Origin of the sequence: Lonsdalea quercina, from assembly GCF_900107885.1 — a bacterium.
In the GTDB taxonomy this organism is placed as follows: domain Bacteria; phylum Pseudomonadota; class Gammaproteobacteria; order Enterobacterales; family Enterobacteriaceae; genus Lonsdalea; species Lonsdalea quercina.
Genome location: NZ_FNQS01000012.1, coordinates 1 through 57671, shown reverse-complemented (window position 1 = coordinate 57671; position 57671 = coordinate 1). Strand labels below are relative to the sequence as shown.

The following is a 57671-nucleotide window of genomic DNA, read 5'->3' as shown; positions in this document are numbered from 1 at the left end:
CTACCTGTGGAAAGAGCGCCGACCTGAAATCACAGAAAAAGTCGCCTGGGCCGCCAGTCTGGGCGACCGCAGCGAAAATGCCGACTACCAGTACAACAAACGCCTGCTGCGTGAGATCGACCGGCGCGTCCGCTACCTGCGCAAACGCCTGCAGGTAGTGCGAGTGGTGGATTACTCGCCGCAGCAGGACGGCAAAGTCTTTTTCGGCGCGTGGGTAGAGGTTGAAAACGAAGACGGGGACGTGAAGCTGTTTCGCATTGTCGGCCCGGACGAAATATACGGCCGCAAGGACTATATCTCGATCGACGCGCCGATGGCTCGGGCACTGCTGAAAAAAAGCGTCGATGAAGAGGCGGAGGTGCCGACGCCGACCGGGAGAAAAACCTGGTACATCAATAAAATCGCCTACGGTACAACAGCTCCATAGCGTCGCTATCATTCATCCGCCGCCCACATTCACAGGCCAGGCGGATGCGTAAAAATACCGCGACATCACAACAACAAAGCGCCTAAAGCCTTTATTTCCGGCGGCGCTTTTCACGTCAGGAAATAACCTCGTTCGCACGTAAAATCGTTATTTTCCAGAGTTATCAACGCGCTATTTTTACGCTTACGATGAAATGAAACGCGCAATATCGCGTCGCTTAACAGCCATTATTGTTGCGGCGATGAAAGTACGCCAAATGCGCCGCAGAAAAAGCGAAATTACCGACTTAATCTAATCTGAAATATATGTGTCATTTTTATCACTTACCGTGATTCTTGGTGATCATGGAGATCCGAATATGTTCAGCTTAGACACCTTATTGCAGGATCTGGCTCCGCATAGACACACGCCAACCTGGCAACGCACGGTATTACGAACGCTGTTATTCGAGCAGGAAATGCAGCAGTTCGCCCAACGAAATCCCCACCTACGGGGGCTCGATCTGGTGGAGGAAATACTGGACTATTTCGACCTCAACTGCGAAATGGTGGAAGGCGATTTGGAAAACATTCCCAGCCACGGTCCGGTGGTTCTGGTGGCGAATCATCCCATCGGATCACTGGATGGACTCGCCCTGCTGCGGCACGTCGCCAGCGTCAGGCCGGATGTCCGTATCGTTGCCAGCCAGCTGCTTTCCTACATCGAACCGCTGAAATCGCTGTTCTTCTCCGTCGACAACTTCAGCAACCGCACCAACCGACAGCAAATCGCCAACATTCAAAATCATCTCCATCAGGATGGCGCCGTCATTTTGTTCCCCGCGGGAGAAGTCTCGCGCATTAGCCTGCATGGGATCCGCGACGGCCACTGGCACAGCGGGTTTATCCGCATGGCGGCCAAAGCGCGGGCGCCGATTGTTCCGATCCACATCAAGGGCCGCAACAGCGGACTGTTTTACCTTTCCTCCCTGATTTATCGCCCATTATCCACGCTACTGCTGGTGAGAGAGATGTTTCATCAGCGCGGCAATAAATTAAACCTGCGCATTGGCCCGCAAATCCCTTACGCGACCTGGAGTCAGGGAGAGTGGCAGGCCAACGATATGGCGGCCCGCTTCCGCCGCCATGTTTACCGGTTAGGTCAGGGCAAGCCGGGCTGCTTCGCCGGGGAGAAACCTATTGCGCTGTCGGAGGATCGGTCGCGACTGAAACAGGCGCTGACCGACTGCGACGTGCTGGGCACCACTCCGGACGGTAAAACGATTTATCTCTATCAGCGTAAAGACGAAGACTACTCGCCGATTCTGCGGGAACTGGGCCGCCTGCGGGAAATCGCCTTTCGCGCCGTCGGCGAAGGCTGCGGGCTGCGACGCGATCTAGATCACTTCGACGACCACTATCTGCATCTGGTGCTGTGGGACGAAGAGAAGCTGGATATCGTAGGGGCCTACCGTTTCACCCCCACCGCCCATCAGGACCCGCATCAGCTGTATAGCCACAGCCTGTTTCAGTATGGCGGCGAGATGGGGACAATACTCGCCAACGGTATCGAGCTGGGTCGCAGCTTCATTCAACCCAAGTACTGGGGCAAGCGAGGACTGGAATATTTGTGGCTGGGCATCGGCGCCTATGTGGCGCGCTTTCCGCAGTACCGTTATCTGTTCGGCCCGGTGTCACTGTCCGGTACGCTGCCCATCACCGCCCGGGACCTGCTGGTGGCGTTCTATCGGCTGTATTTCCCGCCACGTCAGCCGCTGGCGCGGTCGCGGCGTCCTTACCCCGCATCGTTGCCGGATGTGCTGAAGCAGTTCCAGGGCAACGATTATCAGCAAGACCTCACGCGCCTAAAGAGTATGCTTAACAACCTCGGTTGCGCGATCCCCACGCTTTACAAACAGTATTCCGAGCTGTGTGAAACCGGTGGCGTGCAGTTCATTGACTTCGGCATCGACCCGGACTTCAACAACTGCATCGACGGACTGGTGCTGGTGGACTTACAGCAGCTCAAACCCTCGCGTTATCAGCGCTACATCGCGCCGTTCGCTGCGGAATCCGCGCCTGCATATGCGCCACAAGGCGATAAAGCCGACACCCCCGACTAACCGCGACAAACAGAGGATGCGGAGAGGCTATTCTCCTTCCCGTTCCTCAGGCGCATCCCGCTGCATCCCCAGATGTCCGGCTGACAATCCCAACATCAGTTCACACTTTTCACCGTCTCGGCAAGCCCGTGCGGCAGGTTATTCAACTACGCTTGTCTGAATATACTTCGCCATCGAAGAGATGCCACATCGTCGTAAGGAGCGAAAGCGTATGAAGCAAACCGTTGCCGATTTCGTTGCCAAAACGCTGGAAAGCGCCGGAGTGAAACGCATTTGGGGAGTCACGGGCGATTCTCTGAACGGGCTGAGCGACAGCCTGAACCGCATGGGCACCCTTGCTTGGATGCCGACCCGTCACGAAGAGGTCGCCGCCTTCGCGGCAGGCGCCGAAGCACAGTTGACCGGAGAACTGGCCGTCTGCGCCGGATCCTGCGGGCCAGGCAACCTTCATCTGATTAACGGATTATTCGACTGCCATCGAAACCATGTTCCGGTTCTCGCCATCGCGGCGCACATTCCGTCCAGCGAGATCGGCAGCAACTATTTTCAGGAAACCCACCCGCAGGAACTGTTCCGCGAATGCAGCCACTACTGCGAACTGATTTCCAACCCTGAACAGCTTCCGCAGGTGCTGGCGATCGCCATGCGTAAAGCGATCCACAATCGTGGCGTTTCGGTCATCGTACTGCCCGGCGACGTCGCGCTGAAGCCTGCCCCGGAAGGCGCGTCGACGGACTGGTATCCGATCCCGGCGCCGCGCGTACTGCCGGTGGACAGCGAGTTGCACAAACTGGCGGAGCTGCTGAACGCCGCTAAAAACATCACTCTGATGTGCGGCAACGGCTGCGCGGACGCGCATGATGACGTCGTGCAACTGGCGGCCACGCTACAGGCGCCGGTCGTTCACGCGCTACGGGGCAAAGAGAACATCGAATACGACAACCCCTTCAGCGTCGGGATGACCGGACTCATCGGCTTTTCTTCCGGCTACCACGCGATGATGAATGCCGAGATGGTATTGCTGCTGGGCACGCAGTTTCCCTACCGCGCGTTCTATCCGACGAACGCCAAGATTATCCAGATCGACATCAACCCCGGTAGTATCGGCTCCCACTGCCACGTGGACATGGCGCTGCTGGGCGACGTCAAATCTACCCTGACGGCGCTGCTCCCATTACTGGATCAGCAGGACGACCGCCACTTCCTTGATGAGGCGTTGAAGCATTATGCGGACGCGCGCAAGGGGCTGGACGAGCTGGCGGAACCGAACGACAAACAGGAGATTCATCCCCAGTATCTCGCCCGACAGATCAGCCACTATGCCAGCGAGGACGCCATCTTTACCTGCGACGTCGGCACGCCGACCGTCTGGGCCGCACGTTACCTGAAAATGAACGGCAAACGCCGTCTCATCGGCTCCTTCAGCCACGGCTCCATGGCCAGCGCGATGCCTCAGGCGCTGGGCGCGCAGTCGGTCGATCCTAACCGGCAGGTCGTGTCGTTCAGCGGCGATGGGGGCTTTACCATGCTGATGGGCGATTTTCTGTCCGTCGCCCAGCTCAAACTGCCGGTAAAAATCGTGGTGTTTAATAACAGCGCGCTGGGATTTGTGGCGATGGAGATGAAAGCGGGCGGCTTCCTGACGGACGGCACCGAACTGCACAATCCCAACTTCGCGGAGATCGCCAATGCCTGCGGCGTTAAGGGACTCCGCGTGGAGAAAGCCTCCGAGCTGGACGCCGCGCTGGAAGAGGCTTTCTCCCACGACGGCCCGGTGCTGCTGGATGTCGTCACCGCCACGGACGAACTGGTGATGCCGCCGGAAATCAAACTGGGACAGGCCAAGGGCTTCAGTCTGTACATGCTGCGGGCCATCATCAGCGGGCGCGGCGACGAAGTGATTGAGCTGGCGAAAACCAACTGGCTGCGCTAGCCGCCCGCCATCGCAACACGGTCAGTCGTTTAATGCGGACCGAAAGTCCCGCAGCGGCTGGCCGTTGTACACCTGACGGGGACGATACAGAGTCAGTCCCCGCTCGTGCATCTCTTTCCAATGGGCAATCCAACCGCTGGTGCGCCCCACGGCGGCAATGACCGGGAACATCGCGGGCGGCAGGCCCATCGCCTTAAGAATCACCGCCGTGTAGAAGTCGGCGCTGGGGTACAGCCGATGCTCAAGGAAATAAGCGTCGGTCAGCGCCACATGCTCCAGCTCCATCGCCACCTGTAGCAGGTCGTCGGCCATGCCCAGTTCGTTGAGCACCTCGTAACAGGTTTTACGCAGGATCGCCGCGCGGGGGTCAACGTGGTGGTACACCGAATTGCCGAATCCCATCAGATGCATCGCACTGCCGCCCTCTTTCGCCCGACGCACGAACTCCGGAACGCGATCCACCGTTTTGATTTCGCCCAGCATGCGCATACAGGCTTCGTTCGCGCCGCCGTGTCGCGGTCCCCACATCGACGCCAGGCCCGCCGCAATACAGGCGAACGGGTTGGCGCCGGATGACCCGGCGGCCCGAACCGCCATCGTCGACGGACACTGCCCATGGTCGGCGTGCAGGATCAAGATTCGGTTCATCGCCCGCTCCAGCACCGGATTCACCTCATACTTTTCCGCCGGAATAGAGAACAGCATGTGCATGAAATTCGCGGTGTAAGAGAGCGTATTGCGCGGGTAAACCGCCGGTTGCTCAATGGAGAATTTGTAGCTCATGGCGGCCAGCGTCGGCATCTTCGACAGCAGCCGCACCGCCGCCAGCTCTCTGTCCTCCGGCTGCTCCACATTCAGCACATCGTGATAAAACGCGGCCAGCGCCCCAACGACGGCGCACATCAGCGCCATAGGATGAGAATCCCGACGAAAACCGCTGCACATCCGGCTGATCTGCTCGTGGATCAACGTATGGCGGGTAATCGTCTCTGAAAATGTGTCGTACTCCTTCCGTGTGGGCGCTTCGCCGTGCAGCAGGATGAAGCAGACCTCAAGGAAATCGCACTGTTCCGCCAGCTGTTCGACGGGAAAGCCGCGATGCAGCAGCACGCTGTCGACAGGGTCGATATAGGTAATGGCGGACTCGCAGCCCGCCGTGTTGGCGAAGCCGGGATCGAAACTGCACAGATTGCGCTCGCCTAAGGGACGGACATCCACCGCCTCTCCCCCCATCACGCCGCGGCGAATCTCCAGCTCAATGTGTTCCTGCCCGCCCACCGTCAGCGTGGATGTTTTTACTGTCATGCCTCAATCTCCCGACCGAATGAACGCACTTACCCCGTCGTACTGGCGTAGGCGGTCTAAAATCACCATGGCATCGCTGCCCCGTGTTCATTTAATACGCTAATTCCGCGTTACGTCACAACAATCTGGCGTAATTTTGATGCAGATAAACTTTCGCCGCAGCCCGCTTGCGCACCGCGTCTGCGCCGGCTGGCATTTTTCGCCGTCAATCCGTATAACTATCGCAAGCTTTTACACCCCCTTAATTGAAGACGAGTGATATTAACCTCATGAATGCCTCATTAAGCCATATCATCGCCCAGGAGCTGAACGCCCGCACCGAGCAGGTCAGCGCCGCGGTTCAACTTCTGGACGAGGGAAACACCGTCCCTTTCATCGCCCGTTACCGTAAAGAAGTGACCGGCGGGCTGGATGATACGCAGCTGCGTCAGCTGGAAACCCGGCTGGGTTACCTGCGCGAGCTGGAAGATCGTCGCCGGACTATTCTGAAATCCATCGACGAGCAGGGAAAACTGACCGACGATTTGGCGCAGTCCATTCGCACCACGCTCAGCAAAACCGAGCTGGAAGATCTCTACCTGCCGTATAAACCCAAACGCCGCACGCGCGGCCAGATTGCTATCGAAGCGGGCCTGGAGCCGCTGGCGGACAGCCTGTGGAACGACCCGTCCCAGACGCCGGAAAACACCGCCGAAGCCTATGTTGACGCCGATAAAGGCGTCGCCGATGTCAAAGCGGCTCTGGACGGCGCGCGCTACATTCTGATGGAGCGGTTCTCCGAGGATGCGGCCCTGCTGGCGAAGGTGCGCGACTATCTGTGGAAAAACGCGCATCTGGTCTCCCGCGTGGCGGAGGGCAAAGAGGTGGAAGGGGCGAAGTTCCGCGACTACTTCGACCACCACGAGCCTATCGCGCAGGTGCCCTCCCATCGTGCGCTGGCGATGTTTCGCGGCCGCAACGAAGGCATTCTGCAACTGGCGCTGAACGCCGATCCGCAGTTCGACGAGCCGCCGCGTGAAAGCTACTGCGAGCAGATCATCGTCGACCACCTGGGCCTGCGCCTGAACAACGCCCCCGCCGACGGCTGGCGTCGCGCGGTCGTCAACTGGACCTGGCGCATCAAGGTGCTGATGCATCTGGAAACCGAGCTGATGAGCAGCGTACGTGAAAAGGCCGAGGACGAAGCCATCAACGTCTTCGCCCGCAACCTGCACGACCTGCTGATGGCCGCGCCTGCCGGGATGCGCGCCACGATGGGGCTGGACCCCGGCCTGCGCACCGGCGTTAAAGTCGCGGTCGTAGACGCCACCGGCAAGCTGGTGGCGACCGACACGATCTACCCGCACACGGGTCAGGCCGCCAAAGCGGCCGCCAGCGTTGCCGCGCTGTGCATGAAGCACCAGGTGGAACTGGTCGCCATCGGCAACGGCACCGCCTCGCGCGAAACCGAACGCTTCTTCCTCGACACTCAGAAACAGTTCCCCGCAATCAACGCCCAGAAGGTGATCGTCAGCGAAGCGGGGGCCTCGGTGTACTCCGCGTCCGAGCTGGCCGCGCTGGAGTTCCCTAATCTGGATGTTTCGCTGCGCGGCGCGGTATCTATCGCCCGCCGACTGCAAGACCCGCTATCCGAGCTGGTGAAGATTGAGCCGAAATCCATCGGCGTCGGCCAGTACCAGCACGACGTCAGCCAGACGCTGCTGGCTAAAAAGCTGGATGCGGTGGTGGAAGACTGCGTGAACGCCGTCGGGGTGGATCTGAACACCGCGTCCGTGCCGCTATTGACCCGCGTCGCGGGCCTGACCCGCATGATGGCGCAGAATATCGTCAACTGGCGCGATGAGAACGGGCGCTTCCTTAACCGCGCGCAGCTATTGAAAGTCAGCCGTCTCGGCCCCAAAGCGTTCGAACAGTGCGCCGGCTTCCTGCGCATCAACCACGGCGACAACCCGCTGGATGCCTCGACGGTTCACCCGGAAGCCTACCCGGTGGTAGAACGCATTCTGGCCGTCACCGAGCAGAAGCTGCAGGACCTGATGGGCGACGCCAATGCGCTGCGTTCACTGAAAGTCAGCGAATTTACCGACGAACGGTTCGGGATCCCGACGGTGACCGACATCATCAAAGAGCTGGAAAAACCGGGACGCGACCCGCGCCCTGAGTTCAAAACCGCCAGCTTCGCCGAAGGCGTGGAAACGATGAACGACCTGCTGCCGGGCATGATTCTGGAAGGGGCCGTCACCAACGTCACCAACTTCGGCGCCTTCGTGGATATCGGCGTCCATCAGGACGGGCTGGTGCATATCTCCTCGCTGGCGAACCGCTATGTGGAAGATCCGCACACGGTGGTCAAGGCGGGCGATATCGTTAAGGTGAAGGTGCTGGAAGTGGATTTGCAGCGTAAACGTATCGCGCTGACGATGCGCCTGGATGAGCAACCGGGTGAAACCGGCGCTCGCCGAGGCAGTCAGGATACAGCCCAGCCGCGCAGACAGGCCGCCAACAAACCGCGTCCGCGTGCGGGCGGGACAGCGGCCGGCAACAGCGCGATGAGCGACGCGCTGGCGGCGGCGTTCAAAAAACGCTAACGCCTTACCTACAAGAGGGAGCGCGCGACAGGCGCTCCCTCTGCGTTCAGAGCACCGGCAGCACGTTGCGCTTACGACGCAAACGCGGGTTCAGCGCGGTGTGCAGCGCATCACTCAGTAGATTCAGCGCCATCACGGTCAGCATAATCATCACGCCGGGGATCGCCGTCATATACCATCCGGTCCTCAGCGCATCCCGTCCCGTCCCGATCATCGCCCCCCAGCTCACGACATTGGGATCGCCCAACCCGAGAAAGGACAGCCCCGCCTCAGAGAGAATGGCATTGGCGATCAGCAGCGCTGTGGAAACCACCACCGGCGTCCAGGCGTTCGGCAGGATTTCACGGAAGATCAGGTGCAGATCGCTCGCGCCGAGCGAAATGCTGGCGCTCACGAACTCCCGCTCGCGCAGCGCCAAAAACTCCGCACGCACCAGTCGGGCAACGCTGGTCCAGGAGGTGATGCCCAGCGCAAAAATGAGGGTGGGGAGGGAGGGTTGCAGCACCGCCACCAGAATAATGGCGAGCAGAAACGCCGGGATGGTCTGAAACAGCGTGGTCACGCTGGTCAGTACGCTATCGATGCGCCCCCGATAGAAGCCGGACAAGACGCCGACGGCAATACCGATCAGCAGCTCCATTGCGGTTGATGCGACGCCAACCAACAGCGACACGCGCGCGCCGTGAAACACGCCCGCCAGAATATCCCGCCCCATCAGATCGGTTCCCAATGGAAACTGCGCATCCTGACCCGGCCACAGATAGGGCATGCCGACCATATTCAGCGGATCGTCGGGAAAGAGCCGGGATGCCAGACACGCCATCGCCGCTACGCCCAGCAGGATCGTCAGCCCTATCAGCGCGGAAGGTTGTAATAACCAGCGCATCATATTTCTCCTTTCTCTCTTCGGGCCACCGCGCGCCGCCGGCGCGGGTCCAACCCGGCATGCACGATATCCACCAGAAGATTGGACAACACGACCAGTACGCTGCTGAACAGCAATACGCCCAGCAGCACCGGGATATCCCGGCTACGGATGGCATCAAACGACAGCTGTCCCAGTCCCGGCCACGCGAAGACCGTTTCCACCACGATGGAACCGCCCAACAGGGCGCTGCTTTGAAGGCCCAGCATCGTGATCACCGGGAGCACGGCATGACGCAGCGCATGACCGAAAATCACACGGCCTTCGCGTGCGCCCTTCGCCCGCGCGGTGCGGATAAAATCCTCCGAAAGCGTTTCAATCATGGAAGCCCGCGACAGCCGCGCATACACGGCCATGTAGTAAATCGCCAGCGTTAGCACCGGCAGCACCAGATGCGTCGCCACGTCCCACAGCTGTCGCCAGCCGTGGTAACCCGCACCGATAGCCTGCCAACCGCTGGCCGGCAGCCACCCCAATTTGACGGCAAACAGGACGATCAGCATCAGCGCTACCCAGAACATCGGCGCCGAATAGCCCAACGTGGAGAGAACCGAAATCGCCGAGTCCGCGATGCCGTGGGGACGACGCGCCGACGCCACCCCCAGCAGCACGCCGCCCACGGCCGACAGCAATAAAGCCGTGCCTACCAGCAACAGGGTGGCGGGTAATCGGTCCACAATCAGGCCCATGACCGGCTCGCCGAAACGGAACGAAAAACCCAAATCGCCCTGCAACAGCTGTCCGAGATAAGCCAATAGCTGAGCCAGTACCGAACGGTCCAATCCGTACAGTGCGCGCAGGTGCTGAATCAGCTCCGGCGAGGCGTTCCCGCTCTCGCTGGCGATGACATCCACCAGATCGCCGGGCAGCAGCTTGAGGAGAAAAAAGTTCAGCGTGGCGATGCAAACCACGATGCCCGCCAGCTGCAACAGCCGGAAAAAAAGATGTTTCGTCATAAGTGCGTCCGCCCGCCGTACGGCGTTATTTTTTGTCGAGCCATACCTGAGCGAAATTGTTCTGGCTGTGATTGAAGGTGTCCGTCACGTTGCGCAAATTTCTGGCCCAAATGCCGAACCACTTGAATTCGAACAGGTTAATCTGTGGAAGATCGCGCTGCACCACGCGCTGTAACTCATCATAAAGCGCCCGACGCTTCACTGGATCCACCTCAATCTGCGCGGCTTCGATCAGCCTGTCCGCCTCGGGGCTGGCGTAACCGGAGGCATTTGTCCAGGGCGTGCCCTTGCTCTCCGCCTTCGACCAGTAAAGCTGCTCCACGCCCAGCTGCGGGTCGGTCCAGTTGACGCCCCAGGAGCTGGCCAACTGATAGTCGTAATCCTTGAAGACGTTTTTGCTCCAGGTCGCCAGATCGAGCGCCCGCAAGGTCACATCGATGCCGATGGCCCGCAGGGCCTGACGGACGAACTCCCCGGTACGGCGGTAGTCGTCGCCGAAAGGGATGAAGTCGTGATTCAGCGTGAAGCGCCAGCCGTCCGCCTTCTTCGGGAAACCGGCTTCGTCCAGCAGCGCCTGCGCCTTTCTGGGATCGAACGGATACTGCGGCGTGTCGGCGGTATAGAACGTGCTCAGCTGTGAGGAAACGGGACCGGTCGCCGGTTTAGCGTAGCCGCCCCATACCACTTTAACCAGCAGATCTTTATTCACCGCATGTGCGATCGCCTGACGGACTTTCAGGTTGCCCAGAATCGGGTCGCGCAGGTTGGGCAGCAGCCAGAACGAGGTCGCAAACCCGTTATAACCCGCCGTATCCAGCGTCAGATTCGGCTGTTTCGACAGGCGGTCGGCGTCCGCAAAGGTGACGGGATTACGTTCGCCGTACTGGATCGCGCCGGTTTCAAACGCGGTCGCGCGGCCCGAGACGTCAGGGATGATTTTGAATATCAGCTTGTCGAGGAAAGGTCTGTCGGGCTGCCAGTATTTATCGAAACGTTCGAGCGCGATATGACTGCCGCGCTGCCACTCCTTGAACACAAACGGCCCGGTGCCCACGGGCTTGTTGTTGTAGGGGTTGTTGGGGATGTCCGTGCCTTCATACAGGTGTTTCGGCAACACCGGCGTCGCCACGACGTCCAGCGCGTTGAGCACCACCGGCGTCGGCTTGGACAACGTCAGCACGACGGTATGCGCGTCGGGCGCTTCGGTTCGCGCCAGGTACTGGAAAACGCGGCGGGCATAGGGTGAATACTGCAACCAGACGTTGTCGGCGGAAAACTTCACGTCCGCCGAACTGAACGGCTGACCATCGTGCCAAAACACGTTTTTACGCAGGTAAAGCGTCACCGTCAGCCCGTCGTCCGAGACGGCCACTTTCTCCGCCAACTGCGGACGCGGCGTCAGGTCCGGCGCATAGTCGAACAGGCCGTCGAAGATTTTGCTGACGACGGTGCGGCCCGGCGTGGAGGTATTGATAAAGAAAGCCAGCGTCGGCGGTTCCGGATGCACCACCGCTTCCAGCGTTCCCCCGCGAACGGCGCCGGTCACGGTATTCGGCAAGCTACCGACCTCGGCCTGACCTGCGAGCGGCCACGCCCCCCCAAATACCCCGGAAGCCATGATCGCGCCGGAGATACCGAGAAATCGGCGGCGATTAATTTCATAGTCGACCATCGCCTCCAGGGCGCGGTCGGTGGAACGCGGCGCGTCCGAACTCTGTTTTGGCATCGTCTGTTTCCCCTCGATGAATAAGTCAGACTTTCCTAAAGCCGCCTGGGCCAAGGTAAGGCTGTTCTCTGTATTGTTGTTATCAAGCGCGGACGGCGGACTGTCGCCGGCTCAGGCTTGTATTACTGTCGCTTCAGCCCGACTGGCCTGCCGCCCCGGCACCGCGTCCAACAGCGCGCGGGTGTACGGATGACGCGGATGCCGCCAGAGGCTTTGCGGGTCGCCCTCTTCCACGATCCGACCGCCATTCATGACCATAATGCGGTCGGCGATGTAACGGACGACGGAAAGGTCGTGAGAGATAAATAAATAGGTCAGTCCTAGCTCGGCTTTCAGATCCACCAGCAGATTAATAATCTGCGCCTGCACGGACACATCCAGTGCCGAAACCGGCTCATCGCAAATCAGCAGTCGCGGGCGCAGCACCAATGCTCGTGCAATGCCGATGCGCTGGCGCTGACCGCCTGAAAATTCGTGCGGGTAGCGATCGCGCGCCGAGCGCGCCAGCCCGACATCATCGAGGATGCGCACGATTCGCCGCTCGCGCTCTTGTTTGTCCTTAACGCCGTGGATCGCCAGCGCATAACCGAGAATGTCATCGATACGCTGACGCGGATTGAGGGAGCTGAAGGGATCCTGAAAAATCATCTGCATCTGCTGGCGCCAGGGCAACAGCTGTCGACGCGATAACGACAGCAAATTCTGACCGTCAAATGCGATCCGGCCCTGCTGAACCGGCTGTAACTGCATGATCGCGCGCGACAGCGTGGACTTTCCGCAGCCGGACTCGCCCACCAACCCCAGCGTTTCGCCGGGTCGAAGGGTGAGCGAAACCTCGTTCACCGCCGCGACGCGCCCCCGCTCCGTGTCATAGGCGACCGTCAAGTCCGTGACCGATAGCAGCGGCGCCTGCGCGGGTGTCGCCGTGGTAAAACGCTCGGGATCGACCGGCGGCTGCGAGAGCGAGAATCCGTTGGTCGCGCTGTAATGAATTTCCGCCAGCCGGGTTTCGCGGTAATGCAGGCCGGGGTGGGTATGCAGAGACGCCTGCAACAGCCCTTGGGTATATGTGTGCTGCGGATGATGGAGTACGTCGCCGACCGGGCCTGCTTCCAGCTTGCGGCCGTGATGCATCACCGCGACCCGGTCAGCCCACTGGGCGACCACGCCCAAATCGTGCGTAATCAGCAGCACCGCCATGTTCAGCTCACGCCGCAGTTCGTCGATCAGAGAGAGGATCTGCGCCTGAATCGTGGCATCCAGCGCCGTGGTCGGTTCATCGGCAATCAGCAGACGCGGTTCGCAGGCGATCGCCATGGCGATCATGACGCGCTGACGCTGGCCGCCGGAAAGGTGGTGCGGGTAATCGTGGAAACGGCGCTGAGGTTCCGGGATTTTCACCCGCGCCAGCAGCTCGATCGCGCGCTGGCGGGCCTGTTCCCGGCTGAGCGGTTGGTGCAGCGTCAGGGCTTCCGCCACCTGTTGTCCAATCGAGAGCACCGGGTTCAGGGACGTCATCGGCTCCTGGAAAATCATGGAGACCACGTTGCCGCGCCGCGCGGCGAGCTGACGTTCGCTGAGTGATAACAGCTCGTCATCGTCCAGCCGAATCGACCCGCGAACCTGCGCCTGCTTAGGCAACAGCCGCAGCACGCTTAGCGCCGTGGTGGACTTACCGCAACCGGACTCGCCCACCAGCGCCAGCGTTTCGCCCGCCGCTATTTGCAGGTCGAGATTATCCACCGCCACATGACCGGGAAAACGAATGTTCAGTCCCCGTATATCCAATAACGCCGTCATCCAAATACCTTCAATCAACCCACCCGGTGGAAAGCCGTCGCCCGTCAGGAGACCGGCGCCTAGCTAGCGACGTTTGGCGCAGCTGCACCAAACATGACCCGCTAATGTAAGCGCCGCCCGAATGATTCCCTATGACGTTTTTTTTATTACTTATAGCCACTCATTATTTAGTGATTGAATGATTATCCGGGCCGGAGAGGATGCGCTAAGCACTGCGTTAACCATTCGACGAGGGACAGAACGCGCCGCTGATACGAGAGACGACGAGATCCCGCGTCAATAGCCGCAGCGGGTGGAACGGCGCCAAGGAAACACGCCGGCAATCAGCAAGACGATCGAAGATGCGGCGACCGCCCATCGGGGGATGATGGCAGGTACAGCGCATGACCGGAAACGGTCGGAAATCAGGCCCTCCGCAATATAAAAAAACTCGCACGACATCATGCGTAGTGCGAGCTTAGTGAGCAGGGATTGAAAAGCGGCCTACGCCTCGCGCAACGCCTCCGCCGGAGAGCGTCGCCAGGACAACATCGCGGGAACGGTGAGGACCACCGCTGCGATCACCAACAGCAGCAGCGAGAACTGAATATCCTCCTCGCCGAGCGTGACCGGTAGCACGAAACCGCTTTTCTCGCTCATCACGACGGCAATCGCCTTCGCCGCCAGATAGCCCAGCCCGACGCCCGCCAGAATGCCCGCGCTCACCAGCAGCATCAGTCCGGACCAGACCAGCAGAAAAATGCCGGCACGCGGCGCGCCAAAGGCCCGTAGCGCGCCGATCTGCCTGCGACGCTGATGCAGATGCAGCACCGCGACCATCGCGACGGCAATGCCCACCAGCCCCTGCGTGCCCATCGCCACGTAGTCCAGCAACAGACGGATATCCCCCAAAATGCCGTAGAGCTTGACCAAAACCTCGCCGGGGAACACCGCCAGCGTGGCGTCCGTGCGGTACTGGGCGCGCAGCTGATAAGCCCCGGCAATGCTTTTCGGTTTCACCACGATAGCCGGCATGCCTGCGTGCGTTGCGGCGGGGTGAAGCTCCGCCTTTTCGCCGTCGTGATGATGTGTTTCTTCGTCGTCATGCTCATGTCCCGGCACCGCGATGCCATGCACGCGCCACACCGCCGTGACCGGCACCAGTATGGCGCGATCCCAGGCGCTGCCCTCTTCCGGCAGCACGCCGACGACGGTGTAGCGGACATTTTCGTGCGAGTGCGTCCCGCTTTCGCCGACGCGTCCGTGGATAGGACTGAACGTATCGCCGGGTTGCAAACCGGTATGCGCGCCGACGACGGCGTCGAAATCCTGTTCAAAGACTCGCCCGGCCTGCAACGCCCGCTTGCCGTTATCCGTCACCATCGCCGTCGTCGTCCCCACGACCGGCATGCCCTGATAGAAATCGCCGAACGCCACCGGCGCGGCCCACTCGACCAGCGGATGATGCGCCAACGTGTCCAGCACCGATACCGGGATCAGCGTCAGCGCCGACGGTTGCAGAAAGACCGATGACAGCACCAGCTGCGTTTCGCTGCCCGGCGCGCCAATCACCAGATCGAAACGGTCCGCCGCACGCGCACTCCCTTGCTGTAACGCCCGCTCTTGCAGATTTACCGCAATGCTCAGCGCCGTCGCCAGCGCGATCAGCAACATGACGACCAACATGCCGGGCCACAGCCTGCGCATATCGGCGCCTAATAACGTCCAAGGGATCATGTCGTCTGCTCCTGATTTTTTTCATCCAACACGATTCGTCCTTGTTCCAACCGGATGCAGCGCGCCATTCCGTCGGATAGTTGACGATCGTGCGTGACCGTAATCAGCGTCGTGTGCGTATCCCGCGCCAGCGCGATTAACAGCTCGGCGATCTGTTGGCCGTTATGGCGATCCAGACTGGCGGTCGGCTCATCAGCAACGATCATATCCGGCTCGCCCAGCAGCGCTCGCGCTACCGCGACCCGCTGTTTTTCACCGCGGGACAGCCGTTCCACCGTCCTTTTTCCCGTCTCCAGCCCCACCCGTTCCAGCAGTTCCGCCGCCCGCGTTTTCAGCGCGCGGGGCAGCCGCCAATGGTGAAAGCGCGCGGGCAGCAACACATTTTCCAGCGCCGACAGGCCGGGAAATAAATGAAAGTCCTGCATGATCAGACCGACGTGGCGAGCGCGCCAACGATCGCGACCGGCTTCACTCAGGGTTGACAGCTCTTGTTGATCCCATCGCACCGATCCGCTGGCCCGTCCGTCCAGCCCCGTCATCACATTGATCAGGGTGGTTTTGCCCGATCCGGACGGCCCGACGATCGCCACCCGCTCTCCCTCCGCAATATGGAGATGCGGAATGTCTAATACCGGCTCCGGCAGATCGGGAAATGTCACCTGCAATTGTGTCATCTGTATCATCGCAACCGGCTCCTATGGCGTTTTGAAGTGCGCGTCGCGCAGGCGTAGCAGGCTGACGAACCCGCTTTCCGGATCGGTCCACGATCCATATTCCAGCACGCCGTCCACCTCAATAATGGTGTTGTTCTGCACGAAGGTCTGCCGCTTGCCGAGATAGACCACCACGATGTCTTCCGGCCAGTCCGCATCCGACGAACAAAACGGGCACAGCGCCATCGGCATTTTGGTCAGGACGAAGAATTGCGCCTCCGCCTTCAACGGCGGCGCCATGAATCCCCGCATTTTCACGCGTTGCCCCGACAGCGTTTTTACGTCGTTGGAAAATTCGGCGCCCAGCACCCCGAACGAGGCGTACAGCGTGTCGAACGAGAGTTCAGGGACCGAGGCCGCCCGCACGGGCTGCATCACGCTCAGAGAGAAAATAAGCAGGCACAACGGGGCCATCAGCCCCGCTGCAACACGTATTAACCGCGGCATAACACGTCACTGCTTCACGGTGTTGCGGGCATCGATAGCGAGCGCATCGACGATCACCCGGAACAGCTGCGTGTTGTCCATATAGCCGCGGATGGCTTCTCCGCCGGGGCCGCTGGCCTGAATCACCATGTCGTCCACGGCGTGCACGCCGGTATCCACCGAACGCGGCAGAATGCCTTCGCGCAGCACGGCGCCGGGGACGGAGGCATAAGCCTTGTTGGCGACGTACTGATCTTTTTCATTTTTCACCGACGGGACGAATGTGCCATCCAGCTTTGGTCGGAAGGTTTCGTAATAGTCCGGGTAGTTGTTGAAGAAGACCGCCAGACGTTTGGAAACGTTGACGTCATCCGGGTAGCCGTCTTTATTGGCATCCCGATAGTTCGGGTAACCCGCGTCTTCATACACGCCGACCTTTTCGCGCATCTCCGCACCCGGCTTGTTATCGTCCACCGTACCGATGATGGAGATGCCGTGGGTGTGGTCGCCGGTCACGATGATCAGCGTGTCCGGATGCGTTTCCACGAACTTCTTCGCCACCGCCACAGACTGGTCAAGCATGATGGTGTTGTAGAACGCGCGTTCCCAGTCCAGCGGGTGAGAAGCCTTGTCGATCAACGCCGATTCCACCATCAGGAAGAAGCCGTCTTTATTTTTGGACAGCACATCCAGCGCTGCCTGCGTCATTTCCGTCAGATCCGGTTGGTTGGGAAATTTCTTGGCAACGTCGTTTTTCAGGAAGCGGCGGTCAAGCACGCCGTCCATGTTGCCGGTGTGAAACAGGCCCAGCAGTTTGGTGGCGGTCGCCGCGTTCTGTTTCAGCGTCTGCGCGTCCGTCGCCAGCGTATAGCCGGCCTGCTGGAATTTCTCGACGTAGTTGATATCGTCTTTGCGCTTCGAGCCAGGAATGCTTTTCGGCAGGAAATAGGCGGAGCCGCCGCCCAGCATCACGGTTGGCTGCACGTCGTAAAACATGGACGCGATTTCGGCCTTGTCGGCGCGGCGACGCGTGTGCGATACCACGGCGGCGGGCGTCGCATCCTCCAGCTCGGCATCGCTGACGATGCCGAGCGCCATATTGGTCGAACGGGTCACCAGCTCTCCCAACGTTTCCTGTTTAGGATGTTCGAGCGAGTTTTTACTGCGGCTGACGTATACGCCAATCGCATTGACGCCGGACTTATGGCCGGTCATGTAAGCGCTCATGGTGTTGGCGCTGTCCGCCGCGATAGAGTCGGTACTGGACGTGCCGGCGAACGCCATATATTGCAGGTCGTCGATCGCCAGTTTTCCGGCCGCTTTTCCTTCCGTGATCCCTTTGGACAGAATGCGCGCGCCGGTGCGGTGAGCCACCGACAAGCCGTCGCCAATAAACAGGATCACGTTTTTCGCCTTACGGGTCTCCGGAGCCGGATAAACTTCCCAGCTGACCCTGGCGGTCTTGCCTTTGGCCTGCGCCTCAACGTCATAACGGCCCGCCTGCGTCAGACCGACGTCGCGGACCCACACGGTGGATACGGGGGCGCCGTCTTCGCGTTCGACGAACGTGGCCTCTTTGCCCAGCACCTGCTGATAGTCGCGGCCGTTGATCTGAATGCGGATATCTTCCGGCTTCAGCACCTCATCGAACTCAACTTTGAAGTCGAATCGCCCACCCGCCGGCATAGTCGCGCGGTCAATGGGGTAAATAGCCTGTGCGTGGGAGAAACCGGGCAGAGATGACGCCATTAATAAGGGGAGAAGCCAACGGAGTTTCATTCTATTGATGTCCTTCGCAGTTAATCATGGTCCGGACATAAGCTAGTGATGATTTCTTACATTTTGATGAACCCCGTCACCGCTGGCATTACCTGGACAAAACCGGCACAGGGCGCTGCGCATTCGCGCAATAAGAGCGACGGGAGAGGCCGTTACCGCGCCCTCGTGAACGCCAGCAGCGCCTCGATCACCTCATCAGGATGCGAGATAAACGGCGCGTGCGATGCTTTGGGAATGATCACCGAGGTCGACTGCGGCCAGCGTTCATCGAGCAGCGGCACGATAGCGCGAGGCACCAGGCCATCCAACGCGCCGTAAATCCGCAGGAACGGTACGGTGAGCGACGCCAACGGCTCCCGCAAATCCACCTGCGACAAGATCTCCAGTCCGCCGTTCAGCACGTCCACCGTCGGCATCGGCTGGTCCAGCACCACGGATTTCAGCAGTCTGGCATCCTGTTTTGCGCTGGCGGTTCCCAGCGTTTGCAGCGCCAGAAAACGCTCCACCGTACGCTGAAAATCTTCCTGCAACTGCTGCTGAAAACCTGCCAGTACGGTGGGTTTGATGCCCGGCCATGTCTCTTGCGCCTGAAAGCAGGGAGAAGAGGATAACGACACCAGCGCGGTAACGCGCTCCGGGTGGGTCAGCGCGATCTGACTGGCCACGAGTCCGCCCAGCGACCAGCCCAGCCAGATGGCTTTCTCAGGCGCGCGGGTCAGTACTTCGGAGGCCATTTCCCCCAGCGGCATCGGCCCAAATCCCTGACTTTGTCCAAAGCCCGGCAGGTCGGCCCGGTGCAGGCTAAAATGCGGCGCCAGTCGCGGAACGATGCTGTTCCATACCTGCGCATTCAGCCCCCATCCGTGCAGCAGCACAATGTCTTGTTCGCCTTCACCTTCCGTCTGCCAATGCAACGTAGCCATGCGTTATTGTCCTTCTTCTTCAACGTAAAATATTGATGTCGCGTCGTCGTCAATCATGAGGGCAAACAAGGATGTTCACCTTTTGGGCGCAGTGCCGGCTTTGCCGGCAGCCGCTGTATGATAGTCATCATGGGATATGCAGTCACTGCCTGCGTCGTCTTCCACCTCCCCCCTGCTGCTGTCCGCGCTGCGGCCTGCCCGCCGCTTCGGCATCGCTCCCTTGCGGTCGCTGTCTGCAACATCCGCCGCCCTGGCATGCGCTGCTGTCTGTCTCCGATTATCGTCCGCCTTTGGATGGGTTGATCAAACAGCTGAAATTTTACGGTCAGGGAGACATCGCCCCCGCGCTAGCGCGCCTGCTGTGGCTATGCTGGCGCCAACGCTATCGGCAGTCGGCGCTGAACGCGCCGCATTCGCTGTTCCCGCCGCCAGACCTGCTGTTGACCGTGCCGCTGCACCGGGGACGACAGTGGCGGCGAGGCTATAACCAAACGGCGCTCCTGGCCGCGCCGCTGGCGCGCTGGTTGAACTGCCGCTACGTGGCGGACGGTCTCACCCGCACCCGCCCCACTCCGCCGCAGAGGTCATTGACCGCTTCGGCCCGCCGCCGTAATTTGCGCGGGGCGTTTGGCTGTACGCTGCCGTTGGCGGGGAAACGGATCGTTGTGCTGGACGATGTGGTGACCACCGGCAGTACGATGGCGGAGATCGGTCGGGTGCTGCTGAGGCAGGGCGCGGCGCACATCCAGGTCTGGTGTCTGTGCCGCACCTTGTAGTGACCGGCGGGATGGGCGTATTATAACCCACTGGCGTAGTCAACTATTGAGTTAAAATTATGATCCATATTACCGACACTGCTCAGGAGCATTTTGTCAAACTGCTGGCAAAGCAAGAGGAAGGCACCCAGATCCGTGTTTTCGTCATCAATCCCGGCACCCCGAGTGCTGAGTGCGGTGTTTCTTACTGCCCGCCCGATGCCGTTGAGCCAAACGATACCGAGCTGAAGTTTGAGAAGCTGTCGGCCTACGTCGACGAACTCAGCGCCCCTTATCTGGAAGATGCCGAGATCGATTTCGTCACCGATCAGCTGGGCTCACAGCTCACGCTGAAAGCGCCCAACGCCAAGATGCGCAAAGTGGACGACGATGCTCCGCTGGTCGAACGCGTGGAATATGTATTGCAGTCGCAGATCAACCCGCAGCTGGCCGGTCACGGCGGACAGGTGTCACTAATGGAAATCACCGACGACGGTTACGCTATTTTGCAGTTCGGCGGCGGTTGCAACGGCTGTTCGATGGTGGATTACACCCTGAAAGAAGGGATTGAGAAAGAGCTGCTGCAGAAGTTCCCGGAACTGGCTGGCGTTCGCGATCTCACCGAGCATCAGCCCGGCGAGCACTCCTACTACTAATATCCAGCGCTCCAAATTGCCGACCCGGACGGGTCGGCAACGGCTTGGGTCATTTCCCTGCGCGCGCGCCGCCATCCCTGCTCGGCAACGGTCCATTTCGTCGCAGGTCGATATCGCGTATCAGCCGTTCAAGATAGCTATCCCCGAAGATGGAATCCAAAGTCCGACTCAGCTTGCGCCGCCAGTTCGGGTACTGCTTTTCTCCGCCCGGCACGCAGACCGGCGTCGCCATATCCAGCCACTCCTCCAGCCGCAGTCCCAACAGGCCGCTGGCGCTTTCCGCCAGGTAGCGCTGTACGCCGCGATTAAGCTGGGCGCTCATCGTCGTCAGCGTCGCATTGCGCCCAACGCGCTGAGGCAGATGACCATACTGATGCAATGCGTCCAGCAATGCCTGTTTAGCCTGCTCACGCGCCTTTAGTCTGCGGCTCAACAGCACGTCGCCGGCGCACAGGCCCAGCTCGTGCGCTAATATCAGATCGATGCTCTGCCAGTAGCCCCGCAGCGTCGGTAAATCGTGCGTGGTCACCGTCGCCATCGAGCGGGGCGGATAGTCCTGCGGCGCGTAGAATTCCCCCTGCTGGTTGCGCTCGAAAAACAGCACCCGACAGGAGTAGATACGGCAATCGCGCAATTTGCTGACCATCCCTTCAGGCAAAACGCCCTGCTCATCGCCCATCACCATACAGCGATGGCGTTGGCTCTCCAGCGCCAGGATCGCCAGCAGGTCATCCACGGGATAATAGATAAAGCCGCCATCCTCCGACTCGCCCTCCTGCGGGACCCACCACTCACGCATTAGGGACGCCACATGGTGGAGACATATCGCGCTGGTATGCGCCATGTTACTGCGAATCATATCGATGAAAGGCTGATAGCCACAGCATTGCAACTGGACCGGATTGATCGGCGCCAGCGGCCCGCTCTGTCCATGCGGCATCCGTGTTTGCGGCACGTCGCCAATACTGGCGTCATGGCAAAACAAGGGATGATCCTGCCAGGAATCGGCGCTGCGACACGCCACGCCTTCCGCCACTTCGCGATATAGCCCAAGCGGCATCCCCAGCTGTTTGCTGTGATCGTAGCAGGCCGCCAGCTGTTCGTGAGCCAACCACTGCAGCCAGCAGTAAAACATGACGTCTTCAGCGTGAGACTCACGAAAGCTAACGACGCTGTCTCCCCGCGCATCCTGATAGCATTCGGGCCATTGGCTCCAGTCGCTGAATGAGTGGCCGTCACGTTCCAACCACGCGTTAAGCGCATCATAGGTCGCATGCTGCTGCAACCTATCGCCGCCGCGAGCGATGAATTGCTGAAAGGCGAGCTGACGCGGATCGAGCACGCCGCGCAGGTTGAAGTGCTGGAATGACAGGCGCAAAGCGTCAAGCTTCAGCGCGGCGACCGAACGATAGTCAACCCAGCGGCTGCCGCGAACGGTGGACAACCGGCGCTGAGTTTCGGCGCTTTGCCACCACCGCTGCGCCTCCTCGCTCTGGAGGAAATCATCTACGTGATTGACGTCGATATAGATGGTGTTGATCCAATAACGCGATGAGGGGCTATAAGGGTTTGCGTTATCTGCCCCGGAGGGAGACAACGCATGCAGAGGATTAAGCCCGACGAACGCGCCGCCGCGCCGCGCCACCTCTTCCAGCAGCGTTTTCAGATCGCCGAAATCGCCAACGCCCCAATTATGCTGAGAACACAGGGTATAGAGCTGTACGGAGACGCCCCACCAGCGTTTTCCCTGCGAAAGCGCGTCCGGTTCATAGCAACACATCGGCGCGATAATCGCCTGGCAGCGCCACCGCCGACCGGCTTGTTCCAGCGTCAGACGATGATACCCCTGGGGTAAAGGCCCGGGCAGCGTTAGGACTGTTCCTCCCACGATCTCGCCCTCTATCATGCCGCCTTGCTCATAATGGAACGTCCAGCGATAGTGGCTATCGCCCTGCACCCAGACCGTCACAGGTTCACCTTCACGCCACACTTTCACCGGCGGAATCGGCTGGTCATTGATCCCCTCTGCGCTCAGCAAGCTCAGCAGTTTCGCTTGTGTAGACCTGTCGATTCTTTGATGGCGACCAGTGTCGTCAACGTAGGTCTCGGCGATGGAGATTCGCCGGGGTATCGTTTTATTAGCCTCTAACGCCATGTTTATTGCTTCCTTAACAACGCATCTGCCCCTTGCGTTTTGATCATCATGAGTCCGATCGGCCTGAACATCCCCGTACAAGAGCGCGCATTTCACCTGGCGGCAGCACAGTCGCGCATCCCGGTACGGTACAGCGAGTTCACTCGGCTGTGTATGACTGTTTAACAGTGCGGGGTTGTCGATAGCTCTCCGGGAAAAAACCATTCAGCCAGCGGTTGCCGGGATCAGCTCTGCGCTTCATCCTCGTCAGGCGCGTAGCGATCATACTCCTTCCTTCTAGGGCTAAGAGCGATATCAATGGGCGATACCGTCGCGTCGCCAGGCTGCCGGATCGCCACAGTGCGAGCATAACCTAGAAAGCCACGACGGAGTCTGTCGCTCCAATGTCCGGATGGTCGCCGGTGAGAGTGACTGATGCAGACGTTTCCTGCATCACGTCACCGGCGGTAGATGGCAACCTAATCGAACGCCTGCATCCAAGCAGGGTATAGCGGAACTATAATCTAGCTAATGATCATCGTGCAATTTCCGCTGATAGGCATAGCAAGATCAACGCGTTATATCTTCGCCGACGGGGAACACTTATGTTCCGGCATCCGGCCGTTGCGGCGATAAAACAGAGGAATAACTGACACGTCTACCTCAGCACAATGACAGCTGCACCTTAGATTTTTCGATAATTTTCAGCACGCCAGCAGGCGGCAGTCGATCAGTGAACAAATAATCGATTAAATCCATGTTGCCGAGATTCACCATCGCGTTACGGCCAAATTTGGAATGGTCGGTGACCAGCATCACGCAGCGGGAATTATCGATGATTGCACGCTTGGTGCGAACCTCGTGGTAGTCGAACTCTAGCAGGGAGCCGTCCATATCGATGCCGCTGATCCCAAGAATGCCGTAGTCGAGGCGGAATTGAGAAATGAAGTCCAGGGTCGCCTCGCCAATGATGCCGCCATCGCGGCTACGCACCTCGCCGCCGGCCAGGATCAGGCGGAAATCGTCTTTGCTTTTCAACAGGGTCGCCACGTTGAGATTGTTGGTGACCACACGTAACCCCTTGTGGTTCATCAGCGCGTGCGCGACCGCTTCCGGCGTGGTGCCGATATCAATAAACAGCGTCGCGCCATCCGGGATTTGACTGGCGACCTGTCGGGCGATGCGGGCTTTTTCATCCGACCACATCGTTTTGCGGTCCTGATAGGCGGCATTGACGGAGCTGGAAGGGAGTGCGGCGCCACCGTGATGACGGTGGATCTGATTCCGCTCGGACAGATCGTTAAGATCGCGACGGATGGTTTGCGGGCTGACGGAAAAATGCGCTACCAGCTCTTCAGTGCTGACGTAGCCCTGTTGACGCACCAGTTCGATAATGGCCTCATGTCGCTGCGTTTGCTTCATGGTTACCCCTTCTCCGACGATATGCGACGCCCAGTATCCCACCACGCCATCAGCAGTCCCACCACCAACCCGGCAATGTGGGCGCCGTTGGCGATGGACATGCCGAAGATATCGAAATAGCCCGCGACCAGCCACAGAACGGAGAACACCATCAGTCCCCGCTGTAGATGCAACGGCCCGTCAGGCTGCCGCTCTCCCCGTAGCCAGACATAGCCCATCAGGGCATAGACGACGCCGGAAAGGCCGCCGAAATAGACGCCGCTGAACCACGACTGCACCCAGCCGCTGAGCGCCGCGGACAGTAGCAGGATGACGGACAGCTTGCGGGTACCGAGCGTTTTTTCTACCGGCCCGCCGAGATACCACCACCACATTAGGTTGAACAGGATATGCAGCAACGAGAAATGCAGCAGGATATGGCTAAACCAACGCCACAGTTGCATCGCCTGACCACTCTCCGGGTAGGACAGCAGCAGCATCATCCGTTCAACGCCGTAGAACTGCATCAGGAGATAAACGGCGACGGTGACGACCAGTACGGCCAACGTCAACGGCCCCGCCCGCTGACGAAGTTCGCCAACCAACGAAAAAGCAGGATAGCGCAATCCCGTGCGCGTGGTGCCGCTTTGCCAACTGGCCGCCTGGTATCGCGCATGCCATGGCTCTTCCATGAAACGATCCAGCTCCTTATCCACCCGCGCCAGCTCGCTATCATCCTGCAGCCACAGCTCATACTCACCGTCGTTGACGCGTATCGCCAGCCGAATGTGCTGTGTGCGCATGTAATCCACGAACGCCTGTGCCTGGCGCGGGTTGGGTAAGGCGATAATCCGGATCATGGTGGTTATGCTTCTCGCTGTATCGTTCAATGAGCTTGATTCTAAATCATTTAGCACGGGAAAATCAGCGCCGTCCCTAACGAATCCACGTCAGCCCGCCGATGTTTCTTGCGGGAAGCGGCGTTGCCAGGCTTCAAAACCGCCGTCTACGCTGTACACGGAGGAAAATCCAAGGCTAAGCAGGTATTGGGCGGCGTTGCGGCTGCTGATGCCGTGATAGCACAACACCATCACAGGCTGCTCAAAATCCGCCCCGTCGACAAAATCGTTCAGCGTGTCATTAGTCAGATGGACCGCTCCCGGCACGTGCGCAGCGGCGAAACTTTGCCGGTCTCGAATATCGACCAGTACCTCACCCGACTGCCAGCGCTGATAAGCCTCCTCTACATCAATCGCCTCAAACTGCTCCATGATTCTCCGCCCCCATTGTTATCGAATTGTGTCGATTGTATCGCACTCCCCTCGCTCGGCCCCACAAAAGCCGGGAGGAAGAGCACATTTCTCTCACCACGGCCCCATTATTGTTAACTGAGTCACGTATAAATGTATTTATTTGGTTAAACCTTGGCTTGAATGTTTGTTTGCGATTATCATCGTGAGCGAAAACGAACATTTATGCGGAATACGGCGGAGGGGAACGTGGAAACCAAAGACCTGATCGTGATCGGCGGGGGAATCAACGGCGCGGGTATCGCTGCGGATGCGGCGGGCCGAGGCCTGTCAGTGCTGTTGTTGGAAGCGCAGGATCTGGCTTGCGCCACCTCTTCCGCCAGCTCCAAGCTGATTCATGGCGGCCTGCGCTATCTGGAACACTACGAATTCCGGCTGGTTGGCGAGGCCCTATCCGAACGCGAAGTCCTGTTGAAAATGGCGCCGCACATCATATCGCCGTTGCGCTTTCGCCTGCCCCATGAACCTCATCTGCGTCCGGCATGGATGATCCGCGCAGGGCTGTTTATGTACGACCATCTGGGCAAACGCGTCAGCCTCCCGGCCAGCTGCGGTCTGCGTTTTGGACCCGAGTCGGCGCTGAAACCGGAGATGACGCGCGGTTTCGAATATTCCGATTGCTGGGTCGACGACGCCCGCTTGGTGGTGCTGAATGCACAAGAGGTAGAGCGCCGCGGCGGCAAGGTACGTACCCGCACCAAAGTCACGCGTGCGCGCCGTATCGGCGGTCTGTGGCACGTCGAGGCGGAAGATGCGCTGACCGGCGAGACGCACAGCTGGCAGGCTAAAGGGCTGGTGAACGCAGCGGGACCGTGGGTGCGAAGTTTCTTCGATGACGGGCTGGCGCTGCCTTCGCCCTACGGTATCCGGCTGATCAAAGGCAGCCATATCGTGGTGCCGAAAGTTCATAACGAACCGCAGGCCTACATTCTGCAAAATCAGGATCACCGCATCGTCTTCGTCATTCCCTGGATGGATGAGTTCTCCATCATCGGCACCACCGATATGGAGTACCACGGCGATCCGCGTCATGTCAGCATCAATGACGACGAAGTCGATTATCTGCTGGACATCTACAATCGCTATTTCAAGAAACCGCTGAACCGCGGTGACATCGTCTGGAGCTATTCCGGGGTAAGACCGCTCTGTGACGACGAGTCCGATTCGCCGCAGGCTATCACCCGCGATTACACGCTGGCGATCGACGACGATCAGGGGCGCGCCCCGCTGTTATCCGTCTTCGGCGGCAAGCTCACCACGTACCGTAAACTGGCGGAACATGCGCTGGACAAGCTGGCGAAATACTACCCGCAGGCCGGCAAATCCTGGACGCAGCAGGCGACGCTGCCGGGCGGCGACATTCATGGCTCCCGCGACGAATACGCATCCCGCCTGCGTCAGCGTTATAACCTGCCGGAGTCTTTAGCCCGACGTTACAGCCGCACTTACGGCAGCCAGACCGAACGGCTTCTGGGCGATGCGCACAGCGTCGGCGAACTGGGCGAACACTTCGGGCATATGCTCTATGAGGCCGAACTGCGCTATCTGGTCGAACATGAGTGGGTCGTCTCTGTGGAAGATGCGCTGTGGCGCAGAACCAAGCTCGGTATGTGGCTGGACGAAAATCAGCAGCAGCGCGTCAGCGCCTGGCTGGAGCACTACCGGCGCCAGCGGGCGCAGCAATACGTGGAAGACGCGGTTCCATCCCGGCATGCCGGGACGGCGGGACCACAGAACCATTAACCCCTATCTACGACCGTGCCTCCTGCGAGAACGCGAGTACGGTAACGAAAACCGACAGGAAGTAGGAAAACGGCAGGAAGGAAAATCGCCCCAACTGCGCAGCTGGGGCGATATCATTTAGAGCAGGATACGCAGCATACGACGCAGCGGTTCCGCCGCGCCCCACAACAGCTGATCGCCGACGGTGAAGGCGGACAGATATTCCGGGCCCATATTCAGCTTGCGCAGACGGCCCACCGGCGTAGACAGCGTACCAGTCACGGCCGCAGGCGTCAGTTCACGCATGCTGAGCTCGCGATCGTTCGGCACGACTTTCACCCAGTCATTGTGGCTGGCCAGCAGCTGTTCAATTTCCGGCACCGACACGTCTTTCTTCAGTTTGATGGTGAATGCCTGGCTGTGGCAGCGCAACGCGCCGACGCGCACGCACAGACCGTCGACCGGGATCACATCGCGGGTCGCCAGAATCTTGTTGGTTTCCGCCTGTCCTTTCCACTCTTCGCGGCTCTGGCCGTTATCCAGCTGTTTGTCGATCCACGGGATCAGACTGCCCGCCAGCGGGACGCCGAAATTGTCGGTCGGCAGCGTGCCGCTACGGGTCAGCGCCGTCACTTTACGTTCGATATCCAGAATGGCGGAGGCCGGACTCTGTAGCTCTTTCGCCACTTCTGCATTCAGCATCCCCATCTGCACCAGCAGTTCGCGCATGTGGCGAGCGCCGCCGCCGGACGCCGCCTGGTAAGTCGAGACGGACGCCCAATCCACCAGGTCGTTTGCAAACAGGCCGCCCAGCGACATCAGCATCAGACTGACCGTGCAGTTGCCGCCGACGAACGTTTTGATGCCGTCATTCAACCCTTGCTGAATCACCGCGTGGTTGACCGGGTCCAGAATAATAATGGCGTCATCGCTCATGCGCAGCGTGGACGCCGCATCAACCCAGTAACCCTGCCAGCCACTTTCACGCAGCTTCGCATAGACTTCGTTGGTATAATCGCCGCCCTGACAGGTGATGATAATATCCAGCGCCCGCAGCGCCTCCAGGTCGTAGGCATCCTGCAATACGCCCTGCTGCCCGCCGAACGTAGGAGCCGACTGGCCGTGCTGGGAAGTGGAAAAGAAGATCGGGCGGATGGCATCGAAATCGCGTTCTTCTACCATGCGTTGCATGAGTACCGAACCGACCATTCCGCGCCAGCCGATAAAACCAACATTTTTCATGTTTGCTGTCCTGCTTGGGGGTGACAAAAAGGAGTCTGGCTGCCGTTACTGGCAGTAACATTGTTTAAAGTGATGGCCTTCAACCTTACAAAATGTACGTAAAGTCGCAAGTTAATTTATTCAATCTCGTCGGCTTTTTCAGCAGCACAGCTAATAACCGCGCGCGAATTCGCGCCTCATGAAGACAGGAGTCAACCGCCACATGACCGAAATGATCTCAGCCACCGTTCTACTACTGCTCATCATGGATCCTCTGGGAAACATGCCGATTTTTATGTCGGTACTGAAGCCCCTACCCGCCAAACGTCGTCGCATCGTGTTGATCAGGGAAATGGTGATTGCGCTGGGCGTGATGCTGATTTTTCTATTCGCGGGGGAGAAAATTTTGGCGGTGCTGAACCTGCGTACTGAGACCGTGTCGATTTCCGGCGGGATCATCCTGTTCCTGATTGCGATTCGCATGATATTCCCTTCGCCGAAAAATGAATCCAACGACCTGCCGGAAAACGATGAACCCTTTCTGGTGCCGCTGGCGATCCCTTTGGTCGCCGGCCCGTCGATATTGGCGGCGCTGATGCTGCTGTCCCACCAATATCCGCAGAAGCTGGCTCACCTGACGCTGGCCCTGTTTATCGCCTGGGGCATCTCTTTTGTGATCCTGCTGATGTCCAACCTGTTTCTGCGACTACTGGGAGACAAAGGCGTCAGCGCGTTGGAAAAACTGATGGGGCTGGTGCTGGTGATGCTCTCCACGCAAATGTTCCTCGACGGCATCCGCGCCTACCTCCAGCTGTAACCCGGCGCTCTGCCGGGACCCGCCCGGCAGAGGCTCCGCGTCAGACCACCAGGCTCATCAGCAGACAGCCGAGCAACCCGCAGACCGCGATGATCGTTTCCAGCGCCGACCAGGATTTCAGCGTCTCGCCAATGGTCAGGTTGAAATACTCTTTGAACAGCCAAAAGCCGGGATCGTTGACGTGAGAGAAAATCACGCTGCCGGACCCCACGGCTATCACCATCAGTTCCGGACTGACGCCGGTCGTGGCGATCAGCGGTGCGGCGATGCCGCCCGCCGTCATGGCGGCCACGGTCGCCGAGCCGAGCGCAATGCGCAGCGTCGCGGCAATCAACCAGGCCAGGAACAGCGGCGACAAGCTGCTACCTTCCATCATGTGGGCGATGTATTTATCCACCCCGCTGTCGACCAACACCTGCTTGAAAGCGCCGCCGCCGCCCAGAATCAACAGCATCATGGCAATGATTTTGATGGAATCAGAGACGGTGGCCATCACTTCATCCATCGTGCGTCCACGATTAAGGCCGAAGGTAAAAATCGCGATCAGCACCGAAATCAACGTCGCCATCACCGGGTCGCCGAAGAACTCCGCGTAAGGCAGCAGCGCATGTCCTTGCGGCAAGACCATTTCAGCAATCGCCCTTACCGCCATCAGCATCACCGGCACCAGCGCTGTGCCAACGCTGACGCCGAAACTGGGCATTTCGTCTTCGGAAAATTGCTTAGGGTTGTAAAGACCTTCAGGCACCGGCTTGTCGATTTTTTTCAGAAAACGGGCGAAAACCGGACCGGCCAGTATGGCGGTGGGGATCCCGAGCAACGTGCCGTACAGCAGCGTTTTGCCCATATCGGCATGAAAAATGGCGGCGATAGCCGTCGGCGCGGGATGCGGCGGTAAGAAACCGTGGGTGACGGACAACGCCGCCGCCATCGGCACGCCGGCATACAGCAAAGGAATACGCGCGGAGGCGACGATGCTGAATATCAGCGGCAGCAACAGAACAAAACCGACCTCATAGAACAAGGCGAAGCCTACGGTAAAACCGGTCAGCATGATGGCCCACTGGATGTTTTTGTGGCCGAACCCGTCAATCAGGGTGGTAGCGATCCGTTGCGCTCCCCCGCAGTCCGCCAGCATTTTCCCCAGCATCGCGCCGAAACCCATGACAAGCGCCAGACTGCCCAACGTTCCGCCGACCCCGTTTTTGATAGACGCGATGACTTTATCCACCGGCATGCCCTGCAAAATCCCGACGGCCAGAGCCACCAACACCAACGCGATAAATCCATTCAACTTACATCGAATCATTAATAACAGCAGTATGGCGACACCGACAGCAACGATGACTAATGGCATAACCTTTCTCCGGCAGAGCCTCATCGCTCCCGGCAACCACCGGAGAACGCAGGCGAAGGTGATTCTGCTACGGCCCATCTATGGCCGAGTACGGCAGCAGCGATGAAACATCAGATGCGATGGGTGAAGCACCATCAGGGAAACGGGCAATACCCGTAATGTTACCGGTATCATGATACCGGTAACATGTTAAGAACTGGAACTAACCGGCAGCACTTAATTTACAGTTTGGGATAAAGATCAAATATTGCCAGCAGAGAAGGTCGCCTTTGGCGATGATGGATTTTTCGACCAAAACGAGCCGGCCGCCAACGTTGCCGTTGTCGAATCCGCCTGCGGAGAAGCAGCCTATGTGGCATGAGGAGGGAGACATCGCGTACTGGCGCCTTGGGGATAAGGCGCCGCGAGGGATTGACTTACAAACTGTCGCCGGGCAGTAGCTCGAAACCTTCGTCGTGCAGGGCCGACGTCACCGGCTCGCCGTTCAGACGCGCCAGCAGCATTTCGGCGCCCACTTCGCCGATACGCTCACGCGGGGTCAGGACGCTCGTCAAGCGGGGAACCATCGCCTGGCCGATGTTATGACCGTGGAAACCGACAACCCCCATCTGCCGGGGAATACTCAGTCCCTGACGCTGGCACTCGAAAATCGCGCCGATCGCCAGGTCGTCGTTGGTGCAGAACACGCTGTCGATGTCCGGGCATTCCATCTGCGCTCGCCGCAGCAATTCACCGCCCAACGTATAAGACGAGGCGCTTTCGCTCATCACGCTGTGGGGGGTTAAACCCGCCTCCTGCATCGCCAGCTCATAGCCCTGCCGTTTCATCAGGGTACGTTCGTCCAGCCGCGCGCCCAGATACACCACGTGTCGACGTCCTCGCCCGATGATGTGCCGCGTCATCTGTCGTGAGGCTTCTATGTTGTCAAAACCCACCGCCATATCCAGACAGGGCGACACAGAATCCATCAGCTCTACGACCGGGATACCGGAGACGTTAATCATCTGCCGGGTACGATCCGTGTGGGTGCGTTCCGCCAGTATCAAGCCGTCGATATTGTAAGACAGCAGCGACATCAAGCGCTGCTCTTCTTTTTCAGGGTGATAGCCATAGTGCGCGAGCATGGTTTGGTAACCCCGCGCTTCCGTCACCTGCTCAATGCCGCGCAGTACTTCCGCAAAGACCTGATTCGTCAGGGAAGGCAGTAGAACGCCGATGGCGCGGCTGGTGGCGTTGGCCAGAATATGGGGCGTGCGGTTGGGTATGTATCCCAGTTCGTCCAGGACGGCGGCAATTTTCTTTTGCAGCGTAGCAGACACTTGGGAAGGATTGCGCAGATAGCGGCTGACCGTCATTTTCGTGACGCCGACGCGATCTGCGACATCCTGAAGAGCCGGTCTTTTCTTCTTGATCATCCGTGGCTATCCAACTCGAGGAAAGTAGTCGGAGTCTAACAAAAAACCGGGGAGTGAGTATCGATACCATACCGGATTACCCCGACTTTCATGACGGCTGAGAACGTCTTCGCAGCATGGGTCGAAACGTGATTGCGCGTTGAAACGGCGCCGACATGGTTGAAACGGCCAACGCCCCGGCTTGCCATAATGCGCTTCATTGCATGCAGGCACTGCTCCTTACACCGGCGGTAAATCAAATAGCAGAATTTCACTCTCTTCATCCGCGCTGATTGAGAGCGTGCTTTCGTCCCATAACGCCAACGCATCGCTGGCGCTCGCCGACTGTCCGTTCACCGTGACCGTGCCGCGCACGACCTGGATCCAGACGCGGCGGCCGGTCTCTATGTCATGCACCGCCTGCTCCTGCGCCTTCAGCGCCCAGCGCCACAGCGACATGTCCTGAAAGACCTTGAGAGAACCATCGCGCCCCTCCGGCGACAATACCCGCTGTTTGCCCTGCTTGTCGTCAAAACGACGCTGCTCATAGCGCGGCGTCAGGCCTTTACGGTCCGGGATAATCCAGATCTGATACAGATGCAGCAACGCATCCGGGCTGGCATTGTATTCCGAATGGCGAACACCGGTGCCCGCGCTCATGATCTGGAACTCCCCGGCCGGGATCCGCTCGTGATTCCCCATGCTGTCCTGATGTTCAATGGTGCCGGACAGCACATAGGTCAGTATTTCCATATCCCGGTGCGGATGCATGCCGAAGCCCTGCCCGCCTTCGATACGATCTTCATTGATCACCCGCAGGGCGGAAAATCCCATGAAGTCGGGATCGTGGTAATCGGCAAATGAAAACGTATGCCAGCTGTCGAGCCAACCGTGGTGGGCATGTCCGCGCTGCTGCGCCTGACGTAAATAGATCATCGTTGCTTCCTCCGTCGTTTTGAACAGTCTAGCGACGAGGCGTCGAGAAGATAGCGTAAAAAACTCACCGTACCATTCAAAAAAATAGCGGCATTTACGGAAACTGGTTTCCATAAATCGTGCAGACAAAAAAAAGCCAGCACCCGAGCTGGCTAAATAAATACTGGAAGCAATGTGAGCAATGTCGTGCTTTCACAGCAAAACCTCGCTGAACCATCAAGATCGAGACAGAGGGGTTTTCCCGGAACGCATGGCAATAATAATCATTATCATTCGCACCTGTAAAGCATTTTTTTGGCCTTGTCACACTGCTTACACATCTCACATCTCGACATATCCTGGCACACCACGGATGCGTTAGCGTTCGATTAGCGCAGCATACAATTTGCGCAGGTAGTGCGGCACCGCGTCATCCGCGTTAGTGCCGATCACTTCCAGCCCTGGCAAACGGTCTTTTAAACGCTGGTGGGCGGCCGCCATGATGCAGCCTTTTCCCGCCATTGAGAGCATTTCCAGATCGTTCATGCCGTCGCCAAACGCGATGCAATCCTTCACGCCATGCCCCATGAGTTTCGCCACCTGCTCCAGCGCGTGTCCCTTCGATACGCCGCCCGCCATCACTTCCAGGCAGTTTACCGAGGAAAAGCTCACGTTGACGCGGTCGCCCCAGCGGGCGTTGAGCGCCTCTTCCAACGGCAGCAGGCGTTCGTGATCGTCGCAGGTGAAAAAGACTTTCCCCACGTCGTCGGTGTCCAGCGCCGTCGGATCGAACAGCTGGTACTTGAAGACGGACTCCTGAAAGAACTGCTCCTCTTCCGGTCGGGCGCGGCTCATGAACCAGTCATCGCCCCGATAAATGTGAGTGAGGATGTCCTCGCGGTCGTACATGATGCCGAACAGGTCGCGCGCGATATCGCTGTCCAGATTGTGGCTGACCAGCTGTTCTCCATCGGTGTTGTGCACGCGGGCGCCGTTCGAGGTGATCATGTACGCGCTGATCCCCAGCCTGTCGCGGATCTGTGCGACGTCCTTATGATGCCGTCCGGTGGCGAAGACAAAATGAACGCCCTGCTCCGTCAGCAACTGCAACGTTTCTCTGGCATAGGGGGTAAGCGTATGAGCGGGGGACAGCAGCGTGCCATCCAAATCGGAAGCAACAATTGGGTACATACGTTGGAATCTAACCTCCGCAGGTTAAACGCGGCCGGGCCGCGGAATTTAATGATATTGCGCAAAATGGTGCAGAATCCGGCGAAAAACGTCGGCACGCACCGTATCTTCTTCAAACAGCATGTCATGTCGAGCGTCGCGTATTACCTGCGGCTTCCCTCCGGCCACCGGATGACCCGCGGCGGCCATCGCTTCGCAGAATGCATTTTGCCCGCGGTTGTCCACCACCCGATCGTCCTCCGCTTGCAGCACAAGCAGCGGTACCGTGATCTTTGCGGCTCTCGACATCAAATCTCTTCCCGCCAACAACGCTTCACGCACCCAGTGATAGGTAGGACCGCCGATTCTTAAAGCTGGGTCGTCGGCATAAATACGCACACTACGCAGATGCCGCGCACGGCTGTGGGTCAGCACGTTGAGAACATAAGGCAATGGCTGCCACTGGCTGGCGCCAATGGCATAGTAGTCACGCAGTTTCGGGTAACGTTCAGTCTGATCCAGAATGCGCCAGGCCAGCCACTCCGGCATCGGCAGATGGATGTCGCACATGGGGGCGCACAGCGCGGCGGCATCGAACGCCTCGGGCCTTCGGGCCAGAAAATCGGCCAGAACCACGCCGCCCATCGAGTGAGCCAACGCAAAGCGCCGTTTATATCCGCTTTTCGCCAGTTGCAGTTGCCAGAACTGTGCCACGTCATCCACATAGTCGCTGAAATTCTCGACGTGACCGCGGTGCGTGTCTTTAAGCAAACGTCCCGAACGTCCCTGCCCGCGATGATCCATCATCAGCACGTCATAACCATTGTGAAACAGGTCGTAGGCGACCTCGGAATATTTGACATAGCTGTCGGTGCGGCCGGTGAGCAGCATCACCACCTGATGATGACGCGGAGAGGTAAAGCGGGCAAAGCGGATGGGGACGCGATCGACGCCGATGAACTCGCCCTCGTCCCGCCGCCGCCAGAAGTCCAGCAAAGGCCCGTTGGCAAACGCAGCGTACTGCGCCTCCCGGTTTAGTAGACACTCAGGGTACTGAGTCATCACACATTCTCGCGGTTGTTCATGACGGCTAAACCTGGTTTTGTGAGCTCTGGCGCAAAGATCGGCGTTGGCGTATTGTGGCATAAAAAGCGACGTTCAGGGAGCATTGACGCATGACCTTCGAGTGGTGGTGTACCTACCTCGTGACCACATTGATTCTGAGTCTTTCGCCGGGTTCCGGCGCCATCAACACCATGAGCACCGGCATCAGTCACGGTTATCGGGGAGCAGTCGCCTCGATTGCCGGCCTGCAGGTCGGGTTGGCCTGTCATATTGTGCTGGTGGGCATCGGCCTTGGCGCGCTGTTGTCTCAGTCCGTAATGGCGTTTGAAGTGCTCAAATGGGTCGGGGCGGGCTATCTGATTTGGCTTGGCATTCAGCAGTGGCGCAGCGCAGGCGGTCTGGATTTAAACACGCTGGCAAACACTATGCCGCGGCGCAGACTGTTCAAGCGGGCCGTGCTGGTCAATTTGACCAACCCGAAAAGCATTGTGTTTCTGGCCGCGCTGTTTCCGCAATTCGTCATCCCGCATCAGCCACAGGCCATGCAATATTTGGTGCTGGGCGTCACCACCATCGCCGTGGATATTGTCGTGATGATTGGTTATGCCACACTGGCGACACGGATCGCTAAATGGCTGAAGGGACCGCGGCAGGTGAACAGACTGAATAGAATATTCGGTTCGCTGTTTATTATGGTGGGAGCGCTGCTGGCCTCCGCCCGTCGGGCATAATCCCGAGTCGAGCAAAAGGTCATGGCGAAGCGCCCGCCATGACCTCGCGTTTAGCGCGAGACGATAAGATGAATACCGAATCCCGCGAAGAGAATGCCCGCCACACCGTCCACCCATTTCGCCAAACGCTGATAGCCCCGGCGCATCACCGGCAACGCAAATACCATCGCGACCAAAGTGAACCATGCCAGCGTTTCTAGCGAAATCAGCGCAAACAGCCCCCAGCGCGCACTCTCGCCCACGCTATCGCCGACGAACAGAGAGAAAACGCTGCCGAAGTAGATTAACGCTTTGGGATTAGACAGGTTGGTCACTAATCCACGGATGAAGAACTTGCCGCGCTTGGGCAAATCGACGCTGACCTCCGCCTCCGTAGCCTCGGGCTGTCGCGCCTTCTGGCGCGCGGATCGCAACATTTGCCACCCCATCCAGCACAGGTAAAGCCCGCCGCCGACGGTGATGATGCGGTGCAGCCACGCCATCTGCATCAGCAGCAGATGCAGACCCATCAGGGCGATCGCCGCCCAGACCACAACGCCCAGCGTGATGCCTAACACGCCCATCATCGCTTCACGGCGCGAACGACTGGCCGCAATCTGCGAAACAAAGAAAAAGTCGGGTCCTGGACTCATCAGAGCGATGAAGTGCACTAGCGCCACGGTCATAAATAACATGAACATCATGAAACTCCCTTTGTTATGGTCTTGGCGACGTTATGCAATGAGAACTTGCACCATTTAATCGTCGTTTTCCAAATGCTCGCGAATGAGCGTCATAAACGGCACGCCGAAGCGCTCCAGTTTACGCTGCCCCACGCCGTTGACGTTCAGCAGCTCACTGGCCGTAACCGGCAGGATTTCCGCCATCTCCAGCAGCGTCGCGTCACTGAAGACGACGTACGGCGGAATGTTGTTTTCATCGGCGATGGATTTGCGCAGCTTGCGCAGTTTGGCGAACAGTTTGCGGTCATAGTTGCCGCCGTATGATTTCTGGCTGACGCGCGGTTTCAGGTTGATCAACCGCGGTACGGCGAGTTGCAGCGGGACGTCGCCACGCAGAACAGGTCTGGCCGCTTCGGTCAGTTGCAGCGCGGAGTGCTGCACTACGTTTTGCATTAACAGTCCCAGATGGATTAGCTGGCGCAGCACGCTGACCCACTGTTCCTGCGTTTTATCTTTGCCGAGTCCGTAGACCGGCAGCTTGTCGTGGCCGAACTCGCGAATACGCTGATTATTGGCGCCGCGCAGCACTTCCGCGATATAGCCTATGCCGAAACGCTGGCCGACGCGGTATACGCAGGATAAGGCTTTCTGCGCATCGACCAGTCCGTCGTAACTTTTCGGCGGGTCGAGACAGACATCGCAGTTGCCGCACGACTGCTGGCGCCCTTCGCCGAAATAGTTGAGCAGCACCAACCGTCGACAGGTTTGCGCTTCCGCAAACGCGCCCATAGCGTTAAGTTTGTGACGCTCGATATCCAGTTGCGGACCCGCCGGTTTTTCTTCCAGACAGCGGCGCAGCCAGGCCATATCGGCCGGGTCGTAAAACAGCGCCGCTTCCGCAGGCAGGCCATCGCGCCCGGCGCGACCGGTCTCCTGATAATAAGATTCGATGTTGCGTGGAATATCGAAATGCACTACGAAGCGAACGTTAGGTTTATTGATCCCCATCCCGAACGCCACCGTGGCCACCACGACCTGTAGATCGTCGCGCAGAAACGCTTCCTGCACCTGAGCCCGGCGTTCGTTTTCCAGACCTGCGTGATAGGCCCCCACGCTCAGGCCGCGATTTTGCAGGCGAGCGCACAAGTCTTCGACCTTCGCACGGCTGTTGCAATAAACGATGCCGCTTTTACCGCGTTGGCCTTGCACGAACATCCATAGCTGGTCGAGCGGTTTAAATTTCTCCACCAGCGTATAGCGGATGTTAGGTCGGTCGAAGCTACTGATGTGAATCAGGGGATCGTGCAAATCCAGCAGACGCACGATGTCCTGACGCGTGGTGTCGTCCGCCGTAGCGGTCAGCGCGACCACCGACAGGCCGGGGAAGCGCTGTTTCACCTGCCCCAGCGCCCGGTACTCCGGCCGGAAATCATGTCCCCATTGGGAAATACAGTGCGCTTCGTCGACGGCGATCATCGCCAGTTGCCAGTAAGACAGATGATCGAGGAAACTTTCAGAAGTCAGACGCTCGGGGGCGATATACAGCAGTTTGACGTCGCCGTTGCGGCAACCGGTCATGACCTGATGCTGCTGCTCGCGCGTTTGCGTAGAGTTAAGGCAGGCGGCGGAAACGCCGTAGGCCTGAAGCTGATCTACCTGGTCTTTCATCAGGGAAATCAGCGGAGACACCACCAGCGTCAACCCTTCCATGACCAGAGCAGGAATTTGATAACACAGGGATTTGCCGCCACCCGTGGGCATGATCGCCAGGCAGTCCCGCCCGTTGAGGGCAGCGTTGATAATCGCTTGCTGGCCGGGCCGAAACTGCTGATACCCGAAGGTTTCGCGCAACACCTGCGTCGCCAGCGCTTCTTTATTCAATACTTCTGCCGTAGACACGCCTTCACCGCTTTTATAAAAACAAACAGGCGCTATTTTCAGCGCCGTTTGATAAAACTGCAACGTTTGTGTGCAGGCTTTTACTTACCCTACTCGACAACACCGGCCTAACGCGGCCTTAGAACATATCGTTGAGAGTCACGCCGACGCCGACCCGCGTCTGACGATGGTTGTAGTCGATCAACGATTCGCCGTAGCCGCTGAAGACTTTGGTGTAGAAGCGCACATGCTCGGTCAGCGGGTAGCTCCAGCTGACCTCACCGCCGCCGTAGCCGCTATTCCAGTTATAACGTCCTTCCGCGCTGAAAATGCTGTCGCCCCACAGGTAGCCCACACGGACACGGTAATGTCCCATGTAACGGGTGATATCCGGGTTATCGTCTTTGCTGTCGGAAATACGTAACCAAGGTTTCAGCTCCACCTGCCAGTTGCCGTTCTGCGCCATCAGACGCGCATAGGCACGGTTCCAACTGCGTGATGTGGGATCGGAGCGACCGTTAGACTGATGGCTAAAGCCCACTTCCACATCACGTAAAGTCCAGCCCGCTAGGCTGTAATCCGTCGCCCAGCCCAGGAAGATCTGCGGCTCATAGTTGGTCTCACGGAAAGGGGAAGATTCGCTTTTATTGGAAAGCTGCCACCAGGAGCCTTGGGTGTAAGACGCGCCAAGCAGCGAGTTGTCGCCCAAAATACCGCGCCATAGCGGGAAGCCCAAACTGATTTGGAAGTTGACCTCGTCTTTGCGAGCGTTCTTTCCCCAGTTATAGCTCTGAATCGCATCCCGGTTGATGTTGCTGGTATAGGTGTAAAGCAGGTAGTTATTTTCGTATGGGTAAAGAATGAACGGACTGTCATGCTTTTGCAGCAGGCTGGCGATAATGCTGCCACGGACCGCCGGTTTATCATGAATGTCCTGCACTGTGGCTTCCTGCGCCTGGACCTGCGCCGTCAACAGCAACGCCAGCATACCACCCCAAATTTTAAGCATGCACGTATTTCTCCAACTGACCGTAAGGTTATTTTTTGATTTGCCGCTGGCATTGTACACAGAAACTAACCGGTTACATCATAGGCAACGACGAATCGGTTTTTTCTGTATGGCGCCAGCTTTCACTTCCTGCTCACCGCTGTTATTTACAAAGTACCACGGCGGAACGGCGCTGACCTTTACCTACCAGATAACGCCCTATCTCATGCTGGGAAAAACCACTATTGCCGCCATAATTATCGTAATAGACGGGTGTTGGCAGACTATATTTTGAGTAAAATAGTCGTTTCCCCCTGTTTATACTGAGCAATTACAATGGAAACGCAGCAAACTCGCCAGGGAGTCCTGTTCGCTCTTGGCGCTTACATCATCTGGGGTATCGCCCCAGCCTATTTCAAACTCATCGAACAGGTTCCCGCCACTGAGATTGTTTCGCACCGCGTGATTTGGTCGTTCTTTTTTATTCTCATCCTGCTCAGCGTCAGTCGTCAATGGAAGCAGGCCATCCTCCTCCTGCAACAGCCAAAACGGTTGCTGATGCTGGCGGTGACCGCCCTCTTCATCGGCAGCAACTGGCTGACCTATATCTGGGCCGTCAACCATCACCACATGCTGGAAGCCAGCCTGGGTTATTTTATTAATCCGTTGGTCAGCGTGCTGCTCGGGCTAGTGTTTTTAGGCGAAAGGTTCCGTCCCATGCAGTGGCTCGCCGTCGCGCTGGCGGTATGCGGCGTGCTGGTGCAGCTGTGGAAATTTGGCTCCCTGCCGTCTATCGCACTGTGGCTGGCCTTCAGCTTTTCCGTCTATGGCCTGTTGCGTAAAAAGATTGGGGTCGATGCGCAGACGGGCATGCTGGTCGAAACCCTTTGGCTGATCCCCGTCGCGTTGGTGTACCTGTTTTGCTTCGCCGACACGCCGACCAGTCACTTAACGCAGAACTCGCTGTCGTTGGATCTGCTGCTGATCTCTGCCGGTATCGTCACCACCGTCCCGCTGCTGTTCTTCACCGCCGCCGCAGTGCGCCTGCGTCTCTCCACGCTCGGCTTCTTCCAGTATATCGGCCCGACGCTGGTGTTTTTACTGGCCGTCGTGGCCTACGGCGAGTCGTTCACACAGGATCAACTGATCACCTTTGCCTTCATCTGGCTGGCGCTGGCGATTTTTATCGGCGACGCGCTCCGTACTCAGCAGAAGCAGAAACGACTGGCGTAAAAAAAGGCCCCGTCGCTATCGACGAGGCCTGTCCTTTCTTTTGTTCGGCGGTTACAGCCAGTTGCGGCGTTTAAAGTACAAATAAGGCGCCAGACCGGCCAACACCATCAGCACCAGCGCCGCCGGATAACCAAAGGCCAGTTTCAGTTCCGGCATGAATTCGAAGTTCATGCCGTAGCTGGAAGCCACCAGCGTTGGCGGCAGGAACACCACGGACACCACCGAAAAGATTTTGATGATGCGGTTCTGTTCGATATTGATGAACCCCATCGCCGCTTGCATCAAAAAGTTGACTTTCTGGAACAGCGATTCGTTATGCGGCAGCAGCGATTCGATATCGCGCAGAATTTCCCGCGCCTGCTCCAGCTGACCGCTCGGCAGCCGTGCTTTACGCACTAAGAAGTTCAGCGCACGTTGGGTATCCATCAAACACAAACGCACCTTCCAGCCGATATCTTCCAGCTCAGCCAGCGTCGACAACGCGTCGTCGTACTCGTCGCCCTGACGACCGTCCATGATGACGCGACTTAATGCCTCCAGATCGCTGTAGATATTTTCGATTTCGTCCGCCAACTGCTCGATTTTGGTTTCAAACAGGTCAAGCAGCAGCTCATAGGCGTTGCCGTCTATCAGCGTCTGCCCGCGGGCGCGCATACGATACAGGCGAAACGCCGGCAGTTCGCGTTCGCGCAAGGTATACAAGCGGCCGTCGCGGATGGTGAATGCCACCGTGGCATTGCCCGCGTGATCTTCCGCATCTTCGTAAAAGAAGAAGGAGTGAATATGCAGGCCGTCTTCATCCTCGAAGAAACGCGCGGAGGCTTCAATGTCTTCCAGTTCGGGTCGAGTCGCCAAGGTTTGGCCCAATTGGGTTTGTACCTGGTCCCGCTCGATAATGTCCGGTTCGACCAAATCCACCCATAACGATGAAGTGAGATCTTCGGCCTCTTCCATTTCCATACGGGTTAAACGGCTGTTTTCCAGCTTGAATGCGCTCAGCATAGGTCATGCTCCCTAAAGGTGTTCTGGCAGGGACAATACGCGCTTGAAACACTAAAAAGAGGGTGAAAAATCACCATCAAATTCCAGTCCGTTTGACGGTGCTGACTCGATGCGATGTATGAGGAGATCGCTGACAACCACTAAGGCTATCAGCAACAGAGGATAGCCTTAGAAGTTGTACCTAAGAAATAGGTGTGTGAGCCAGTATCGACTGGGTGTGTCCAAGGCGTGGGTCCTCCGGGAATAATGATGCGCGCATGTTACGCTGAGATGAAAAAGGCTGTCAACACGCACGCAGGCCATTAATGCAACAATCTGTTCAGTCGTTAGTTTATACGATGTTCAGCTTTGCGTAAGCCGCCACCAACCATTTTATCCCCTGACCGGGGAACGCGACCTGAACGCGACAATGGTCGCCGCTGCCTTCAAGATTCACGATCGTCCCTTCACCAAATTTGGCGTGGCTGACACGCTGGCCCAGCTTATAGCCGCTGTCGCTCGCGGAAATAGGCGTCCCCAGCCGCTGCTGATTAACGGGACGCGATACGCTGGCGCGCAGTCGGACCTCCTCCACGCACTGCTGCGGCAGCTCGCCAATGAAACGCGATGGACGGTGATAAACCTCTTTGCCGTACAGGCGGCGGGTTTCCGCGTAGGTCAACGTCAGTTTGCGCATCGCTCGAGTCACCCCGACGTACGCCAACCGACGCTCTTCCTCCAGTCGTCCGCCCTCTTCAAGAGACATCTGGCTTGGGAACATGCCCTCTTCCATCCCGACGATGAACACCTGGGGAAACTCCAGCCCTTTGGCGGAGTGGAGCGTCATCAGTTGAACGGCATCCTGATAGGCGTCCGCCTGCCCTTCTCCCGCTTCCAGCGCGGCATGAGAAAGAAACGCCTGTAGCGGCATCAGGTCCTGATCTTCTTCCTGATAGCTGTACTGGCGCGTCGCGGTGACCAGTTCCTCCAGGTTCTCGATGCGGGTCTGCCCCTTCTCCCCTTTTTCCTGCTCGTACATGCTCCACAGACCGGAGTCTTTGATCACGCGGTCAGTTTGTACATGCAGCGGCTGCTCGGCCGTGTCGTTAGCCAGCGCGTCCACCAGTTCGAGGAAACGTTGCAGCGCGCCGGCGGCGCGTCCGGCCAGCGCCTTCTCCTGCAACAGCGCACGAGTGGCCTGCCACAGGGTCAGTTGACGGTCGCGCGCCGCCTGACGCACCACTTCCAACGTCCGGTCGCCGATGCCGCGCGTCGGGGTATTCACCACGCGTTCATACGCCGCATCGTCGTTGCGGTTGGCGATCAACCGCAGATACGCCAGCGCATCTTTGATTTCTTGTCGTTCGAAGAAGCGCATCCCGCCGTAAATACGGTAGGGCAGGCTCTGCTGTAGCAGCGCCTCTTCCAACACACGGGATTGGGCGTTGCTACGATAAAGGATGGCGCACTCGTTCAGGCTTCCCCCCATTTCCTGCCACGCCTTGATGCGGCTCACGACAAACCGCGCTTCGTCCAGTTCATTGAACGCGCAGTACAGGGAAATTGGGTCGCCCTCGACGCCGTCGGTCCACAAGTTTTTTCCCAGACGATCGCCGTTATGGGCGATCAGGGCATTGGCCGCGTTGAGGATGTTGGCGCTGGAGCGGTAGTTCTGCTCCAGACGGATGGTCGACGCCTGCGGAAAATCGTTCAGGAAGTGCTGAATATTTTCCACCTGCGCCCCGCGCCAGCCATAGATGGACTGATCATCGTCGCCCACGATCATGACACGGGCGCTATCGCCCGCCAGCATCCGCACCCAGGCGTACTGAATGCGGTTGGTATCCTGGAATTCGTCCACCAGAATGTTGTTAAAGCGGTCCCGGTAGTGCTGCAGGATGTGCGGCTTGTTCAGCCACAGCTCGTGAGCGCGCAGCAGCAGTTCAGCGAAATCCACTAACCCCGCGCGATCGCAGGCTTCCTGATAGGCCTGATAAACGCGCAGCCAGGTCTGTTCCACCGGATTGCCGTAGCTCTCGATATGCTGAGGACGCAGGCCCTCATCTTTTTTGCCGTTGATGTACCACATCGCCTGGCGCGGCGGCCACTGTTTCTCATCCAGATTGAGCGCTTTAATCAGACGCTTGAGCAGGCGCAGCTGATCTTCGCTGTCCAGAATCTGGAAGTCCTGCGGCAGTCCGGCGTCAAGATGATGCGCGCGCAGCAGCCGGTGCGCCAGACCGTGAAAGGTCCCGATCCACATGCCGCCCTGACTGGTGCCGATCAGCTGTTCGATACGATGGCGCATCTCTGCGGCGGCTTTGTTGGTGAACGTCACCGCCATGATGGAGTACGGGGAGCAGTTCTCCACCGACATCAGCCAGGCGATACGATGCACCAGCACCCGCGTCTTGCCGCTGCCAGCTCCGGCCAGCACCAGCATGTTGCTGCGGGGAGCCGCGACGGCGTCGCGTTGTTTATCGTTCAGACTGTCGAGCAGATCAGATACGTCCATAGGCGTTGGTTATCCGTGAAAAGGGCATCCCATCACCACGCGGCGACAGTTCACCTCTGTTTATGCATACAGTGGAAAGCGTGAATTATAGCAATGCCGTCAGCGAAACCAACCTTGCAATTGCAATATGCGGCAGTAGCCGAGCTTCGCGGAGCTGCATCAGGTTAGCTCTCTGTGGCGCTATCCAGCAGGATTGCATCCCGCAGCGCACGGCGCCGGCCACGTCGGTGATGAGATCATCCCCCACGTGTAGCAGGTGATGCAACGGTAAATTGAGACGTTCCGCAGCCTGATGAAACATGTCGTGCCACGGCTTGGCGCGGCCGTCCGGACCGGCGCGGAGTACAAACTGGAAGTACTCGCCCAGCCCGCACGCATGAGGATCGGCATTGCCGTTGGTGATCGCCGCCAGCGGCCAGCGTTGGGCCAGCGCCCCAAGCGTATCGTGGGTTTCCTGCGAAATACTGATACGGCTGCGCCAGTAGGCGAAGTGCGTCATCGCTTTTGCTGCGCCGTCGTCCGCCTCCGCCTCGCTCATCCCCTGACGCCGTAGCGCCAGCACGACCGTGCGGCGACGCCACTCGGTCATGTCGTGGTAAATCTCCGGCTCCTGCGCGCGCAATTCGCTACGCATCGTGCCGAATTCCGCCTCGGTCAACGAACGCAACCCCGGATGGAGTTCGCGCAGGAACTGCAACGCTTCCTGTGAACTGCGCCGCACAACCTCGAAATTGTCGTACAGCGTGTCGTCGAGATCGAAGGTGAGGGCCTCGATTCGGCCGAGGGGACGATAAACGTGCATCAGGATTTGCCTCGTTTGGCGCGGGGATGCGCCGCATCATAGACCGAAGCCAGATGCTGAAAATCCAGATGCGTATAAATCTGCGTCGTGGTGAGGTTGGCGTGGCCGAGCAGCTCTTGCACCGCGCGCAGATCGCCGCTCGACTCCAACAGGTGTGTTGCGAAGGAATGCCTGAGCTTATGAGGATTGATGTGGCTATTCACGCCCTGTTTCACGCCCCACTCGGCGAAGCGCTTCTGAACGTTGCGCATGGAGATACGCTTGCCCTGACTGGACACGAACACCGCGTCGTCATCCGGCGCATAGATCTCCCGCAGCGCCAGCCAGCGATGCAGCCAGGTGACCGCCGTTCCGCCCAACGGCAAACGGCGCTCTTTGCTGCCTTTCCCCATGACCCAGACTTCGCCGCTGTCCAGGTCGATATGTCTCAGGTCCAAACCGACCAGCTCAGCCAGACGAAGACCCGCGCCGTACATCACTTCCAGCATCGTCCGATCGCGCACCGCCAGCGGATCGCTCTCGTCGATGTCCAGCAGACGGTTGACCTCGTCCACATCCATATTCTTGGGCAGATGACGCCCGGCTCGCGGCGTGGCAATCCCTTTGGCAGGATTGGCGTTCAACGCGCCGCGGCTCACCATCCAGTCCAGAAAACTGCGCAGCGCGGAGAGGCGCAGCGCCAGACTGGAGGACTGCAGTCCATCGCGCTTGCTGCGCGCCACTACCGCACGCACCCCGGCGGCGTCTAGCTGACGCCAGTCGCTTATGCCGGAGGCGGATAAGATAGAGATAACGGCCTGGAGTTGATGCGCATAGCTGCTTTGCGTCAGCGGACTAAGCTGCCGCTCGACCCGCAGATAGCGTAAAAAGGCGTCGGCCTGCGTCAACAAGGGCGAGTCGGGGACGTTCATAGCCGTTCGATCCAGCGTTGCAGAACCATCGGCAATATCGTCGCCAGATGCTGCAAGAGCACGGTCCCCATCCCTTCCTGATAATGATGGCTGTCGCGGCTGCTGAAAATCAGCAGTCCCAGATCGCCTTTTTCGCCCATCATGGACAGCGCGACCGACCCCACCTGCCGCGCCTGTGGCAGCAGCAGCAGCAGCTCGGGTCCGTTAAGCGAGCCAAGATAGTGATTACGTTTCCCCAGCCGCTGAATGCGCAGGGGTTCGAACGCCGTGCGATTCAGCGCGAGATGCGTGAAATCAGACGGCGCGCCGATACGCCATTTGTCGCTGAACAGCCGCACCGTGGCGCCGGACAGCCCCAGTTTGCGCGCCCAGCGCTGCAAACGATCCAGCAGATCCTGCAGCGAATCCGCCGCCGACAAGGCCAGTTGTAACTGCAACAGTTGATTGAACAGCGCCTCGTTCTGCGCGGCCTGCTCCATCAGCAGCGTAATGTCCTCTTCCAGGTGCTGGATCTGGGTGCGCTGACGCGACAGCTGCCACTCGACCAAAGATACGCTCTCTCGCACCGGGTGCGGGATGCGCATCTGTTCAACGTGGCGAGAATTGCGGATGAAAAAATCGGGGTTTTGATGCAGGAACTGCAGCACCATGTCATCCGTCAGTTCAACCTCGCGATCGACCTGTCCCTGCTGTTCCTCGACGCGTTTCATAAATGAATGAATCCATCATAGACATGCGTGGCCGGACCGGTCATGAACAACGGGTTTCCCGGCCCCGCCCAATGAATATCCAGCTCGCCGCCCGGCAGTTTCACGTTGACTTCCGCCGACAGCAGCCCTTGCTGAATCCCTACCGCGACAGCCCCGCAGGCGCCGCTACCGCAGGCCTGAGTTTCTCCCGCGCCGCGCTCGAAGACTCGCAGCCGGATGGAATCGCGATTAACGACCTGCATAAAACCAATGTTAGCGCGTTCGGGGAAACGTTCATGATTTTCTAGCAACGGCCCGAGCGTTTCGACCGCCGCCGTATCGACGTCATCGACCTGCACGACGCAATGCGGGTTGCCCATCGACACCGCGCCACACAGCACGGTGTGGTCCGCCACCCGCATGATGTAGGTTTTCTCGGCTTTCGCGGCGCGAAACGGGATCTGCTGCGGTTCAAAGTTTGGCTCGCCCATATTGACCCGCACCAGTTCATCTTCGGTGACCGACAGCACCATGCGTCCGCTGTGGGTGCTGACATGGATATCGCGCTTATTCGTTAGCCCCTTCAGCCGTACAAAACGAGCGAAGCAACGGGCGCCGTTGCCGCACTGCGCCACTTCGCTGCCGTCGGCGTTGAAGATACGGTAATGAAAATCCAGCTCAGGATCGTACGGCGGCTCAACAACCAGCAACTGGTCGAAGCCCACGCCGCAATGGCGATCCGCCAGACGGCGGATGAGCTCGGGCGAAAAATAGACATTTTGCGTGACGGCATCGACGACCATAAAGTCATTGCCTAAACCGTGCATTTTGGAGAACTGCATTATCCTGACTCCGCTGGCTCAACCGGACGCGGTAAATACGCTATCGTGACCCGTTAAAAGATGGGGAAATCCCGTTTGATCGTCTGCCGTTATGGCCGATTAGCCGATGGTTGCGGTGTCGTATTGTTCTGTGTCTGAGACTCACTCGGCGTCGGGCTTTTCTGCTCCGGCGGGAAGTACAGCGGCCCTTTCAGACCACAGCCGACCACCGCGAGTGCAACCAGCGCCAGCGCAGCCTGGCGAAATAGCGATTTCATAACGTTAAACCTGTCGTTCAGAGACTCATGCTCTCTATAATCGCAGCTGGATCATGAAAATCAACAGGAATCGAAAATCAACGACGGCGAGTTCAATGAATCGAACCGATGCACGAGGGCACTTCGCTGGAAGCGTACGTTAAGGCCAAGAGCGAAGAAAAGAGCGTTCGGTCTATTGAAGGTGGGTGGCGCGTTGAGAGAAGAGCGTCAAACTACAGCGTCTGAAGCTGTCGCGGGTTCAGCCGTGGAGAGCCGTCCTGAAGCGAGGTCATACACATCGGCGAGAGGTCGCTCTTGCGGAATGGAATCACCTTCGTTTGGCCATCGACCAAGACTATCTGGTAAAACTGCGGGAGATTAAAATTGATTGAGCTGGCGCCGTAGGTGAAACGATCGTGAGAGGAGGAGTAGAAGCGGCTGACGTCGCGCACCAGCTCCTCTTTGCTGCCTTCGCAGTGATGAAATACCTCGACCCGGTTGGTCTCATCCAGAATATAGATATTGAAACCTTCGTTGTCCGTTCGGTTTTCAAAAAAGAACTGAATGATCCCTTCGCTAGCGACGCCGTCTATCACCGGCGGCAAGTGGACTTGCGCGGCGGTTTCCACCTGAATTGGCAGCCCCTGCAGTTTGTTGTTGGAAATCGCGCCGTAAAACTCCACCGCGTTCTCCTGTTTCTGCACCGACACGCTGAGTCGCTCGAAGAACAGCCCCCAGGTTTGTCCCGCCACCTTCACCGCTTTGAAGCGACCCGGCTCCTGACGCGTGCTGGACAAGCGCAGCTCTATACACTCAGACACCAGTTGCTGTACGCGCGTGCGGATCAGTCCGCGTAAATGCTGGCTGTAGCAAAAGACGTCCAACGACTCCGGCAACGCCGCATCTTGATGCATTTTGCCCAGAATGGTTTTCAGCGCTTCTAATACCGCCTGTTCGCCGCTGAAGTGCAGGGTTCTGACCTCATTCCAGGAGTTGCGGTATAGCAGGTCAATACTGCCGACCAGACACTGCTGCTGCTGACCAAAACTGAACACGTCCAGTTGACGGAAGTCGAAGTGCACGACCTGATTACGGAAGGCCGCCGTCGGATCGTGCTCCAAATTGACGATGATCGCCAGGTGACGAATCTCGCACGGACTATACAGCGCCTTAGGCGTGGGCGGCGCGACACGAAGCGGGAAGTGACTCGCGACGTCGGACACTAGCTCCTTGAGCTTGGCTAAATCGCAGCGATCTCCGCCTTTGATATGCAGCTGCGTGGCAGACGTCAGCAGGCCGTTGAAATAGGCCCAGGCCACCAGCTTGTTCAGATAGCGGTTATATTCCAGCGGCTGATGGCTGATGATGGCATCCATCAATGGCGCCTGATTATACAGATACCAGCCGCTACGATTGGCGCGCCCAGCGGGCACGTATATGAACGTCAGGTCCGGCTCGGACAAATCGGGAGAAATCTGCGGATTCACCAACGTCACTTTGCCCGGCAGCGCCTCGAAGGCGGCGTACAGCTTGCGCGTCAGCACGCCGATATCCTGCGGGCTGGCGCTGACGCTCAGGTTGTTACGCCGGGCGAATCGGATCAGATTTCGATAGCTCTGCATCATCGCATCCAGCAGTTCGTTATGCGCTTCGCGCACCTGCTCGATTTTCCAGTTGGCGCGGTTATCCAGCATCTGCAAACGCTTGTCGTCCCAGCCCCATTGCTGAACCAGCTGTGTCAGGATCTGCTCGCGCCAGGCGGTTTTACCGACGCCGGTAGACAGTTTCTCGCACACTTTGAGATAGAAGCAGCGGCGCGCCAGATCCAGCCGCGGCATATCGTCGACGGCGGTGAGATAGTGGGTGACGCGCTCCAGCATCATGCAGTACGGATCCAGCCCAAACGACACAATTTCGCCTTTATGCAAACGCGTTTTGATCTCGGCCGACAGCAGGCGGGTATCGGGATATTCCCAGGAGTAAGCTTCCAGCAGCAGCGTTTTCAGCACCGCTTTATAGGGAGAGTCGATGCTTTTGTAGAGCTGCCACAGGCTGGCGCCGAAATACTCTTCCGCCGACAAGGTGCTAAGACCGCCCAGATCGAGCCACTCATTCGGCGCCAGCGCGCCCTGCGAGTAAAGGTTGATGACATACTCGTCGTAGTTCGGCTCTTCCTCTACCGGCACCATATTCCACAGGATGCGCTTGCCCGCCATGCGAACGGCGGTACGGTAGAATTCATCCAGCAACAAAATGTGCTGAGTCGAACCGCAATCTTCGCCGCCCAGACTGCCGCTCTCATTGTGACGAAAGCGATTCTCGTCCATGACGAAGAAACTGACGTCTACCCCCAATCCCGCCGCCCACTGTTCCAGCAGCGTGCATTTCTGTTGTAAGCGCTGACGCTCTTCGGTATCGAGCCAGGATTGATGGCAGACCCACACGTCAAGATCGGAGGTGCGGCTTTGACCAATGGATGAGGTGCTGCCCATCGAATAAATGCCGTTGATGGGGAATTCGCCCTGCTTACACATGGGTTCCGCCATTCCGCCAACCAGTTGGGCGTCATCGAAATAGCGTTGTTGGTTTTCATCAGGCGTGTAGAGACATATACCGTGCGGAACCTTACCTTCAAGGTAGCCCGGCATCTGGGGATGGTGGTGATGTAATAAAACCGGCAAAAGACTGTAAACCTGCTGGAAAGCGGGTCTCATTGCTGCCAGAGCGCGTTCAACTCGCAGTTGGTTAATCGCGTCCAGTCTCTGCTTTAGTGTCTCGATATAGAGGTACAAGACGTTTCGCCTGATTATCCCAGTGACTAAAAAAAGCCGTTTTTCCAAACCTGTCCTGAGTCATGATTTTGAGGAATGGCGGACAGTTTATTGCTGGAAACGTGATCAATTTAACACCTTGCTGAAAAGGCGTAAAGAAAGTAAAAAAAGTCAGAATTTTCGGTCTACACTTCGGGGTTGGTTCTGCTGTCGCTCTCTCAGACCCTCGCCAGCATTTATGATTTATGGCTGCTATCATTGCAATCGTCACCAACTGAGGTTTAGCCACGGCCCGGCAACTGACACTGGCGCAGCATCAATGATACGATGCAACGAAACGATAACAACGGTATCCAGCATGTTAGACAATATTCTCAGAATTGCCACCCGAAAGAGCCCGCTCGCCCTATGGCAGGCCCATTATGTACAACAACAGCTGCAGTCTTGTCATCCGGATTTACAAGTGGAGCTGGTGCCAATGGTAACACGGGGAGACGTTCTGCTGGATACTCCGCTCGCCAAGGTTGGGGGAAAAGGTCTATTCGTCAAAGAATTAGAGCTGGCGCTGCTTGAACAGCGCGCCGACATCGCCGTTCACTCCATGAAAGACGTCCCGGTGGACTTCCCGCCAGGACTAGGACTGGTCACCATCTGCGAACGCGACGATCCTCGCGATGCATTCGTCTCCAACCTCTACCCCAATCTGGACGCGCTGCCTGAAGGCGCGTGCGTCGGTACATCCAGCCTGCGCCGCCAGTGCCAGCTGCGCGCCAACCGGCCTGACCTGGTGGTGCGCGATCTGCGCGGCAACGTCGGCACCCGCCTATCCAAACTGGATAACGGCGAATATGACGCCATCATTCTGGCCGTTGCGGGCCTCAAGCGGCTGGGCATGGAAGACCGCGTGCGCTGCGCGTTGAGTCCGGAAACGTCGCTGCCGGCGGTGGGTCAAGGCGCGGTCGGTATCGAATGCCGGCTGGACGACGCCAGAACGCAACGCCTGCTGGCCCCGCTGAATCACACCGACACCGCTACGCGGGTGCAGGCGGAGCGTGCCATGAACACACGTCTTGAGGGAGGATGCCAGGTGCCGATCGGCAGCTACGCGGAGCTGGAGGGCGAGTGCCTATGGCTGCGTGCCTTGGTCGGCGCGCCGGACGGCAGCCGCATCATCCTGCGCGAGCGGCGTGGACCACGCGCAGAGGCGGAGAGCATCGGGGTTGCGCTGGCGGAAGAGCTGCTGGCTTGCGGCGCCGCCGAGATTTTACAGGCCGTTTACGGTGCCTCTTCGTCATGACGATTTTAGTTACCCGCCCCTCTCCTGCGGGCGAGCAACTGGTTTCCCGTCTCTGTCAGGCCGGACTCACGGCCTACCACTGCCCATTGATTGAATTTACGCTGGGTCGCGAACTGCCCCAATTACCCGCTATGCTGAATACATTGCAGCCGGGCGATCTGGTGTTCGCGCTCTCCAATCAGGCCGTTAAGTTCGCTCAGCCAGCGTTGTCGCAGGCGGGTCTGCGCTGGCCGAAAACGTTGAATTACTATGCCGTCGGCCGCACTACCGGGCTGGCGCTTCATACCGTCACCCGTCGGCCGGTCATCTATCCTGAGAGTCACGGCACCAGCGAAACGCTGCTGCATGATCCGTCTCTCCAGGAGGTTGAAGGCAAGCGGGCGCTGCTGCTGCGCGGGAACGGCGGCCGGGAGCTGCTGGCCGATACGCTCCGCCAGCGCGGCGCGCAGGTCAGCTACTGCGAATGTTACCAGCGGACGCCGGTACAGTATGACGGCACAGAGCAAACGCTGCGCTGGCAAACGCTCGGCGTGGATACGCTGATCGTCACCAGCGGAGAAATGCTGCAACAGATCTATACTTTAGTTCCTGATTATTATCGGGCTTCGTGGCTACTGAGCTGCCGAATGGTGGTGGTCAGCGAACGACTGGCCGCCCTGGCCCATGATTTTGGCTGGCGCGATATCTTGGTCGCCGATAATGCAGATAACGATGCGCTGCTGCGCGCACTACAACAAACCTGATCATAGGATGTCTCATTATGACGGAACGCATTACCCCCACAACTTCGAATGAAGAGGTTGTTGAACGGGCTGAATCTTCCTCTACACAACCCGAACCGACACCGTCAGCACCTCAGCGTTACGGTGTGCTCCTGGGTGCCGCAGCCATCGTTATCGCACTCGGCTTAAGCGGCGGTGTTTACTATTACGCGCATCAGCAGACGTCGAAACAGTCGGCGATTGTCGCGCAATTACAGGAGCAACTCGACGGGTTCAAACAGCAACAGCAGCAAAACCAGCAGTCCTGGCAGCAATCCCTGGCTCAGCAAAGCCAGACGCAAAACGCCAGCGAACAGCGCCTCACGGCGTTGAACAGTCAGGTAGGCGACCTGCAGGAAAAGCTGGATGCGCTCTCCAATCATGACGCCAAAACCTGGCTGCTGTCCGAAGCCGACTTCCTGGTGAAAATGGCCGGCCGCAAACTGTGGGCGGACAAAGACGTCACTACCGCAGGTACGCTGCTGAAAAGCGCAGACGCCAGCCTGGCGGAGATGAAAGACCCGAGCCTAATTGACCTCCGTCGCGCCATTACGCAAGACATCAGCACGTTAGCCAGCGTTAATCAGGTCGATTTCGACGGCATCATTCTCAAGGTAAATCAGTTGGCCGATCAGGTGGATAACCTGCGCATGGCCGACAGCGATCTGGACGAAGCGCCGATGGACGAAAATGATACGTCTTTGTCCGCTTCATGGAGTGAATGGCGCCAGAACCTGAGCAAAAGCTGGCACAACTTCCTGTCGGAATTCATCACCGTCCGTCGTCGCGACAGCGGCGCCGAACCGCTGCTGGCGCCGAACCAGGATATCTACCTGCGCGAAAATATCCGCGCCCGCCTGCTGGTTGCCGCTCAGGCGGTGCCGCGTCATCAGAATGAAACCTATCGACAGTCGCTGGAAACCGCCGCGGTATGGGTTCGCGCCTACTTCGATAACAACGACGCGGCAACCAAAGCCTTCCTGGAGCAGCTGGACGCACTCAGCCAGCAGTCGGTTTCGATGGACGTGCCTACCGAACTGCAAAGTCAGCCTCTGCTGGAAAAAGTGATGCAGACCCGGGTTCGTAACCTGCTGGCGCAACCGTCAGCCGCGCCGCAGGGAGAGTGATTATGCTTAAGGTACTTCTGCTTTTTATCGTGTTGATCGCCGGTCTGGTCGCGGGACCGATGGTCGCTGGCCATCAGGGCTACGTGCTGATCCAGACCGATAACTACAACGTGGAAACCAGCGTTACCGGGCTGGTCATCATGCTGGTGTTGTTCCTTCTGGCCTTTCTGCTGGTCGAGTGGATACTGCGACGCGTTTTCCGCACCGGCGCACGCACGCGCGGCTGGTTCCTCGGCCGTAAACGCAGTCTGGCTCGCAAGCAGACCAAAGCCGCGCTGCTCAAATTGGCGGAAGGTGACTATCGCCAGGTCGAGAAGCTAATGACGCGTAACGCCGATCATGCCGATCAACCGGTGGTGAACTATCTGCTGGCCGCCGAAGCCGCACAGCAGAGAGGCGATGAATTCCGCACCCGGCAATACCTGGAACGCGCCGCTGAAATCGCCGACACCGACCAGCTACCGGTCGATATCACCCGTGTTCGTATTCAGCTGGCTCGTCACGAAGACCATGCCGCACGCCATGGCGCGGATCGTCTGTTGGAAGTCGCGCCGCGCCATCCTGAAGTGCTGAGGCTGGCCGAGCAGGCCTTCCTGCGCACCCATGCTTACAGCGCGCTGCTGGATATCCTGCCCGCCATGCGCAAAACCCAGTTGCACGATGAAGCCGAGTTGGCGGCCCTGCAACAGCAGGCGACACTTGGACTGATGAATCAGGCGATGTCGGAAGGCGGCAGCGAAGGATTGAAACAGTGGTGGAAAAATCAGAGCCGCCGCGTACGGCACGAGCAGGCGTTGCAAGTTGCGATGGCGGAGCATTTGATTGAATGCGACGACCACCAGACCGCGCAGCAAACCATCGTCGACGCCTTGAAACGTCAATATGACGAAAGACTGATCCTGCTGATGCCGCGGCTGGACGCCGGTAACCCGGAACAGCTGGAAAAAATTCTGCGCCAGCTGATCAAACAGCACGCCGACGTTCCTCTGCTGCACAGTACGCTGGGCCAGCTGCTGATGAAACACGGCGAATGGGAACAGGCCGCCGACGCTTTCCAGGCCGCGCTGGCGCTGCGTCCAGACGCCTACGACTACGCCTGGTGCGCCGACGTCTACGACCGCCTGAAAAGGTACGAAGACGCGGCCACGCTGCGCCGCGAAGGTCTATTACTGTCGTTGCAGTCTACGCCAGCATCCGAGGCAGATGCCCTGCCGACGCCGCAGGCCCAATAAAACCCACCTCAGGCGCAGACTTGCTCTGCGCCGCTCTCCGCGCTCATACCATCACCGTTTGCTTTCCTGCTCTCGCGGGAAGGTAAACGTCACTCACCTACCTCAGGCATGACGCGTAAGCTTCGGCGTTTGCTCTTACGCCCGGCAACGGCGTGGTTTATCGTCAGCTCCGCGCCGTCCGGCAGCACCACCTGCTTCAGCTCACTGATTCGGCTGTAGCGGAAGTGCTGGTCAGCCCGTCTTCTTCCTTTTCCTCTTACGACCAAAGCAGGGTGCGCGTGACTCTGTGCTCGTCGTAGACTCTGCGCACTTCCGTGCGTTCTGCCACTCGCGCACCACCCGGTCGCGCAGGTCGTATTCCAACTGCACGTAGCTGACCGAAGCCGACACAAGTAATAAAGCAACCAAAACAGTACATTACTACACGGTGGGATATGCCCCGCAAAACGGCAGACCCAACCCCCCCGTCCGCGATAAACCTCGAGGGCCGCAGGCTGGAAGAGTCGGGCTTTATCACCGGCCAGCCGGTCACGGTAAATATTGAACACGGAAGATTGATTATTCAGGTGGAGGGAAGCGTATGAACGGAGGCACTATTATACAGGCCACCACAGGCGGATTTATTCCTGAGCTGATTATCGATAGCCAGGATATTATTAAAGCGGGGTTTACGCCGGGTGCAGTATTTAAGATAGAGCCGTATCGGGATGGGCTGATAATAACGTTTGTTTCTGATGAGGCAGAGATTGAGCGGTTATTATTGGAGGTGGACGCAGCTCCTAATATCGGCGTGGACTGGATACGGGATAACGGCGAGTTGTATCTGGCGGGGGATTGGCTGACACAGTGTGGCCTGACCGGGCAACCGCTGGCGATCAGCGTGATGCCTGGTCAGGTATTGATTCGGGTGCAGCAGGGGAATATGCTGGCGTAACCACAGTTCTAAATAACTAGATAGATCCTTCTTGGATCTATCTAGCCTTATATTAAATAGCTATTATTTTTTCTTTAGCAAAGCCAACAGGCCAATGCCCAGCATAATATATCCGCACAACATCCTCCCATCTAGCTCCTAGGTTTAGATATTTTTCAGATACATACTGCCTAAAAGCAAAACATATTCCATTTCTTGCCGCTTGGCTAAAATCATGTGGTAAGCATATAAATTTATCTTTAGGTAACCCTTTAGTTGCATTTAATACTGCTTTATTTACTTTAATTCTAAGCTCTGCAAGCTCTTTAGATGTAGTTTGACCTTTATAAAATGGGTCATCTTGAGTTGGCGAGGTCGGAAGCCACTCAGTACTAGCATAAAGGCCATTAAAATCTACATCAGATGGATTAATGAAAACCTTTTCAACATCTTTAATTAAAATAACCTTTTCATTCTGGATATCAGACATCCCCATTTTTGAAAAGAAGCTTGCCTTCTCTATTTCTTCCAACACTTTATTAATATCAATCATATTACAATCTCAAATCGGTTATGGTTCCTGGCGGTAAAGCTTTCCTACCTTGTTGGACTGTAGTACGAAGCACACCACCTGCTGCGTGTGGGCCAGGTATTCCAGGTAAAGAGTGGTTTGGTAATGCTCCATGTGTAGGCATTAAGTTCCACCATTTATTCGCCCCCCCACTTTCCAATGGAATTATATGATGCGGAGTTGCCCCAGTAGGCCAAACTCTTCCTGTATTCGCTTCCCATTGACTCATAAGATATTTTTGATCTCTCACAAATTCTTTACGTGACAGCCTATTTTGGAAAGCACTACGTCTTTGAACTACCGGTAAATTACCTTTTAATATTTCTGCTTGCTTTGGAGTTATATGCCCTCCAGGTGACGCAACCTTATTAGCATCGGCAATAATGCGATCAAGAGTAGAACATCCAGCTAGCCCTAATGGATCTATCCATCCCAGCGGATTGTGAACGTAAGCATACGGGTTATGTCCCCCCGCCAGCCCTATCGGGTCCGGCGAGATATACCCGCCGCCGGCCGGGTCGTAGTACCGAAATCGGTTATAGCACAGGCCGCTTTCGCTGTCACGGAGCTGCCCGGCGAACGCCAGTCCTGGGTCGGCACTCTCCGTTTCAGCCACTGCGCGCTGGCCCCACAGCGTGGCTTTCGGGGCCTGCCAGCGCAGTTCGCCTTCGCTGTCGTACAGCGCCTGCGGGGCGCCGTTTGGCGCACTGCTCACAAAATCCGTTTCCCAGCCGCCCGCCGCGGTGTGCCGCTGCTGCACCACCAATTCCCAGCCGTTGTGCACCCAGTGGCGCCGCGACGTCTGTTGCCCCTGACGATAGTGGCGCACTTCCGCTATCTGGTCGCCGTCCCACAGGTAGCGCACCGCTTCGCCGCGCTCGGCGCAGCGTTTGCTGACCCGACGGCCGAACGGGTCGTAGCGGTAATACCAGGTCTCCCCGGTGGGCGTATCCACCGCCCGCAGCTGGTTGCGACTGTCCCAGCGGTAGTGCCACACCTGCGCCCGGAACCCCGGCTTTACCTGCTGTCGGCGCACCAGACGACCCGCCCGGTCATAGGTGTAATAGGTATCGTCGCGCTGTACCAGCCTTCCTGCTTCCCACTCGGTCAGCCGTCCTTTCTCCTGCGGCAGACCGGTGCGGGTGTAGTGGTAGTCGGTCTCGGTAGTCGGCGTCCTGCCCGCGCCGCCGGTCAGGACCGACAGCACCCGCCCGGTCTTGTCCAGCCGATACCCTTCGCTGTCGCGGTTGGTGCGCACGCCCGTCACGTTGCCCGCGCCGTCGTAGCGGTACTCCC

At 58.3% G+C, this 57671-nt stretch carries 49 protein-coding genes and 1 pseudogene (1 of these 50 running past the window's edge); 16 read left to right on the top strand and 34 right to left on the bottom strand.

All coding sequences use genetic code 11. The annotated features are described in order from the left end of the window. The 3 genes from greB to poxB form a co-directional block, all read left to right on the top strand. Positions 1-427, top strand: the 3' portion of a protein-coding gene (gene greB / locus BLU64_RS14775) for a transcription elongation factor GreB (RefSeq protein ID WP_074729235.1). The gene continues 56 nt to the left of window position 1, outside the view; the window shows 427 of its 483 coding nt (coding positions 57-483); its start codon lies beyond the left edge, outside the window; the stop codon is at positions 425-427. A 358-nt stretch (positions 428-785) separates the two neighbouring features. Continuing rightward, positions 786-2528 (top strand): bifunctional ornithine lipid synthase OlsF, encoded by a 1743-nt coding sequence (gene olsF / locus BLU64_RS14770; protein ID WP_051625604.1) that lies wholly within the window; start codon positions 786-788, stop codon positions 2526-2528. A 211-nt stretch (positions 2529-2739) separates the two neighbouring features. Continuing rightward, positions 2740-4461, top strand: a complete 1722-nt coding sequence (poxB, locus tag BLU64_RS14765; protein ID WP_074729233.1) for a ubiquinone-dependent pyruvate dehydrogenase — start codon at positions 2740-2742, stop codon at positions 4459-4461. Between the two features lie 21 nt (positions 4462-4482). Here the strand turns inward: poxB and BLU64_RS14760 are convergent, their stop codons facing one another. Next, entirely contained in the window at positions 4483-5766 is a 1284-nt protein-coding gene (locus tag BLU64_RS14760; protein ID WP_074729231.1) for a citrate synthase, read from the bottom strand. Positions 5767-6035: 269 nt separating this feature from the next. Between BLU64_RS14760 and BLU64_RS14755 the strand changes: the two genes are divergently transcribed. Next, positions 6036-8354 (top strand): Tex family protein, encoded by a 2319-nt coding sequence (locus tag BLU64_RS14755; protein WP_074729229.1) that lies wholly within the window; start codon positions 6036-6038, stop codon positions 8352-8354. A 46-nt stretch (positions 8355-8400) separates the two neighbouring features. Here BLU64_RS14755 and BLU64_RS14750 read toward each other — a convergent pair whose 3' ends face one another. From BLU64_RS14750 to bioH, 9 genes are all read right to left on the bottom strand, one after another. After that, the gene (locus BLU64_RS14750; RefSeq protein ID WP_026744247.1) at positions 8401-9240 is read right to left on the bottom strand and encodes an ABC transporter permease; all 840 of its coding nucleotides are present in this window, start codon (positions 9238-9240) and stop codon (positions 8401-8403) included. Further along, positions 9240-10235: an ABC transporter permease gene (locus BLU64_RS14745; protein ID WP_074729227.1), complete on the bottom strand. Its 996-nt coding sequence runs from the start codon at positions 10233-10235 to the stop codon at positions 9240-9242. The genes BLU64_RS14750 and BLU64_RS14745 overlap by 1 nt, the downstream gene beginning before the upstream one ends. Before the next feature lie 25 nt (positions 10236-10260). After that, entirely contained in the window at positions 10261-11961 is a 1701-nt protein-coding gene (locus BLU64_RS14740; RefSeq protein WP_074729225.1) for an ABC transporter substrate-binding protein, read from the bottom strand. A 111-nt stretch (positions 11962-12072) separates the two neighbouring features. Beyond that, on the bottom strand, positions 12073-13761 hold the full coding sequence (locus BLU64_RS14735) for an ABC transporter ATP-binding protein (RefSeq protein WP_026744250.1): 1689 nt from the start codon (positions 13759-13761) through the stop codon (positions 12073-12075). Positions 13762-14244: 483 nt separating this feature from the next. Next, positions 14245-15477, bottom strand: a complete 1233-nt coding sequence (locus BLU64_RS14730; RefSeq protein WP_074729224.1) for an ABC transporter permease — start codon at positions 15475-15477, stop codon at positions 14245-14247. After that, on the bottom strand, positions 15474-16160 hold the full coding sequence (locus BLU64_RS14725) for an ABC transporter ATP-binding protein (protein ID WP_074729222.1): 687 nt from the start codon (positions 16158-16160) through the stop codon (positions 15474-15476). Before BLU64_RS14725 ends, BLU64_RS14730 begins: the two co-directional genes overlap by 4 nt. A 12-nt stretch (positions 16161-16172) precedes the next feature. Then, the gene (locus BLU64_RS14720; RefSeq protein WP_139171517.1) at positions 16173-16637 is read right to left on the bottom strand and encodes a hypothetical protein; all 465 of its coding nucleotides are present in this window, start codon (positions 16635-16637) and stop codon (positions 16173-16175) included. 6 nt (positions 16638-16643) lie between these two features. Continuing rightward, the gene (locus BLU64_RS14715) at positions 16644-18395 is read right to left on the bottom strand and encodes an alkaline phosphatase (protein ID WP_074729218.1); all 1752 of its coding nucleotides are present in this window, start codon (positions 18393-18395) and stop codon (positions 16644-16646) included. 152 nt (positions 18396-18547) lie between these two features. Continuing rightward, the gene (bioH, locus tag BLU64_RS14710; RefSeq protein WP_026744255.1) at positions 18548-19318 is read right to left on the bottom strand and encodes a pimeloyl-ACP methyl ester esterase BioH; all 771 of its coding nucleotides are present in this window, start codon (positions 19316-19318) and stop codon (positions 18548-18550) included. Positions 19319-19389: 71 nt separating this feature from the next. On the opposite strand from bioH, the gene gntX reads away from it, so the two are divergent. Together gntX and nfuA are read left to right on the top strand one after the other, a co-directional pair. Continuing rightward, positions 19390-20094: a DNA utilization protein GntX gene (gene gntX / locus BLU64_RS14705; protein ID WP_026744256.1), complete on the top strand. Its 705-nt coding sequence runs from the start codon at positions 19390-19392 to the stop codon at positions 20092-20094. A 59-nt stretch (positions 20095-20153) separates the two neighbouring features. Beyond that, positions 20154-20729 (top strand): Fe-S biogenesis protein NfuA, encoded by a 576-nt coding sequence (gene nfuA / locus BLU64_RS14700; protein ID WP_074729216.1) that lies wholly within the window; start codon positions 20154-20156, stop codon positions 20727-20729. A 49-nt stretch (positions 20730-20778) separates the two neighbouring features. On the opposite strand, the gene malQ is transcribed toward nfuA, so the two are convergent. The 4 genes from malQ to glpE form a co-directional block, all read right to left on the bottom strand. Next, positions 20779-22884 (bottom strand): 4-alpha-glucanotransferase, encoded by a 2106-nt coding sequence (gene malQ / locus BLU64_RS14695; protein WP_074729214.1) that lies wholly within the window; start codon positions 22882-22884, stop codon positions 20779-20781. Positions 22885-23526: 642 nt separating this feature from the next. Continuing rightward, entirely contained in the window at positions 23527-24285 is a 759-nt protein-coding gene (locus BLU64_RS14690; protein WP_026744259.1) for a DeoR/GlpR family transcriptional regulator, read from the bottom strand. Positions 24286-24287: 2 nt separating this feature from the next. Beyond that, positions 24288-25124, bottom strand: a complete 837-nt coding sequence (gene glpG, locus BLU64_RS14685; protein ID WP_026744260.1) for a rhomboid family intramembrane serine protease GlpG — start codon at positions 25122-25124, stop codon at positions 24288-24290. A gap of 90 nt (positions 25125-25214) precedes the next feature. Further along, complete coding sequence (gene glpE / locus BLU64_RS14680) at positions 25215-25535, bottom strand: thiosulfate sulfurtransferase GlpE (RefSeq protein WP_026744261.1); 321 nt, start codon at positions 25533-25535, stop codon at positions 25215-25217. Positions 25536-25763: 228 nt separating this feature from the next. Between glpE and glpD the strand changes: the two genes are divergently transcribed. Then, on the top strand, positions 25764-27317 hold the full coding sequence (gene glpD / locus BLU64_RS14675) for a glycerol-3-phosphate dehydrogenase (RefSeq protein ID WP_081825747.1): 1554 nt from the start codon (positions 25764-25766) through the stop codon (positions 27315-27317). A gap of 117 nt (positions 27318-27434) precedes the next feature. On the opposite strand, the gene asd is transcribed toward glpD, so the two are convergent. Further along, positions 27435-28538, bottom strand: a complete 1104-nt coding sequence (gene asd / locus BLU64_RS14670) for an aspartate-semialdehyde dehydrogenase (protein WP_074729212.1) — start codon at positions 28536-28538, stop codon at positions 27435-27437. A 202-nt stretch (positions 28539-28740) separates the two neighbouring features. Between asd and BLU64_RS14665 the strand changes: the two genes are divergently transcribed. Then, complete coding sequence (locus tag BLU64_RS14665; protein WP_026744263.1) at positions 28741-29334, top strand: YhgN family NAAT transporter; 594 nt, start codon at positions 28741-28743, stop codon at positions 29332-29334. A 40-nt stretch (positions 29335-29374) separates the two neighbouring features. Here the strand turns inward: BLU64_RS14665 and gntT are convergent, their stop codons facing one another. The 5 genes from gntT to pldB form a co-directional block, all read right to left on the bottom strand. Continuing rightward, positions 29375-30691, bottom strand: a complete 1317-nt coding sequence (gene gntT / locus BLU64_RS14660; protein ID WP_026744264.1) for a gluconate transporter — start codon at positions 30689-30691, stop codon at positions 29375-29377. A gap of 416 nt (positions 30692-31107) precedes the next feature. Then, positions 31108-32103, bottom strand: a complete 996-nt coding sequence (gntR, locus tag BLU64_RS14655) for a gluconate operon transcriptional repressor GntR (RefSeq protein ID WP_074729268.1) — start codon at positions 32101-32103, stop codon at positions 31108-31110. A gap of 222 nt (positions 32104-32325) precedes the next feature. Beyond that, complete coding sequence (locus BLU64_RS14650) at positions 32326-33021, bottom strand: pirin family protein (RefSeq protein ID WP_026744266.1); 696 nt, start codon at positions 33019-33021, stop codon at positions 32326-32328. A gap of 357 nt (positions 33022-33378) precedes the next feature. Continuing rightward, the gene (gene yigL, locus BLU64_RS14645) at positions 33379-34191 is read right to left on the bottom strand and encodes a sugar/pyridoxal phosphate phosphatase YigL (protein WP_026744267.1); all 813 of its coding nucleotides are present in this window, start codon (positions 34189-34191) and stop codon (positions 33379-33381) included. Positions 34192-34239: 48 nt separating this feature from the next. Then, the gene (gene pldB / locus BLU64_RS14640) at positions 34240-35232 is read right to left on the bottom strand and encodes a lysophospholipase L2 (RefSeq protein ID WP_074729210.1); all 993 of its coding nucleotides are present in this window, start codon (positions 35230-35232) and stop codon (positions 34240-34242) included. Positions 35233-35345: 113 nt separating this feature from the next. Here pldB and rhtB point away from each other — a divergent pair, with 113 nt between their 5' ends. Next, complete coding sequence (gene rhtB, locus BLU64_RS14635; RefSeq protein ID WP_074729208.1) at positions 35346-35966, top strand: homoserine/homoserine lactone efflux protein; 621 nt, start codon at positions 35346-35348, stop codon at positions 35964-35966. Between the two features lie 50 nt (positions 35967-36016). On the opposite strand, the gene rhtC is transcribed toward rhtB, so the two are convergent. The 3 genes from rhtC to pldA all read right to left on the bottom strand — a co-directional run bounded on the left by rhtC (position 36017) and on the right by pldA (position 39515). Further along, complete coding sequence (gene rhtC / locus BLU64_RS14630; protein WP_026744270.1) at positions 36017-36646, bottom strand: threonine export protein RhtC; 630 nt, start codon at positions 36644-36646, stop codon at positions 36017-36019. Between the two features lie 57 nt (positions 36647-36703). Then, positions 36704-38527: an ATP-dependent DNA helicase RecQ gene (gene recQ / locus BLU64_RS14625; RefSeq protein ID WP_026744271.1), complete on the bottom strand. Its 1824-nt coding sequence runs from the start codon at positions 38525-38527 to the stop codon at positions 36704-36706. A 118-nt stretch (positions 38528-38645) separates the two neighbouring features. After that, a complete protein-coding gene (gene pldA, locus BLU64_RS14620; RefSeq protein ID WP_074729207.1) occupies positions 38646-39515 on the bottom strand; it encodes a phospholipase A in 870 nt (289 codons plus the stop codon). Positions 39516-39830: 315 nt separating this feature from the next. Here pldA and rarD point away from each other — a divergent pair, with 315 nt between their 5' ends. Then, entirely contained in the window at positions 39831-40727 is an 897-nt protein-coding gene (rarD, locus tag BLU64_RS14615) for an EamA family transporter RarD (protein WP_074729205.1), read from the top strand. A gap of 51 nt (positions 40728-40778) precedes the next feature. Here the strand turns inward: rarD and corA are convergent, their stop codons facing one another. The 9 genes from corA to BLU64_RS14575 all read right to left on the bottom strand — a co-directional run bounded on the left by corA (position 40779) and on the right by BLU64_RS14575 (position 50495). Next, positions 40779-41729 carry a magnesium/cobalt transporter CorA gene (gene corA, locus BLU64_RS14610; protein WP_026744274.1) on the bottom strand — a complete coding sequence of 317 codons (951 nt, stop codon included), beginning with the start codon at positions 41727-41729 and terminating at the stop codon, positions 40779-40781. Positions 41730-41897: 168 nt separating this feature from the next. After that, on the bottom strand, positions 41898-42032 hold the full coding sequence (gene ysgD, locus BLU64_RS17915) for a YsgD/CorL family protein (RefSeq protein ID WP_394296379.1): 135 nt from the start codon (positions 42030-42032) through the stop codon (positions 41898-41900). A gap of 28 nt (positions 42033-42060) precedes the next feature. Beyond that, a complete protein-coding gene (uvrD, locus tag BLU64_RS14605) occupies positions 42061-44223 on the bottom strand; it encodes a DNA helicase II (protein WP_074729203.1) in 2163 nt (720 codons plus the stop codon). Between the two features lie 85 nt (positions 44224-44308). Beyond that, positions 44309-45025 (bottom strand): 5-amino-6-(5-phospho-D-ribitylamino)uracil phosphatase YigB, encoded by a 717-nt coding sequence (gene yigB, locus BLU64_RS14600; protein WP_026744276.1) that lies wholly within the window; start codon positions 45023-45025, stop codon positions 44309-44311. After that, the gene (gene xerC / locus BLU64_RS14595) at positions 45025-45936 is read right to left on the bottom strand and encodes a tyrosine recombinase XerC (RefSeq protein ID WP_074729201.1); all 912 of its coding nucleotides are present in this window, start codon (positions 45934-45936) and stop codon (positions 45025-45027) included. The genes yigB and xerC overlap by 1 nt, the downstream gene beginning before the upstream one ends. Continuing rightward, the gene (locus tag BLU64_RS14590; protein WP_074729198.1) at positions 45933-46646 is read right to left on the bottom strand and encodes a DUF484 domain-containing protein; all 714 of its coding nucleotides are present in this window, start codon (positions 46644-46646) and stop codon (positions 45933-45935) included. The genes xerC and BLU64_RS14590 overlap by 4 nt, the downstream gene beginning before the upstream one ends. After that, positions 46643-47467, bottom strand: coding sequence for a diaminopimelate epimerase (dapF, locus tag BLU64_RS14585; RefSeq protein ID WP_026744279.1), 825 nt, complete (start codon positions 47465-47467; stop codon positions 46643-46645). Before dapF ends, BLU64_RS14590 begins: the two co-directional genes overlap by 4 nt. An 89-nt stretch (positions 47468-47556) precedes the next feature. Then, positions 47557-47724 (bottom strand): LPS translocon maturation chaperone LptM, encoded by a 168-nt coding sequence (gene lptM, locus BLU64_RS14580; protein ID WP_071999816.1) that lies wholly within the window; start codon positions 47722-47724, stop codon positions 47557-47559. Positions 47725-47936: 212 nt separating this feature from the next. Next, positions 47937-50495 carry a class I adenylate cyclase gene (locus tag BLU64_RS14575; RefSeq protein ID WP_026744280.1) on the bottom strand — a complete coding sequence of 853 codons (2559 nt, stop codon included), beginning with the start codon at positions 50493-50495 and terminating at the stop codon, positions 47937-47939. A 337-nt stretch (positions 50496-50832) separates the two neighbouring features. Between BLU64_RS14575 and hemC the strand changes: the two genes are divergently transcribed. The 6 genes and pseudogenes from hemC to BLU64_RS14545 all read left to right on the top strand — a co-directional run bounded on the left by hemC (position 50833) and on the right by BLU64_RS14545 (position 55825). After that, a complete protein-coding gene (gene hemC / locus BLU64_RS14570) occupies positions 50833-51771 on the top strand; it encodes a hydroxymethylbilane synthase (protein ID WP_074729196.1) in 939 nt (312 codons plus the stop codon). Further along, positions 51768-52514, top strand: coding sequence for a uroporphyrinogen-III synthase (gene hemD / locus BLU64_RS14565; protein ID WP_074729194.1), 747 nt, complete (start codon positions 51768-51770; stop codon positions 52512-52514). The genes hemC and hemD overlap by 4 nt, the downstream gene beginning before the upstream one ends. A 17-nt stretch (positions 52515-52531) precedes the next feature. Beyond that, positions 52532-53659 (top strand): uroporphyrinogen-III C-methyltransferase, encoded by a 1128-nt coding sequence (hemX, locus tag BLU64_RS14560; protein WP_026744283.1) that lies wholly within the window; start codon positions 52532-52534, stop codon positions 53657-53659. Between the two features lie 2 nt (positions 53660-53661). Beyond that, a complete protein-coding gene (gene hemY, locus BLU64_RS14555) occupies positions 53662-54891 on the top strand; it encodes a protoheme IX biogenesis protein HemY (RefSeq protein WP_074729191.1) in 1230 nt (409 codons plus the stop codon). A gap of 373 nt (positions 54892-55264) precedes the next feature. Beyond that, positions 55265-55475, top strand: a pseudogene (locus BLU64_RS14550) (SymE family type I addiction module toxin). Then, entirely contained in the window at positions 55472-55825 is a 354-nt protein-coding gene (locus BLU64_RS14545) for a SymE family type I addiction module toxin (RefSeq protein WP_026741248.1), read from the top strand. The pseudogene BLU64_RS14550 and the gene BLU64_RS14545 overlap by 4 nt, the downstream one beginning before the upstream one ends. 52 nt (positions 55826-55877) lie before the next feature. Here the strand turns inward: BLU64_RS14545 and BLU64_RS14540 are convergent, their stop codons facing one another. Both BLU64_RS14540 and BLU64_RS14535 read right to left on the bottom strand, forming a co-directional pair. Next, positions 55878-56357 (bottom strand): hypothetical protein, encoded by a 480-nt coding sequence (locus tag BLU64_RS14540; RefSeq protein ID WP_036153706.1) that lies wholly within the window; start codon positions 56355-56357, stop codon positions 55878-55880. Position 56358: 1 nt separating this feature from the next. Continuing rightward, positions 56359-57671, bottom strand: a 1313-nt coding sequence (locus BLU64_RS14535) for an RHS repeat-associated core domain-containing protein (RefSeq protein ID WP_280513594.1), incomplete at its 5' end; no start/stop codon positions are given.

Coding starts and splice junctions, on each gene's coding strand:
- BLU64_RS14760 (WP_074729231.1), bottom strand. CDS start 5,766: ATGACAGTAAAAACATCCACGCTGACGGTGGGCGGGCAGGAACACATT.
- rarD (WP_074729205.1), top strand. CDS start 39,831: ATGGAAACGCAGCAAACTCGCCAGGGAGTCCTGTTCGCTCTTGGCGCT.
- BLU64_RS14545 (WP_026741248.1), top strand. CDS start 55,472: ATGAACGGAGGCACTATTATACAGGCCACCACAGGCGGATTTATTCCT.
- BLU64_RS14715 (WP_074729218.1), bottom strand. CDS start 18,395: ATGAAACTCCGTTGGCTTCTCCCCTTATTAATGGCGTCATCTCTGCCC.
- hemC (WP_074729196.1), top strand. CDS start 50,833: ATGTTAGACAATATTCTCAGAATTGCCACCCGAAAGAGCCCGCTCGCC.
- gntT (WP_026744264.1), bottom strand. CDS start 30,691: ATGCCATTAGTCATCGTTGCTGTCGGTGTCGCCATACTGCTGTTATTA.
- poxB (WP_074729233.1), top strand. CDS start 2,740: ATGAAGCAAACCGTTGCCGATTTCGTTGCCAAAACGCTGGAAAGCGCC.
- BLU64_RS14750 (WP_026744247.1), bottom strand. CDS start 9,240: ATGCGCTGGTTATTACAACCTTCCGCGCTGATAGGGCTGACGATCCTG.
- olsF (WP_051625604.1), top strand. CDS start 786: ATGTTCAGCTTAGACACCTTATTGCAGGATCTGGCTCCGCATAGACAC.
- glpE (WP_026744261.1), bottom strand. CDS start 25,535: ATGGAGCAGTTTGAGGCGATTGATGTAGAGGAGGCTTATCAGCGCTGG.
- BLU64_RS14665 (WP_026744263.1), top strand. CDS start 28,741: ATGACCGAAATGATCTCAGCCACCGTTCTACTACTGCTCATCATGGAT.
- corA (WP_026744274.1), bottom strand. CDS start 41,729: ATGCTGAGCGCATTCAAGCTGGAAAACAGCCGTTTAACCCGTATGGAA.
- BLU64_RS14725 (WP_074729222.1), bottom strand. CDS start 16,160: ATGATACAGATGACACAATTGCAGGTGACATTTCCCGATCTGCCGGAG.
- BLU64_RS14650 (WP_026744266.1), bottom strand. CDS start 33,021: ATGATCTATTTACGTCAGGCGCAGCAGCGCGGACATGCCCACCACGGT.
- ysgD (WP_394296379.1), bottom strand. CDS start 42,032: ATGGCCTGCGTGCGTGTTGACAGCCTTTTTCATCTCAGCGTAACATGC.
- pldB (WP_074729210.1), bottom strand. CDS start 35,232: ATGACTCAGTACCCTGAGTGTCTACTAAACCGGGAGGCGCAGTACGCT.
- rhtB (WP_074729208.1), top strand. CDS start 35,346: ATGACCTTCGAGTGGTGGTGTACCTACCTCGTGACCACATTGATTCTG.
- yigB (WP_026744276.1), bottom strand. CDS start 45,025: ATGCACGTTTATCGTCCCCTCGGCCGAATCGAGGCCCTCACCTTCGAT.
- BLU64_RS14690 (WP_026744259.1), bottom strand. CDS start 24,285: ATGAAGCAAACGCAGCGACATGAGGCCATTATCGAACTGGTGCGTCAA.
- BLU64_RS14590 (WP_074729198.1), bottom strand. CDS start 46,646: ATGAAACGCGTCGAGGAACAGCAGGGACAGGTCGATCGCGAGGTTGAA.
- hemX (WP_026744283.1), top strand. CDS start 52,532: ATGACGGAACGCATTACCCCCACAACTTCGAATGAAGAGGTTGTTGAA.
- yigL (WP_026744267.1), bottom strand. CDS start 34,191: ATGTACCCAATTGTTGCTTCCGATTTGGATGGCACGCTGCTGTCCCCC.
- BLU64_RS14540 (WP_036153706.1), bottom strand. CDS start 56,357: ATGATTGATATTAATAAAGTGTTGGAAGAAATAGAGAAGGCAAGCTTC.
- malQ (WP_074729214.1), bottom strand. CDS start 22,884: ATGGCGTTAGAGGCTAATAAAACGATACCCCGGCGAATCTCCATCGCC.
- xerC (WP_074729201.1), bottom strand. CDS start 45,936: ATGAACGTCCCCGACTCGCCCTTGTTGACGCAGGCCGACGCCTTTTTA.
- hemD (WP_074729194.1), top strand. CDS start 51,768: ATGACGATTTTAGTTACCCGCCCCTCTCCTGCGGGCGAGCAACTGGTT.
- uvrD (WP_074729203.1), bottom strand. CDS start 44,223: ATGGACGTATCTGATCTGCTCGACAGTCTGAACGATAAACAACGCGAC.
- pldA (WP_074729207.1), bottom strand. CDS start 39,515: ATGCTTAAAATTTGGGGTGGTATGCTGGCGTTGCTGTTGACGGCGCAG.
- hemY (WP_074729191.1), top strand. CDS start 53,662: ATGCTTAAGGTACTTCTGCTTTTTATCGTGTTGATCGCCGGTCTGGTC.
- dapF (WP_026744279.1), bottom strand. CDS start 47,467: ATGCAGTTCTCCAAAATGCACGGTTTAGGCAATGACTTTATGGTCGTC.
- glpG (WP_026744260.1), bottom strand. CDS start 25,124: ATGATCCGGATTATCGCCTTACCCAACCCGCGCCAGGCACAGGCGTTC.
- BLU64_RS14720 (WP_139171517.1), bottom strand. CDS start 16,637: ATGCCGCGGTTAATACGTGTTGCAGCGGGGCTGATGGCCCCGTTGTGC.
- rhtC (WP_026744270.1), bottom strand. CDS start 36,646: ATGTTCATGTTATTTATGACCGTGGCGCTAGTGCACTTCATCGCTCTG.
- asd (WP_074729212.1), bottom strand. CDS start 28,538: ATGAAAAATGTTGGTTTTATCGGCTGGCGCGGAATGGTCGGTTCGGTA.
- BLU64_RS14730 (WP_074729224.1), bottom strand. CDS start 15,477: ATGATCCCTTGGACGTTATTAGGCGCCGATATGCGCAGGCTGTGGCCC.
- BLU64_RS14755 (WP_074729229.1), top strand. CDS start 6,036: ATGAATGCCTCATTAAGCCATATCATCGCCCAGGAGCTGAACGCCCGC.
- gntX (WP_026744256.1), top strand. CDS start 19,390: ATGTTCACCTTTTGGGCGCAGTGCCGGCTTTGCCGGCAGCCGCTGTAT.
- BLU64_RS14740 (WP_074729225.1), bottom strand. CDS start 11,961: ATGCCAAAACAGAGTTCGGACGCGCCGCGTTCCACCGACCGCGCCCTG.
- bioH (WP_026744255.1), bottom strand. CDS start 19,318: ATGGCTACGTTGCATTGGCAGACGGAAGGTGAAGGCGAACAAGACATT.
- nfuA (WP_074729216.1), top strand. CDS start 20,154: ATGATCCATATTACCGACACTGCTCAGGAGCATTTTGTCAAACTGCTG.
- BLU64_RS14735 (WP_026744250.1), bottom strand. CDS start 13,761: ATGACGGCGTTATTGGATATACGGGGACTGAACATTCGTTTTCCCGGT.
- lptM (WP_071999816.1), bottom strand. CDS start 47,724: ATGAAATCGCTATTTCGCCAGGCTGCGCTGGCGCTGGTTGCACTCGCG.
- BLU64_RS14745 (WP_074729227.1), bottom strand. CDS start 10,235: ATGACGAAACATCTTTTTTTCCGGCTGTTGCAGCTGGCGGGCATCGTG.